Annotated in this window: 48 protein-coding genes (1 of these 48 cut by a window edge); 29 read left to right on the top strand and 19 right to left on the bottom strand. The window is 65.7% G+C overall.

What is annotated here, in order from left to right:
- The 5 genes from IG178_RS20240 to IG178_RS20220 form a co-directional block, all read left to right on the top strand.
- On the top strand, nt 1-1119 hold a 1119-nt coding region (locus IG178_RS20240; RefSeq protein ID WP_193214403.1), incomplete at its 5' end, for an efflux transporter outer membrane subunit.
- A gap of 12 nt (nt 1120-1131) precedes the next feature.
- On the top strand, nt 1132-2292 hold the full coding sequence (locus tag IG178_RS20235; RefSeq protein WP_193214402.1) for an efflux RND transporter periplasmic adaptor subunit: 1161 nt from the start codon (nt 1132-1134) through the stop codon (nt 2290-2292).
- A gap of 3 nt (nt 2293-2295) precedes the next feature.
- The gene (locus tag IG178_RS20230; protein WP_193214401.1) at nt 2296-5505 is read left to right on the top strand and encodes an efflux RND transporter permease subunit; all 3210 of its coding nucleotides are present in this window, start codon (nt 2296-2298) and stop codon (nt 5503-5505) included.
- Between the two features lie 19 nt (nt 5506-5524).
- The gene (gene rlmB, locus IG178_RS20225) at nt 5525-6106 is read left to right on the top strand and encodes a 23S rRNA (guanosine(2251)-2'-O)-methyltransferase RlmB (RefSeq protein ID WP_193214400.1); all 582 of its coding nucleotides are present in this window, start codon (nt 5525-5527) and stop codon (nt 6104-6106) included.
- 60 nt (nt 6107-6166) lie between these two features.
- A complete protein-coding gene (locus IG178_RS20220) occupies nt 6167-6979 on the top strand; it encodes a metallophosphoesterase (RefSeq protein WP_193214399.1) in 813 nt (270 codons plus the stop codon).
- A 171-nt stretch (nt 6980-7150) separates the two neighbouring features.
- On the opposite strand, the gene metX is transcribed toward IG178_RS20220, so the two are convergent.
- Nucleotides 7151-8293, bottom strand: a complete 1143-nt coding sequence (gene metX, locus IG178_RS20215; RefSeq protein WP_193214398.1) for a homoserine O-acetyltransferase MetX — start codon at nt 8291-8293, stop codon at nt 7151-7153.
- A gap of 87 nt (nt 8294-8380) precedes the next feature.
- Nucleotides 8381-8941 carry a YqgE/AlgH family protein gene (locus tag IG178_RS20210; protein WP_193214397.1) on the bottom strand — a complete coding sequence of 187 codons (561 nt, stop codon included), beginning with the start codon at nt 8939-8941 and terminating at the stop codon, nt 8381-8383.
- 100 nt (nt 8942-9041) lie between these two features.
- Here IG178_RS20210 and IG178_RS20205 point away from each other — a divergent pair, with 100 nt between their 5' ends.
- From IG178_RS20205 to IG178_RS20195, 3 genes are read left to right on the top strand one after another with little or no spacing between them, the layout of a single operon-like run.
- Nucleotides 9042-10463 (top strand): MATE family efflux transporter, encoded by a 1422-nt coding sequence (locus tag IG178_RS20205; protein ID WP_193214396.1) that lies wholly within the window; start codon nt 9042-9044, stop codon nt 10461-10463.
- A gap of 37 nt (nt 10464-10500) precedes the next feature.
- A complete protein-coding gene (obgE, locus tag IG178_RS20200) occupies nt 10501-11547 on the top strand; it encodes a GTPase ObgE (protein WP_193214395.1) in 1047 nt (348 codons plus the stop codon).
- Nucleotides 11522-12205, top strand: coding sequence for a gamma-glutamylcyclotransferase family protein (locus tag IG178_RS20195; RefSeq protein ID WP_193214394.1), 684 nt, complete (start codon nt 11522-11524; stop codon nt 12203-12205). The genes obgE and IG178_RS20195 overlap by 26 nt, the downstream gene beginning before the upstream one ends.
- A gap of 80 nt (nt 12206-12285) precedes the next feature.
- On the opposite strand, the gene IG178_RS20190 is transcribed toward IG178_RS20195, so the two are convergent.
- Nucleotides 12286-13167 (bottom strand): phosphatidylserine decarboxylase, encoded by an 882-nt coding sequence (locus IG178_RS20190; RefSeq protein WP_343226022.1) that lies wholly within the window; start codon nt 13165-13167, stop codon nt 12286-12288.
- 100 nt (nt 13168-13267) lie between these two features.
- Here IG178_RS20190 and IG178_RS20185 point away from each other — a divergent pair, with 100 nt between their 5' ends.
- The 3 genes from IG178_RS20185 to IG178_RS20175 are packed head-to-tail and all read left to right on the top strand — an operon-like array spanning nt 13268 to nt 17150.
- Entirely contained in the window at nt 13268-13858 is a 591-nt protein-coding gene (locus IG178_RS20185) for a hypothetical protein (protein ID WP_193214393.1), read from the top strand.
- Between the two features lie 33 nt (nt 13859-13891).
- Nucleotides 13892-15139 carry a cytochrome c biogenesis ResB family protein gene (locus tag IG178_RS20180; protein WP_193214392.1) on the top strand — a complete coding sequence of 416 codons (1248 nt, stop codon included), beginning with the start codon at nt 13892-13894 and terminating at the stop codon, nt 15137-15139.
- A gap of 1 nt (nt 15140) precedes the next feature.
- Nucleotides 15141-17150, top strand: a complete 2010-nt coding sequence (locus IG178_RS20175) for a cytochrome c biogenesis protein (RefSeq protein ID WP_193214391.1) — start codon at nt 15141-15143, stop codon at nt 17148-17150.
- Nucleotides 17151-17312: 162 nt separating this feature from the next.
- On the opposite strand, the gene IG178_RS20170 is transcribed toward IG178_RS20175, so the two are convergent.
- A complete protein-coding gene (locus IG178_RS20170; protein ID WP_193214390.1) occupies nt 17313-18605 on the bottom strand; it encodes an SGNH/GDSL hydrolase family protein in 1293 nt (430 codons plus the stop codon).
- A gap of 93 nt (nt 18606-18698) precedes the next feature.
- On the opposite strand from IG178_RS20170, the gene IG178_RS20165 reads away from it, so the two are divergent.
- The 3 genes from IG178_RS20165 to IG178_RS20155 all read left to right on the top strand — a co-directional run bounded on the left by IG178_RS20165 (nt 18699) and on the right by IG178_RS20155 (nt 22521).
- Nucleotides 18699-19880 (top strand): FG-GAP repeat domain-containing protein, encoded by a 1182-nt coding sequence (locus tag IG178_RS20165; protein WP_193214389.1) that lies wholly within the window; start codon nt 18699-18701, stop codon nt 19878-19880.
- Nucleotides 19877-20335: a hypothetical protein gene (locus tag IG178_RS20160; RefSeq protein ID WP_193214388.1), complete on the top strand. Its 459-nt coding sequence runs from the start codon at nt 19877-19879 to the stop codon at nt 20333-20335. The genes IG178_RS20165 and IG178_RS20160 overlap by 4 nt, the downstream gene beginning before the upstream one ends.
- 128 nt (nt 20336-20463) lie before the next feature.
- Nucleotides 20464-22521 (top strand): TonB-dependent receptor family protein, encoded by a 2058-nt coding sequence (locus IG178_RS20155; protein ID WP_193214387.1) that lies wholly within the window; start codon nt 20464-20466, stop codon nt 22519-22521.
- Nucleotides 22522-22588: 67 nt separating this feature from the next.
- Here IG178_RS20155 and IG178_RS20150 read toward each other — a convergent pair whose 3' ends face one another.
- The gene (locus IG178_RS20150) at nt 22589-26164 is read right to left on the bottom strand and encodes a PVC-type heme-binding CxxCH protein (protein WP_193214386.1); all 3576 of its coding nucleotides are present in this window, start codon (nt 26162-26164) and stop codon (nt 22589-22591) included.
- A 156-nt stretch (nt 26165-26320) separates the two neighbouring features.
- Between IG178_RS20150 and IG178_RS20145 the strand changes: the two genes are divergently transcribed.
- From IG178_RS20145 to IG178_RS20135, 3 genes are all read left to right on the top strand, one after another.
- Nucleotides 26321-27055 (top strand): AraC family transcriptional regulator, encoded by a 735-nt coding sequence (locus IG178_RS20145; protein ID WP_193214385.1) that lies wholly within the window; start codon nt 26321-26323, stop codon nt 27053-27055.
- Nucleotides 27056-27103: 48 nt separating this feature from the next.
- Nucleotides 27104-27901 (top strand): protein-disulfide reductase DsbD domain-containing protein, encoded by a 798-nt coding sequence (locus IG178_RS20140; protein WP_193214384.1) that lies wholly within the window; start codon nt 27104-27106, stop codon nt 27899-27901.
- A 74-nt stretch (nt 27902-27975) separates the two neighbouring features.
- Nucleotides 27976-28584, top strand: a complete 609-nt coding sequence (locus tag IG178_RS20135) for a redoxin domain-containing protein (protein WP_193214383.1) — start codon at nt 27976-27978, stop codon at nt 28582-28584.
- Nucleotides 28585-28671: 87 nt separating this feature from the next.
- Here IG178_RS20135 and IG178_RS20130 read toward each other — a convergent pair whose 3' ends face one another.
- Together IG178_RS20130 and IG178_RS20125 are read right to left on the bottom strand one after the other, a co-directional pair.
- Complete coding sequence (locus IG178_RS20130; RefSeq protein WP_193214382.1) at nt 28672-29577, bottom strand: M56 family metallopeptidase; 906 nt, start codon at nt 29575-29577, stop codon at nt 28672-28674.
- Between the two features lie 65 nt (nt 29578-29642).
- Nucleotides 29643-30014, bottom strand: coding sequence for a BlaI/MecI/CopY family transcriptional regulator (locus IG178_RS20125; RefSeq protein WP_193214381.1), 372 nt, complete (start codon nt 30012-30014; stop codon nt 29643-29645).
- Nucleotides 30015-30117: 103 nt separating this feature from the next.
- Here IG178_RS20125 and IG178_RS20120 point away from each other — a divergent pair, with 103 nt between their 5' ends.
- Nucleotides 30118-30957 (top strand): hypothetical protein, encoded by an 840-nt coding sequence (locus IG178_RS20120; protein ID WP_193214380.1) that lies wholly within the window; start codon nt 30118-30120, stop codon nt 30955-30957.
- A 310-nt stretch (nt 30958-31267) separates the two neighbouring features.
- On the opposite strand, the gene glnD is transcribed toward IG178_RS20120, so the two are convergent.
- Entirely contained in the window at nt 31268-34006 is a 2739-nt protein-coding gene (gene glnD / locus IG178_RS20115; protein ID WP_193214379.1) for a [protein-PII] uridylyltransferase, read from the bottom strand.
- A 93-nt stretch (nt 34007-34099) separates the two neighbouring features.
- Between glnD and mnmM the strand changes: the two genes are divergently transcribed.
- Entirely contained in the window at nt 34100-34675 is a 576-nt protein-coding gene (mnmM, locus tag IG178_RS20110) for a tRNA 5-(aminomethyl)-2-thiouridylate-methyltransferase MnmM (protein ID WP_193214378.1), read from the top strand.
- Nucleotides 34676-34712: 37 nt separating this feature from the next.
- Nucleotides 34713-35651 (top strand): bile acid:sodium symporter family protein, encoded by a 939-nt coding sequence (locus IG178_RS20105; protein ID WP_193214377.1) that lies wholly within the window; start codon nt 34713-34715, stop codon nt 35649-35651.
- Nucleotides 35652-35713: 62 nt separating this feature from the next.
- Here the strand turns inward: IG178_RS20105 and ndk are convergent, their stop codons facing one another.
- The 8 genes from ndk to IG178_RS20065 form a co-directional block, all read right to left on the bottom strand.
- Entirely contained in the window at nt 35714-36145 is a 432-nt protein-coding gene (gene ndk, locus IG178_RS20100; protein WP_193214376.1) for a nucleoside-diphosphate kinase, read from the bottom strand.
- 91 nt (nt 36146-36236) lie between these two features.
- Nucleotides 36237-38162: an alkaline phosphatase D family protein gene (locus IG178_RS20095; RefSeq protein WP_193214375.1), complete on the bottom strand. Its 1926-nt coding sequence runs from the start codon at nt 38160-38162 to the stop codon at nt 36237-36239.
- A 102-nt stretch (nt 38163-38264) separates the two neighbouring features.
- Nucleotides 38265-38813: a PqiC family protein gene (locus IG178_RS20090; RefSeq protein WP_193214374.1), complete on the bottom strand. Its 549-nt coding sequence runs from the start codon at nt 38811-38813 to the stop codon at nt 38265-38267.
- 93 nt (nt 38814-38906) lie between these two features.
- On the bottom strand, nt 38907-40553 hold the full coding sequence (pqiB, locus tag IG178_RS20085) for an intermembrane transport protein PqiB (RefSeq protein WP_193214373.1): 1647 nt from the start codon (nt 40551-40553) through the stop codon (nt 38907-38909).
- Entirely contained in the window at nt 40546-41196 is a 651-nt protein-coding gene (locus tag IG178_RS20080; RefSeq protein ID WP_193214372.1) for a paraquat-inducible protein A, read from the bottom strand. The genes pqiB and IG178_RS20080 overlap by 8 nt, the downstream gene beginning before the upstream one ends.
- On the bottom strand, nt 41193-41852 hold the full coding sequence (locus IG178_RS20075) for a paraquat-inducible protein A (RefSeq protein ID WP_193214371.1): 660 nt from the start codon (nt 41850-41852) through the stop codon (nt 41193-41195). The genes IG178_RS20080 and IG178_RS20075 overlap by 4 nt, the downstream gene beginning before the upstream one ends.
- Before the next feature lie 4 nt (nt 41853-41856).
- Nucleotides 41857-42171, bottom strand: a complete 315-nt coding sequence (locus tag IG178_RS20070) for a heavy metal-binding domain-containing protein (protein ID WP_193214405.1) — start codon at nt 42169-42171, stop codon at nt 41857-41859.
- A 32-nt stretch (nt 42172-42203) separates the two neighbouring features.
- The gene (locus IG178_RS20065; RefSeq protein ID WP_193214370.1) at nt 42204-43022 is read right to left on the bottom strand and encodes a hypothetical protein; all 819 of its coding nucleotides are present in this window, start codon (nt 43020-43022) and stop codon (nt 42204-42206) included.
- A 42-nt stretch (nt 43023-43064) separates the two neighbouring features.
- On the opposite strand from IG178_RS20065, the gene IG178_RS20060 reads away from it, so the two are divergent.
- The 9 genes from IG178_RS20060 (at nt 43065) to IG178_RS20020 (ending at nt 50215) form a co-directional block, all read left to right on the top strand.
- Complete coding sequence (locus IG178_RS20060; protein ID WP_226895621.1) at nt 43065-43454, top strand: DUF3147 family protein; 390 nt, start codon at nt 43065-43067, stop codon at nt 43452-43454.
- A gap of 167 nt (nt 43455-43621) precedes the next feature.
- Nucleotides 43622-43834, top strand: a complete 213-nt coding sequence (locus IG178_RS20055; RefSeq protein ID WP_193214369.1) for a DNA-directed RNA polymerase subunit omega — start codon at nt 43622-43624, stop codon at nt 43832-43834.
- A 34-nt stretch (nt 43835-43868) separates the two neighbouring features.
- The gene (gene smpB / locus IG178_RS20050; protein ID WP_193214368.1) at nt 43869-44327 is read left to right on the top strand and encodes an SsrA-binding protein SmpB; all 459 of its coding nucleotides are present in this window, start codon (nt 43869-43871) and stop codon (nt 44325-44327) included.
- 73 nt (nt 44328-44400) lie between these two features.
- Nucleotides 44401-45600 carry a 1-acyl-sn-glycerol-3-phosphate acyltransferase gene (locus IG178_RS20045; RefSeq protein WP_193214367.1) on the top strand — a complete coding sequence of 400 codons (1200 nt, stop codon included), beginning with the start codon at nt 44401-44403 and terminating at the stop codon, nt 45598-45600.
- 1 nt (nt 45601) lies between these two features.
- A complete protein-coding gene (locus tag IG178_RS20040; protein WP_193214366.1) occupies nt 45602-46297 on the top strand; it encodes a TrkA C-terminal domain-containing protein in 696 nt (231 codons plus the stop codon).
- 94 nt (nt 46298-46391) lie between these two features.
- On the top strand, nt 46392-46649 hold the full coding sequence (gene rpsO / locus IG178_RS20035) for a 30S ribosomal protein S15 (RefSeq protein WP_193214365.1): 258 nt from the start codon (nt 46392-46394) through the stop codon (nt 46647-46649).
- A gap of 188 nt (nt 46650-46837) precedes the next feature.
- A complete protein-coding gene (locus IG178_RS20030; RefSeq protein ID WP_193214364.1) occupies nt 46838-48979 on the top strand; it encodes a polyribonucleotide nucleotidyltransferase in 2142 nt (713 codons plus the stop codon).
- Between the two features lie 109 nt (nt 48980-49088).
- Nucleotides 49089-49238, top strand: a complete 150-nt coding sequence (locus tag IG178_RS20025; protein ID WP_193214363.1) for a hypothetical protein — start codon at nt 49089-49091, stop codon at nt 49236-49238.
- Between the two features lie 221 nt (nt 49239-49459).
- Nucleotides 49460-50215: a helix-turn-helix transcriptional regulator gene (locus IG178_RS20020; protein WP_193214362.1), complete on the top strand. Its 756-nt coding sequence runs from the start codon at nt 49460-49462 to the stop codon at nt 50213-50215.
- Nucleotides 50216-50380: 165 nt separating this feature from the next.
- On the opposite strand, the gene IG178_RS25970 is transcribed toward IG178_RS20020, so the two are convergent.
- From IG178_RS25970 to IG178_RS20010, 3 genes are all read right to left on the bottom strand, one after another.
- Nucleotides 50381-50509 (bottom strand): hypothetical protein, encoded by a 129-nt coding sequence (locus IG178_RS25970; RefSeq protein ID WP_255518995.1) that lies wholly within the window; start codon nt 50507-50509, stop codon nt 50381-50383.
- An 87-nt stretch (nt 50510-50596) separates the two neighbouring features.
- Nucleotides 50597-51814 (bottom strand): RsmB/NOP family class I SAM-dependent RNA methyltransferase, encoded by a 1218-nt coding sequence (locus IG178_RS20015; RefSeq protein WP_193214361.1) that lies wholly within the window; start codon nt 51812-51814, stop codon nt 50597-50599.
- A gap of 82 nt (nt 51815-51896) precedes the next feature.
- Nucleotides 51897-52113 carry the 3' end of a UDP-glucose dehydrogenase family protein gene (locus IG178_RS20010; RefSeq protein WP_193214360.1) on the bottom strand. Its footprint extends 1091 nt past the window's final position, so only the last 217 of its 1308 coding nucleotides appear in the window; the start codon falls outside the window, past its right edge; its stop codon occupies nt 51897-51899.

The following is a 52113-nucleotide window of genomic DNA, read 5'->3' as shown; positions in this document are numbered from 1 at the left end:
CTCGGGGTCGGCGGCCGGGGCAACCGGCAGAAGCAGAATTTCGTCGGCTTCCCGTTCGGCACCGGCGGCGGTGTGCCGAGCTCGATCAGCAACAGCTTCGGCGTGTCGCTCGACGCGGCGTGGGAGGTGGATGTCTGGGGCAAGCTGAAGTCCGGGGCCGAGGCCGCGGTGGCGGACGCCCAGGCACAGCAGCAGACCTATCAGGGAGCGCGGACCTCGCTCGCCGGGCAGATCGCCAAGGCCTGGCTGGCGGTGGCTGAAGCCAACGAACAGGTGGCGATGGCCGCGCGCGCGGTGAAGTCGCGCGAAGAGTCGGAGGAAGCGGTGCGCAGCCGCTTCGAGCGCGCCCTCGCCGATGAGGGCGGCTCGGCGGCCCAGGTGCGCCTGAGCCAGTCCGACCTTGCCAGCGGACGGGCGGAACTGGAGCGGCGGCGCGGCGATCGCGAACAGGCGCTGCGGCAGCTCGAACTCCTGTTGGGCCGCTACCCCTCGGCGTCGATCCGCGATGCCGCGAAGATGCCTTCGATGCCGTCCTCACCCCCGGTCGGCTTGCCGTCCGAGCTGCTGCTGCGGCGGCCGGACATCCTGGAGGCGGAGCGCCGCCTGGCCGCGGCCGGGCGACGCGTCGACGAGGCGAGAAAGGCGCGCTTCCCGAGCATCCGGCTGACCGGCGGGCTTGGAACCAGCACCGACGAACTTTCGAAAATCCTGAGCAGCGACTACGGCGTCTGGTCGCTCGGCGGCAGCCTGACCCAGCCGATTTTCCAAGGCGGCCGCATCCAGGGCGGGATCGAGCGCGCCGAGGCGGTCGACCGCGAGGCGGTGGCGAATTTCCAGCGGGTCGTGCTGGGGGCCTTCGGGGAGGTTGAACAGTCGCTTTCGGCTGAACTTTTCCTGAAACGGCGGGAAGCCGAGACCAAGGTGGCCGCTGACCTCGCGGAGGAAGCTTCGCAGCGCGCCGCGGAGGAATATCGTGCCGGAACGGGTGACGTCCTGACCTACCTGGCCGCCCAGCAGCGGGAAATCGAAACCGCCACCCAGCTGATCGCCCTGCGCCGGCTGAGGCTGACCAACCGCGTCGACCTCCACCTCGCCCTCGGCGGGAATTTCACCCTTTGACCCACTGACTCGATGGAAGAAGAACGGAAGACGGAACTCCATGCGGTGACTTCCTTCGTGGTCGCACTGGCGATTCTCGGCGGGGCGGTGTTCGGGCTGATGATGCTGATCACCCACGCCCGCAAGGCGGAGCAGGAGGACACGGCCCGCGCCTTGCCGTCGGTCGAAGTGATCACGGTGGGCAAGCGCGACCACCGGGTGGCGATCGCCAGCCAAGGGGTGGTTGAAAGCCGCCGCGAAACGAAGCTGGCCGCCGAGGTGGGCGGCCGCGTGACCGAGATTTCCCCGAACCTCAAGCGCGGCGGCACGGTCAAGGCCGGCGAGCTGTTGGTGAAGATCGACGACGCCGACTACCAGGCGGCGCTGGCCCGGGCGGTGGCGGCCCGCGAGGACGCCGAGCTGGCGCTGGCCCAGGAAGAGGTGCGAGCGGAGCAGGCGAAGCTCGATTGGGAAAAGCTCGGACGGGGCAAGGCGTCGCCGCTGGTCCTGCGGGAGCCGCAGCTGGCCAGCATCCGGGCGCGGCTGGAGTCGACCCGGGCCGAGGTCGAACGGGCCGAGCGCGATGTGGAGCGGACGAAAGTCCAGGCACCCTTCGACGCCCGGGTGCGCCAGGCCCAGGTCGAGGTGGGAGCGGTGCTTGCCCCGGGCGGGCAGGTCGCGGAACTTTACTCGGCGGAGGACCTCGAGGTCCGGCTGCCGATCTCGCTGGAAGACTTCGGCTTCCTCGACCAGGACAGCCGCGCCGGGATCCGCCTGCGGGGAACCATCGGCGGCGAGGACCTGGAATGGCCGGCCGAGGTGGCGCGGATCGACGGCGAGGTGGATCGCCGCACCTTGTCCGCTTATGTCACGGTGAAGGTGCTGCCCGGCGAGGGAACGCGCAGGCTGCCGCCGGTCGGGCTGTTCGTTTACGCGAGCGTGTTGGGCAAGGAATTCAAGGAGGTGGCCGAAATCCCTCGCACCGTGTTGCACGGCGCCGACGAGGTGATCGTGGTCAAGCCGGACAACCGCATCGAGTTCCGCAAGATCGGGATCCTGCGCACCACCGAGGACCGGGTGGTCGTTTCGTCGGGGCTCGAGGACGGCGAGCGGATCAATGCCACGCGGCTCAACGCGCCGGTCAACGGCATGGAGGTCCGGGTGGAAGAGAAACAAGACCTGCCGGAGCACTGAGCGATGCAAGGCGCGATCAAATGGTTCAGCCGGAACCACGTGGCAGGGAACTTCCTGATGCTGACGGTGATGCTGGCCGGCCTCACGACCTGGTTCACCCTCAAGAAGGAGATTTTTCCCGAGACTTCGGTCGATGCCATGGCGGTGCGGATCCCGTACCCGAACGCGACACCGGAAGAAGTCGAGCGGGGCGTTTGCGTGCCGGTCGAGGAGGCGGTGGCGGACCTGACGGGCATCAAGAAGCTGCGCTCGACCTCGAGCCAGAACATGGGGGTGGTGACCATCGAGGTGGAGACCGGCCACGATGTCCGCGAGGTGATGAACGACGTGAAGTCGCGCGTCGACGCGATCGACAACTTCCCCGTGGAAGCGGAGAAACCGGTGCTGGAGGAGATCCTGATCAAGGCGCCGGTGATGAGCCTGACGGTCGTGGCGGATACCGACGAGGCGACCTTGCGCAAGCTCGCGGAGCAGGTGCGCGACGACTTGCTGACCTATCAGGTGCCGGCGGCGGACAACATCGGCGACCTGCTCGCCTATGCGATCCGCGGCAAGCCGCGCATCTCCCAGGTGCAGATCGCCGGGGTGCGGCCGTATGAGATTTCCATCGAGGTTTCGGAGGAGAAACTCCGCAAGCTGGGGCTGTCGCTCGCGCAGATCGCCGAGGCGATCCGGCGCAGCTCGATCGACCTGCCCGGCGGCTCGATCCGCACCGAGGGCGGCGAGGTGATCCTGCGGTCGCTCGGCAAGCGCTACCGGGCGGACGAGTTCAACAACATCGTCGTGGCCACCCGCGGCGACGGGTCGCTGGTGCACCTGGAAGACGTGGCGGAGGTCCTCGACGCTTTCGAGGACGTCGACCTGTCCGCGCGCTTCGACGGGACCAAGGCGGTGGTGGTGAATGTCTACCGGGTGGGCAACGAGGACACGCTGGCGCTTGCCGGGATGGTGAAGAAGTATGTCTCGGAAGCCCCGCAGCGGCTGCCGGAAGGTGTCTCGCTGGCGGTGTGGAACGACCAGAGCAGCTACCTCCAGGGGCGGCTGGATCTTCTCAAGCGCAATGCCACCGCGGGCCTGCTGCTGGTGCTCGTCGTGCTGGCCTTGTTCCTGCGCCCGTCGCTGGCCTTCCTGGTCGCGCTGGGCATTCCCTTGTCGTTCGCCGGCGGGATCTGGCTGATGCCGATGATGGGCATTTCCATCAACATGATCTCGCTGTTCGCTTTCATCCTGGTGCTTGGGATCGTGGTCGACGATGCCATTGTCACCGGCGAAAACGTCTACACCCGGATCCAGGCCGGGGAACACCCGCGGATCGCCGCTTTCAAGGGGACCCACGAAGTGAGCACGGTGGTGATTTTCGGCGTGCTGACCACGGTGGCAGCCTTCACCCCGATGCTGGGCCTCAGCGGGGTCAGCGGGAAGATCTGGCCGAACATCCCGCTGGTGGTCATTCCCACGCTGCTGTTCTCGCTGCTGCAGTCGAAGTTCGTGCTGCCCTCGCATCTTTCGCTGCTGGCACCGCGGAGCACGGAGGAGCCGAAGAACCCGCTGTTCCGCTTGCAGCGGAAGATCGCCAACGGCCTCGAGTGGTTCATCCTCCACCTCTATCAGCCGGCCCTCGGGTTCTGCCTGCGCTGGAGCTACGTGACCGCCGCCGGCTTTGTCGCGATGCTGCTGCTGACCGGCGGCGTCGTCGGCGGCAACTGGATCAAGTTCAAGTTCTTCCCCGAGGTCGAGGGCGACATCCTCAGTTCAAAGGTGGAGCTGGCCCAGGGGGTGCCGTTTTCGGAGACCGAGCGGGTGGTCGCACGGATCGAGGCCGCCGCCCGCGAGCTGGGCAGGCGCTACACCGACAACGACGGCAACGGCGTGGTGAAGCACCTCCTCGCCAGCTCCGGCACGCAGCCGTTCCAGACCGGCTTCAATCCCTTCGGTCCGCCGAGCGCAACCCATCTCGGCGAGGTCACGCTGGAACTCTCCCCGGCGGCCGGCCGCAGCATCACTTCGGGCGAACTGGTCGATGCCTGGCGCGAACTTACCGGTGAGATTCCGGGCGTGGTGACGCTGACCTTCCAGGCTGAAACGGCGTCGGCCGGGAACGCCATCGATCTCAACCTGACCGGTGGCAACCTCGAGCGCCTCGAGGCGGCGACTGCCTGGGTGAAGGAGGAGCTGGCCCACTATCCCGGGGTCATCGACATCGCCGACTCCAGCCGCAGCGGCAAGGACGAGGTGCGCTTCGTCGAGCTCACTGCCGCCGGCCGCGCCGCCGGGCTGCGGCTCGACGACGTCGCGCGCCAGGTGCGGGACGCCTTCTATGGCAACGAGGTCCAGCGCCTGCAGCGCGGCCGCGACGAGGTGAAGGTGATGGTGCGTTTTCCGCGCGATGACCGGCGCACCCTCGAGTCGTTCGAGGAGATGAAGGTCCGCACCCCGGCCGGGGACGAACTGCCCCTCAAGCAGGTGGTGCGCTACGAACCCGGCCGCGGCCCGGCGCAGATCAACCGCACCGACCGCCAGCGCTCGATCAAGGTGAATGCCGACGTCGAAGGGGACGTCACCGGCAACGACGTGATGAAGGACTTCAAGCCGACGGTGCTCGACCAGGTCCCGGTGAAGTTTCCCGGCGTTCGCTATGCCTTCGAGGGCGAGCAGGAGGACCAGGCGAACAGCGTCCGCGAGATGGGCATCGGGTTCGCCGGGGCGCTGGTCATGATGTATGTGCTGATCGCGATCCCGCTGAGGTCCTACTGGCAACCGTTGATCATCATGTCGGTGATCCCGTTCGGCCTGGTCGGCGCGGTCTGGGGACACGCCTTGATGGGGATGAACCTGTCGATCATGTCGATGTGCGGGATCGTCGCCCTCGCCGGTGTGGTGGTGAACGACTCGCTGGTGATGGTCGACTACGTCAACCGCCACAAGGCCGAGGCCGGCAGCCTGCGGGATGCCGCGGTGCAGGCGGGCGGCCGGCGCTTCCGGGCGATCCTGCTGACCTCGCTGACGACCTTCGTCGGCCTGGCACCGATGCTGGTCGAGAAGGACGTGCAAGGGCGCTTCCTGGTGCCGATGGCCGTCTCGCTGGGATTCGGCATCCTGTTTGCCACGGTGATCACCTTGATCCTGGTGCCGGCGGTGTATTTGATCCTCGACGATCTCACCCGCTTGCTGTGGCGAAAGAAGAAGTCGCGGGACTTGCCCGCCGGCTCATGACTTCCCAAGCTCCGCCATCATGAAGCCCCGCCGCCGCGAGCATGAAGCCCGCGAAAACCGCCACGTCCGCAAGCAGGTCGAGAAGGCCTCCCAGGCTCCATCGCTGGACGAGGACGACTTGATGCGGATCGTCGGCGAACAAGCGGAGCCCTTCCTGCTGATCCTCGACTGCGTGCAGGATCCCCACAATCTCGGGGCCATCCTGCGCACCGCCGATGGCGCCGGGGTGCACGCGGTGGTCGCGCCCAAGGACAAGTCCGCGGGCATCACCGAGACCGTCCGCCGGGTGTCGGTCGGGGCGGCGGACCATGTGCCCTTCGTGCAGGTGACGAACCTGGCGCGGACGATGGAAAACCTCAAGAAGGCCGGGGTCTGGCTGGTCGGGACCACGGACCACACCGACAAGCTCCTCTACGAACTCGATCTCAAGGGCCCGCTGGCGATCGTGCTGGGTGCAGAGGAAAAAGGCATGCGCCGCCTGACCGAGGAGAACTGCGACTTCCTCGCCAAGCTGCCGATGGCCGGGCAGGTGGAGTGCCTGAACGTTTCCGTCTCGGCCGGGGTATGTCTTTACGAGGCCGTCCGCCAGCGGAGGGCATAGCCGGATGAATCGAGAGATCCTTCCGCTTGCAGGCGTAGACCGGGGGCCGTTCGAACCGTGATGAAGCTTCCCGTTCGCATCCTGTCGGATCTTCATCTCGGGCACCGGGTGTCGCGGATCAGCGACGTGGAGTCGTTGCGGCCGCTGGTCAGCGGGGTCGGGACGGTGATCTTCAACGGCGACACCTGGCAGGAACTCGCCCGGCCGTTCCGCGAACGCTCGGCGGCGATGTTGGAGGAATTGAAGGCGATCTGTGCCGCGGAGGGGACCGAGGTGGTGTTCCTATCGGGAAACCACGACCCGGGTTGGCCGGGGCCGGGCTGGGCGGAGCTGGCGGCCGGTCGGATCCTGGTCACCCACGGCGACGCGCTGTTTTCGGATGGCTCGCCGTGGAGCCGCGAGGCGCTGCTGCGCCAGGAGCGGGTGGCCAAGTTGTGGCAGCGTCACCAGGAGGCGGCCGACGACCCGGCCGAACGGATCGTGCTCGCCCGCAAGATGGCGCTGCTGCTCCGGGCGGCCGAGTATCCCAAGGGCAAGCGGCTTTGGCAGCGGGCGCTCGACGCGATCAACCCGCCGCGCCGGGCCTTCGAGATGCTGAGGGTGTGGACCACCCAGGCGGATGCCGCGGCGGCCTTCGCCGGGCAGTACTTTCCGCAGGCCGAGGTGGTCATCAAGGGCCATTTCCACCGTCCCGGCATCTGGCACAAGCGCGGCCGGCTGATCATCAACCTCGGCGCCTTCATGAACCCGTGCCCGGCGCTGTGGGCGGACTACGACGGGCACTTTCTGCGCTGCGGCCGGGTCGACGAGCGCGGGCCGGCGTGCCGGACGGGAGAGGTCACCGGCGTCTGGCGCCTGATGGCAAAGGATTGAGGCCGGCCCGCGAAAAAAAGCGCGGATTGCTTGTCACACCCGCCGTGAAATTGCGTATGGTGGGGTGGAATCCCGCGAAGCGGTCGGGCGGCTGACTCTTTACCTACCTCCCCGGGAGGCTTTCGGTCTTGAAGAGGCTCGCCAGCCGGATCGTTTGCGGGGTTCCGCTTTTTATTGGCCCAGCACCCAGGAAATATGGGGTGTGTAGTAGTCGGGCTCGAGCAGGAAGGAGTCGTGGCCCTTTTCCGAATGCACGGTGAGGTGCATGACGTCCACGCCCGCTTGTTCGAGGTGCTTCACCAGGTCGGTCTGCTCTTCGGGGTAGAAGCAGAAGTCGGAGTCGATCGAGAACACGAGCCACTTCTGGCCGGCTTTGGCGCAGCGGGTGAAGAGTTCCTGCGGGGTCTCGGCGTCGCCTTCGCTGGCGCCATCGAAACGCGACCACATGTCGATGATCCGCAGGTAGGTGTTGGCGTCGAAGCGCTTGGTGAACTTCTTCCCCTGGTGGAGCATGTAGCTCTGGAACTGGTCGCGGACCCGGTACCAGGCGAGGATGTCGTCGGACTGCACCACGTCGCGGCGGGCCCGGCGCTCGAAGGCATCGAGGTGGACGAAGGTCTTGTGGGAGATCATCCGGGCGAGCGCCAGTCCGTAGAGCGGGCCGGGGCCGTCGTAGTAGTCGCCGCCGTTGAAATGCGGGTCGTTCTCGATGGCGAGGATCTGCTCGAACAGGATCAGCCGGTTGAGGACCGTGGTCTTGTAGCCGGCGGCGATGGAAATCACATTCTTCACCCGGTCCGGGAAACGGGTCGCGAAGGTGGTCGCGACGAGGCCGCCGACCGAGGGGCCGATCACCGCGTGCAGCGTGCCGATCCCGAGGTGGTCGAGCAGCTTGGCCTGGAGTTCCGCCTGGTCCGCCGCGGCGACGTGGGGGAAGGCCGAGCCGTAGGGCTTGCCGGTGGCGGGATTGGCGGAAGCCGGCCCGGTGGAGCCGTAGCAGCCGCCGAGATAGTTGGCGCAGACGATGAAATGCTTCGAGGTGTCGAGCGCCTTGCCGGGACCGATCAGGTCGTTCCACCAGCCCTCGTGCATCTCCGGCTGCCAGAGTTCGCCGGTGCCGGGGATGGCCGGAGTGTGGCCGCAGGCGTGGTGCGATCCGGAAAGGGCGTGGAACAGCAGGATGGCATTGGTCCCCCCGGCATTGAGCTCGCCCCACGTTTCGTAGGCCAAGGTCACGGACGGCAGTTCGCCGCCGTCGCGAAGACGGATGGGTCCGTCCTCGAGGGTGAAAAAACGGGTCTGGGTATCCTCCACGGCGGGCCGGGTCTAGGCTGCGTCAAGGGTCTTGGCCAGCGGAATCAGGCTGGCGGCGCGTCACCCCGGGGGGCAGGGCCGGCGCGCTCAGTTGGCCCGCGGGTTCTCCGGCGCTTCGGCGAGAATCCGGTGATAGGGCGACATCGAGCGCAGGATTTCGGCCCACAGGTCCTTGTCGTGCGACTGTCCGAGCAGCGCCGCGGTCGGGCGGGTGGTGATCCACGAGTTGCGCCGGATTTCGCCCTCGAGCTGGCCGGCGGTCCACCCCGAGTAGCCGACGAAGGCCCTGACCAGCGTGCCCGGCTGGCGGCTGCGCTTGACCGCCTGCTCGACCGGGATCCGGACATGCCACTTCAGGTGGTCTTCCTGGGTCCACCAGAAGGCGGAGAAGGTCAGGTGCTCTTTCGAAACCGGGCCGCCAAGGTGGACGGCGATGTTCTTGAGCGGCTCGAAGGCATCGTCCTTGAGGAATTCCCCGACGACGTGGCCGGTCGGGTGATTGAGGATCAGCCCGAAGGCGCCTTCCTCGGCCGAGTGGTCGGCCAGCAGGATCACCGAGCGGTCGAAAATGCCATCATGGAGCGACGGGTCGGCCAGCAGGATCTTGCCTTGCAGGTCGATCGGGGTGTCGGTCTCGGGGTCGCTCATGGTTGTTGGAAATTACTCCCACCATGGCGTTTCGCCAACGTGAATCCTTGCAACGGCGGTTGAAATGCACCGGTCCAACCGTTAGGCATCGCCGCCAGCGATGTCGAAACCGGGTGCGAGTGTCGAGGCAAGCCAGCGGGCGGTTCCGGAGATGATGCTCGGAGGACGGCTGGCCGGGTTGTCGCTGCCGCGCCAGGTCGCGGTGCTGGCCGTCTGGCCGCTGCTCGAGCAGGTGCTGGCGTTTTGCGTCGGCTTCACCGACCTGCTGATCTCCGGCCGCATCGGCGAGGTCTCGGATCGGGTCGCGATCCTCGATGCGATGGGCCTCGGCGGCTACGTCGGGTGGTTCTTCAACATCCTCCAGGGCGCCGTGGCCACCGGCGTGATGGCACTCGTGTCGCGCGCCACCGGGGCCGGCGACCCCAAGCTGGCGAACCGCGGCCTGGGCCAGGGCGTCTGGCTCGGCACCGCGGCCGGGGTGATTTCCCTGCTGGTGCTGCAGGCGGGCATTCCCCAGTTGGTCCGCGCCATCGGGCTCAGCCCGGAGGCCGCCGGCTACGCCACGATTTACCTCCGCTGGCTGGCTCTTTCCGCGCCCTTCGGCGGGGCGATGTTCGCGATCAATGCCGCCCTTCGCGGTGCCGGGGACACCCGCACGCCCTTCATCGGCATGTGCGTCGTGAACGGGGTGAACATGGTCGTCAGCGGCCTGCTGGCGCTCGGTCCGGAGCCATTCGGCGGGCATGGCATCGCCGGGATTGCGATCGGCACCATCAGCGGCTGGATGGCGGGCCTGCTAACCGTCGGGGTACTGCTGGCGCGCAAGCACGGCGTCTTGCGATGGACCCTGGAAGGCCTGCGGGCGCACCGCGAGACGATGGCGCGGATCCTGCGGGTCGGCGCCCCGCAGGCGCTGGAGATCGCCTTCATGTGGGGCATCCACGCCTACGGGATCCACGTCATCGCCACCTTGCCGGGCGAGGGGAACCTCGGTGCGCACATCCTCGCGATCCGGGTGGAGTCGATGAGCTTCCTTCCCGGCTGGGCGATCGCCACGGCGGGTGCCGCGCTGGTCGGCCAGTACCTGGGCGCGGGTTCCCGCGAGATGGCGGTGCGGTCGGTGCGGCTTTGTTGGAAAGTCGCCGCGGCGCTGATGATGGGCATGGGGCTGGTCTTCGTCTTCGGCCGCGACCAGCTGATCGCCCTGATGGCGCCGGGCAGCGGCCTCCACCAGCAACTCGCGTCGCCGCTGGTGCTGATCTGTGCGGTGGCCCAGCCGTTTTTCGCCACCTGCATCATCCTCAAGACCTCGATGCGCGGCGCGGGTGCCACGGGGATCGTGATGCGCTGGTCCTTCGGCAGCATGATTTTCTACCGGATCGGGGTGCTGTGGTTTTTCAACGACCGCGACTGGTTCGACCTGCGGGTGGTATGGGTCGTGTTCGCCCTCGACCTGCTGACCCAGGCGATGGTCTTCGCGTGGGTCCACTTCCGCGGGAAATGGCTGGACGCGAAGGTGTAAGCTGGCGCATTGAGCCGTTCCCGCATTTCATCCCGCCATGTTCATCGATCACATCCGCATCTTCGCCAAGGCCGGCGACGGCGGGAACGGCGCCGTGTCGTTCCGCCGCGAAAAGTACGTCCCCCGCGGCGGGCCGGACGGCGGCGACGGCGGCAAGGGCGGCGACGTGATCCTGGAGGTCGACCCGTCGACCGACAACCTGCGCCAGTTCCACTACGACCCGAAGCTCATCGCCAAGGCCGGCGGCCACGGCGGCGGCATCCGCAAGACCGGCAAGGGCGGCAAGAACATCATCGCCAAGGTCCCGCCCGGCACGGTGGTCTACAAGTGCACCGCCGAAACCATCCAGGAGGCGGTCGAAATGGAGCGCAGCGACGAGGGGATCGACCTGGAACCGGTCGCCGACCTCACTGAGTACGGCGACAAGTTCGTGCTGTGCAAGGGCGGCAAGGGCGGGATGGGGAACTCGAACTTCGCCACCCCGACGCACCGCGCACCGACCGAGTCGACGCCCGGCGAGGAAGGCGAGTTCGGGGTCTACTATTTCGAGCTCCGTCGCATCGCCGATGCCGGCTTGGTCGGTTTCCCGAATGCCGGCAAGTCGACGCTGCTCGGCAAGCTCTCCCACGCCCACCCGAAGGTGGCGGCCTATCCCTTCACCACGCTCCAACCCTCGGTCGGGGTGGTCGAGTTCGGCGGATTCCGCCGCTGCACCGTCGCCGACATCCCGGGGCTGATCGAGGGCGCGCACGAGAACCGCGGCCTCGGCCACGAATTCCTGCGCCACATCACCCGCTGCCGCCTGCTGATGTTCGTCGTCGACATGGCCGGCAGCGAGGGCCGCGACCCGATTTCCGACGTGCAGATCCTGCGCAAGGAGATCAGCGAGTACGACGAGGAGCTCGGCCGCTTTCCGTGGATGGTCGTCGCCAACAAAATGGACATGGACGGTGCCGAGGAGAACCTGAAGGCCTTCGAACAGCGCTTCCCGAAAGTGCGGGTCATCCCGATCTCCGCCGAACTGGAGGAAGGGCTCGATGACCTGAAGCTCTACCTCAATGACGAAGTCGGACAACGGGTCTGAGCTGGTATTCGTCTACGGCACCCTCCGCCGCGGCGGCTCGAATGCCTTCCGGATGGAAGGCGCGGAGTTCGTGGGGGAGGGGTTCGTGCGAGGGTACCTCTACGCCATCTCATGGTATCCGGGTCTGGTCTTGGATGAGGGTGCCGGGAAGGTGAGGGGAGACGTTTTTAAGGTGGGGCCGAAATTGTTGAGGGAACTCGACGAGTTCGAGGGGCTGTCAGCGGGGGAGTTGCAAGGGGGCGAATACCGGAGATTGAAATCCGAGGTGCTGCTTGGCCCCGGGGAATCCTGTTCGGCATGGGTGTTCGAATGGGTCGCCGCGGTCGAACCGATGAAGGTGATTCCTTCGGGGGATTGGTTGCACTTCGGCGCAAGTGAACGTGTTCCCTGGTTTACCATTCTAACCGCCCTGCCGCTCGTCGGGGCGGGTGCATGCTTGGGGATCCGGATGCCAGCTTTGGAAGGAATCCTCGGGCAGGAGGTTATTCGCGTTCTGACGCTGTTTTTTCTGATTTCGTCGCCCGCGATTGGATTGATGAGCGCCTGGATTGCAGAACGTCGGAGAGAGCAGATGCGGTGGCTGAGGATGACGTTTTCTTTCCTCTCGTGTCTGATCTTGATCTTCCTTTTCGGCTTCTTGTCACAGCATGTCGCCTAGATGTATCGTGTGAGTGCCGCGTCTGGAAAACCCCGGTGTTTTACGCATGAGTCAATTGCCACCGAGGTGGTGTCTCCCGATTACTCAGCCATCGCCGTGCCGACCTTGGCGTAGAGCTCGGTTTGCTCGGACGACCATTTCACCAGGTCCTCGGCCAGCGTCACCGCGCCGGGCTCGAAGATCGTGATCGTCGAGGACCCGCCGAAGGCGAAGTAACCCTTTTCGTCGCCCTTCTGCACCGGCTGGCCGGGGGTGAAGGTTTGCAGGATCGAGCCGACGCAGGTGGCGCCGATTTCCAGCAGCAGCACCGTGCCGATGGCGCTTGTTGTCAGCTTGGTGAGCGTGCGCTTGTTCTCCCACAGGTAGCCGAGGTTCCGCCGCAGGGCGATCGGCGAGACGGAGAACAGCGGGCCGTTGAGCAGTTTCACCTCGCCGGGCGTGCCGGTGGCCGGGAAGTGGAAGCGGTGGTAGTCGACCGGGCACAGCCGCGACAGCACCAGCGAGCCGTCGGCATAGCGCGATGCCAGCGAGTCGTCGCCGAGCAGCCGGCCGAGGTCGAATTTCTGGCCTTTGACGAAAACTCCCTCGATCCCGCTGGCCTTTTGAAATCCGAGATGACGGCCGTCGGCGGGGAAGACGGCCTTGGCGTCTGCAATCGGCCGCGCTTCGGGCTTGAGCTTGCGGTAAAAGAACTCGTTGAAGCTGGCGTAGCTCTCCGGCGAATCGGCGAATTCCGCCGGATCGAGGCCGTATTTGGCGATGAAGGGCGCGATTTTCGCCCGGGTGGCGGGGTCGTCCATCCGCTTGCCATACCAGCGGGAAAAGCCGGCGCGCTTGACCATCACGTGCAGCGGCAAGGCGCCGAGCGGGTTCTGGTAGCTGAATTTCAGGAAGCCCTCGCCGTAGACCTGCTCGGTTTCGAGTTGGTTACGGTGGCGGTTGAAATAGCGGATAGCGCTCACGTGGGGGCACCGTAGGGGAGGCATGTTGACCCCGGAAAGCGGAAAGAAGCGGGCCGGAATGCCCTTGCGCGTCGCGAATCGCACGGTTATCGGCAGCGCGATGAGAACCCCGGGATTCACGGCTTGCGGCGCGCTGGCGCTGCTGCTGGCGGCCTGCGACAAGCCGGCTGAAGTGACCGTCGACGAGAGCCGTCCGCTGACGATGATCGACGAGAACCCCCGGGTCGACGCGACCAGCAACGACCGCTTCCAGCCGCCGGGCACCGGCCCGTTCATCGCCGGGGTGGTTCCGTCCGACTGGCTTGCGCAGCCGCCGTCGTCGTTCCGCCTGCTCAGTTACCGCTTTGGCACCGGCAGCGAGATCGCCGTCGGCATGTCGGCGGGCGACATCCCCAGCAACGTCAACCGCTGGCTCGGCCAGTTCGGCGCCGCCGCGCTCGACCAGGCGGGCATCGATGCCCTGGAAAAAGGCGAGGTCACCGGCGCCAAGGGCGTGTGGGTGGAGGCCACCGGCGACTACTTGCCCGGCATGGGCCAGCCGCCGCGCTCGAACCAGGCGTTGTATGGCCTGATCGCCGAGGATGCGGGACGGATCATCACCGTGAAAATGACCGGCCCCGCCGACGAGGTCGCGGCGCAAAAGGAGGCACTGAAAACCTTCGCCGCCACGCTCCGCAAACGGGGTGAATGACCTTTCGCCCGCATTCCGTAACCTGCCGCCCCGATGAGTCCCGCCGATCCGCCGTCCATCCCCGTCCGCATTTTCAATCTGCTGTCGGGACTCGGCCTCGCGACCACGCTGCTGGTCATCCTGATGGTCGAAACCTGGCTTGCGACCATGGAACAGGTCGATGCCGGCCTGCACATGACGCTGCAGAAGTATTTCCACTACAGCAAGTTCATCGTCTGGCCGGACGCCGGGGTCTTGTCCGAAGATCTGGCCGGTAAATACCTGCCGCCCCTGCCCGGCGGCTACTGGGTCTGCGCCCTGCTGGTGCTGAACCTCACGCTCGGCGGCATCGTCCGCATGCGCAAGGGCTGGAAGACCGCGGGCGTGCTGATGGCGCACTTCGGCATCATTTTCATGATCGTCGCCGGCGGCGTCGCCCAGCTCAAGGAGGAGCGCGGGGTGATGATGCTCAGCGAGAAGGAGAACGACGCCTTCCCGCACATCGCCGACTACGCCGAAGCCTTCACCGAGACCGTCGTCGAAGTGACCGAGGTCAAGGACGGCAAGCCGCTCGGGCCGGTGCATTTCGTCACGGATGCCTATTTCAAGGACCTCGAGGGGGACGAGACCCGCACCGTCCGGCTGCCCGCCTTGCCCTTCGACCTGCAGCTCCAGGCCTACATCCAGAACGCCCGGCCGATGTCGACCGCCAGCATGGCCCCGCAGCGCGGCGAGCCGGTGGTGGACGGCTGGTTCCTCCTCTCGCAGGACCCGAATCTTGAAACCGAGGCCGATGCCCCGGGCCTCCACGCCCGCGTGCTGCCGCGCAACGGCGAACCCGGCAAGGTCTTCCTGCTCGCGGTGGCCGAGCGCGCGCCCTTCACCGTGATCGCCGACGGCCGGACTTTCGTCGTCAGCCTCCGCAAGCGCGTCTGGCCGGTGCCGTTCCAGGTGCGGCTCGACGACGCCCGCTCGAAGAACCACCCGAACACGCGGCGGCCGAAGCTTTTCGAAAGCGACATCACGCGCATCGAGGACGGCCGCGAGTCCAGCGTCTTCATCGAGATGAACGAGCCGATGCGCTACGGCGGCCTGACCTTCTTCCAGCGCACGATGATGAGCAGCGTGCAGGGCCAGGACGGCGAATCGACGATCTCCGGATTTGAAGTCGTGCGCAACCCGTCCGACAAGTGGCCGGAGTACAGTATTTACGTCGTCGGCCTCGGCCTCTGCGTGCACTTCGTGAGCAAGCTGTGGATCTTCCTGGTCCGCCGCAAATCGAACCCCGCCACCCAAGCGTGATATGAATGCCACCATCGGACGCTGGATCGTCTTCACCCTCGGGATCCTCGCGGTCGGCTGGATCCTCTCGACCGCCATCAAGGACAATCGCCCCGAGGGCGACGTGCGCACGGTCGCGAATTACAAGCCTTGGGACCAGGAAACGCTGGACCTCGCCTCCTTGCTGCCGGTGCAGGACGGCGGCCGGGTCAAACCGCTGGGCACCTACGCCGGCTTCAGCATGCTCGGTCTGCACGGCGCCCGCTCGATGGAGATCATCGGCGAGGGCGGCGAGACGATCCGCATCAAGCCGCTCGCTTGGATGCTCGACTGCCTGTTCCGTCCCGAGCTGGCGAAAGAGCTGCCGACCTTCCGCGTCGACAATTCCGAGGTCCTCGCTGCCGCCGGGATCGAGGTGAAAGGCCGTCGCGACCGCTACAGCTACAACGACCTCGCGGGAGGACTCGAGAAGCTCAAGCAGCTCGGTGCCTCGTATGATCAGATCAACCAGCAGGATCCCAAGCTGCTGCAGCCGCTGGAGAAGCAAACGCTCGAGCAGGTCTACGCCATCCGCACTTTCGAGTTCTTGGTGGGCTACATGGACTTCGCCCGCAACGGCCTGCTGCCTTCCTCCGCGTCGACCGAGGGCAAGGTCCTGCCGGTCAGCGAGGTGATGGCCGCGGCCCCGAAGATCCGCCAGGAGTTCCAGAACGCCCACAACGGCCAACCGTTGTCGCAGGAGGTGCAGACCATCAGCGTGCTGATCGAGCAGGCGGCGAATTCGGCGAAGTTCGGTTTGAATCTCTTTCCTCCGGCCAACAAGGACGACGAGGATTGGATCAGCGCGGGCGGCCGGATTTTCAACATCTTCACCGGCACCACCCGCGAGCCGGAGCAGTCGATCACCGACATCAAACTATTGGAAGACCTCGCCACCTCGTTGAAGGACGGCGAGCCGGTCTTCCGGGAGAAATTCAAGGCGCTGGAGGACAGCGTCGTGGTCCGCGCCAAGGCGCGCGGCGAGTACCGCTCGATCCCGCTCGAAGCCGACTATTTCAAGAAGAACTGGTTCATCTACGCGCTGGTCTGGTTCCTCCTCGCCACCGTGACTTCGGCGGTGATGTTCTTCACCGGGCGCTCGCGCGCCGGCAACGTGGCCTACTGGACGACCTTCGGTTTCCTCGCCTTGGGCTTGGTCTACATGGTCATCCCGATCGCGAAGCGCTCGATCATCATGATGCGTCCTCCGGTCGGGAACCTCTACGACACGATCATCTTCATCTGTGCGGCAATGGTGGCTTTCGGGCTTGCCGTCGAGTGGATGACCAAGAAGCGCTTCGTGGTCGGCATCACGCCGATCTTCGCGGCCTTCCTGATCGTGCTGGCCCGCCGCTTCGAGGTTTTCGAGGGCAAGGACCACCTCGATCCGCTGGTGGCGGTGCTGCGGTCGAATTACTGGCTGACGATCCACGTGATCACCATCACGCTCGGTTACGCCGCGGGACTGATCACGATGCTGTTGTCGATGGTGTATGTGCTGCTGCGGCTGGTGGGACTGGACCGTGGCGATGCGTCGTTGCGGCGGTCGCTCACCCGCGCGGTCTATGGCTGCGTATGCCTGACACTGGTGCTTTCGCTCATCGGCACGGTGCTCGGCGGGATCTGGGCGAACGATTCGTGGGGTCGTTTCTGGGGCTGGGACCCGAAGGAGAACGGTGCGCTGATGATCGTGCTCTGGTCGTTGGCCATTCTCCACGCGCGGATCGGCGGCTTCATCAAGGAATGGGGCCTGCACCTTTGCGCGATCTTCGGCGGCATCGTCGTGGCGTTCTCGTGGTGGCACGTCAACTTCCTCGGGGTCGGCCTTCACAACTATGGCTTCGCCGCCGACAAGATGTCGGCGCTGTACAAGTTCTACGGCATGGCGCTCGCCTTCATGGCGATCGGCGGAGTGCTGGCGGTGAAGGAGCTTTTGAAGAAGAAGGCCAGAGGCGAGGTGCTTCCGGCCGGCAACGCGGAGCCGGCGAAGTAGCGCGATTTTTCAAATTGCGTCCGTGGGCGGCGGGAACCGGCAGATGCCGTCGTTGCCTTCATTCCAGCCGCGATTCCACGCACTCTCCGAAGTTGCCCAAAGTGGTCTCCGGACCCCGGTGGGCGTGCGGCGATGTTTCCCTTCGCAACGTGAAACGTCGCGCTACTTCGCCTTGATGGTGATCACGTGCTCGGTCGGCAGCAGGGATTCCTCCACCGCCGCGGCCAGCGGGGCGCGGGCCTTTTCCGTCAGCGCGAAGGTGGCCTCAAGGTCGGCGCGTCCTTCCGGGCCGTGGGCGAGGTCCTTGATCTGGCGGGTCTCGTAGTTCTGCTTGGCGCTCACCGCGTCCATCACCTTCTTGAAGGCCGGAACCAGCGGATGGTTCGCGAAGTCCTTGGCCAGGTTGACGCCCGTCTGCAGTTCGCTGCCGCTGTAGGTGCGGGTGGATTCACCCCAGGTCACGCTGTATTCCGCGGCGGCCGGCGAGACGACTTTCAGGGTGAGGCGGTTCAGCTCGTCGTCGAACGGCACCAGCGCGAGCCCGGCGGCCATCGAGTCGTCGTTGGCGACGTCCCCGGGACCCGGGCTGAAGGGCAGGCGGCTGCTCTTGAGGGTGATGTTGCCGTTCTCCCCGCGGAGCACCTCGTGGCCGCCGGTCGCGGCGGCTTCGCCGGTTTCCGCGTTGTAGGTGATGGTGCCGAGGTCGCCGTCGAGTCCCAGGCCTTTCAGGAAGGCGTAGGCCATCACGACCTGGCCGGCCCAGCCGGGGTGGACGCCGTCCTTGCCGGCGACCATGAAGTCGGGGCCGTACTTCGCGTGGGCGGCGTGGTTGGCGAGCAACATCGGCCGGTAGACGTCGGCGAAGGTGACGTCCTGTTCCGCCGCGATGTCGATGCCGATGTTGCGGAACTTGGAGAGGGAAAGGTTGAGATCCTCCTTGGTGCCCGCGGCCGATTTCACCCAGTGCGGGACGGTGTCGATGATGCCCGGCGAACCTAACAAGACGCGGGTTCCCGCTTTCTTGAACAGTCCGATCATGGCGGTCTCGTTCTTGCGGTACTCCGCGGCGATCGCTTCGTCGAAGGGCACGTAGCGGAAGTCGTTCATGCCGTAGCAGGTGGTGGCGATGGTCGGCTCGAAGCGCAGGACGTCGCTCTCCATCCGTCCGAGGAATCCGCCGGCCTGCTCGCCGCTCCAGCCGTACTGGCGGCAGGTGATGCCGAGCTCCGGCATGCAGGCGGTGAGGTAGGCTTCCATGATCACCGAGTAGCGTTTCTGCTCCGTGATCGAGTCGCCGCAGATCGCCAGCTTGTCGCCTTTCTTGAGCAGCAGCCCGGCGGGTGCCGGGGCCGGGTCGAGCTGATAGGCCGAAAGCTCCGCCGGCAGGGCAGGGGCATCCTTGGCGAAAACGGGGCAGGCGAGGGCGATCGTGAGCAGGCTGATCCGGAGATTCATGGTGACTTCAAGACGAGCGGGAAGCGGCGGATGTATCAAGCCATCCTGTCTGCAGCGAAAGGTGGGTCCGCGGTGCCGCGTTTCCTCCGGTTCATGAAAGCCCACACCCTCGTCGTCCCCGCCGGATTGCTCGTCCTCGCTGCCTCCCTCGCGCAGAATCCGGCGAAACCGGGGTGGCGCAAGCAGGTGCTGACCAAGGACTTCCTCACCGAAGGCCTGGCCGCGGGCGACCTGGACGGCGATGGGGTGAAGGATCTTGTGGCCGGCGCGTTCTGGTTCAAGGGGCCGGACTTCAAGGAGGGCAAACTCTACCGTCCCGGCCACGCGGTGCCGATCGACGGCTACATGGAGGACTCCTTCCTGAGCTGGGTCGACGATCTCGACGGCGACGGCCGCAACGACATCCTGATGGCGAGCCACCCGGGCAAGGACATCACCCTCTACCTGAATCCCGGCAAGGAGGGCGATTGGCCGGCCCACCGGGTGATGACGGAGGCCGCGACCGAGAGTCCGCTGTGGACCGACGTCGACGGCGACGGCAAGAAGGACCTGGTCTGCATGCAGGGCGGGAAATTCGGTTACGCGACGGTGGACTGGAGCGACGTCACCAAGCCGTGGAGCTTTGTCCCGGTCTCGGAGAAGCGCACCGACTCTCCCTACACCCACGGTCTCGGCGCCGGCGATCTCAACGGCGACGGCAAGGTGGACATCATCGAGAAGGAAGGCTGGTTCGAGCAGCCGGCCGAGAAGGGGGCGGCATGGACATGGCACAAGGAGCCATTTGCCGGGCCGGGCGGCGCGCAGATGCTGGTCTTCGATGCCGACGGCGACGGGGACAACGACCTGGTCACCAGCCTCAACGGCCACGGCTACGGGCTGGCTTGGTACGAGAACCGCGGGGCGAAAGACGACACGGTGAGCTTCGGACGACACGAGATCCTCCCGGAAGACTCCGCCAAGACCGGCGAGGGCGGGCTGCAGTTCAGCCAGCTGCACGCGATGGTGGCGGGGGATTTCGACAAGGACGGTCGGATGGACTTCGCGACCGGCAAGCGCTTCTGGGCGCACAACGGTCACGACCCCGGCGCCAAGGACCCGGCGTTGGCCGTGGTCTTTTTCAACCGCAAGGAGGGCAGCGGCGTGAAATGGCAGCCCGAAGTGATCGACAACGACTCAGGCGTCGGCTGCCAGGTGATCGCGGTCGATCTGGACGGCGACGGCAACCTCGAGTTCGCCGCCGGCAGCAAGAAGGGCGTCCACGTGATCGGGCGGTGATCCTTTGGCCGGGGATTCTCCTTGAGCGCCCCCCGGCCGGCTTCTACTGCATTCGCGTCCTGAAGAGGTTCTTCCAGCTTTTGCTCGTCTCCCTCGGCTGCCTGCATCTGGCCGGGGGCCCGTATTTGTTGGTCCAGTCGATCGCCTGGGCGGGGATGCTGGTCCGCTACACCCAGCAGGACGGCTTGCTGAAGGGCACCATCGACACCTTCAGCGGTGACAAGCCCTGTGCCTTGTGTTGCAAGATCGCCGACTCGAAGCGGCACGACCGCGGGGAAACGCCCGCGTTGCCGGCCGGCGCGACGAAGTTGCTTGAGCTGATTCCCGTGACCGTGGTCACGGTGTCTCCCCCGCGATTCACCGCGGCTCCGGCCGTGACCTTTGCCGGGCTGGATCCGGCGCTTGATGAGGGCGGGCAGTCCCCGCCGGTGCCGCCGCCGCGAGCCGCGGCCTGATGCAAACCCCGTGGTCGTCCCTTTGCCGACGGCCGTGACCGAGAGCAGACCTCCCGTCGGGAAGGTGTGCCCGTTGCCTTGCATTCCCCACCCGGGTCCGCCGTGCCGGCGCGCCCGCTCATCAACCTATGAATCATTTCCAAACTTCCATTTGCATTGCCGCCGGACTTGGCGGATTCCCCGTCGCCCCGGCCCAGTCCCCCGAACTGCTCGACCCGATGGTGGTCGATGCCGGATCATCCGGATCCCTGACTGTCACGTCGTCCACGACCCGGCGGGAGGAACTTGAAAAGACGCCCGGTGGTGTCGAGGTCGTCGATGCCGAACGCTACCTGACCGGCCGCTCCAGCACCGTCGCCGACACCTTCGCGCTCTCCGCCGGGGTGTTCGCCCAGCCGCGCTTCGGCTCGGACGAAGCCCGCCTGTCGATCCGCGGATCCGGTTTGCAGCGCACCTTCCACGGCCGCGGGCTTTGGTTGATGCAGGACGGCGTGCCGTTGAACCTGGCCGACGGCGGCTTCGACTTCCAGGCGATCGACCCTCTATCGACAGACTCCATCAACATCTGGCGCGGATCGAACGCGCTGCCCTTCGGTTCGTCGACGCTCGGCGGGGCGATCGGTTACGTTTCCCACACCGGTGTGAGTTCGCCGGGTTATTCGGCCCGCGTGGAAGCCGGCTCCTTCGGCTACCTGCGGGCGAGGGTCGACGGCGGGTTCAACGGAGGGGCGGGCGACGTGTTCGTGAGTCTCTCCCAGCAGTCGCAGGAGGGCTTCCGGAAACACGCGGATCAAAACAACCAGCGGTTGTTCGCCAACTTCGGCTGGCGGCCCGCGGATAACGTCGAGACCCGCGTGTTCGTGACCTCGGTCATCACGGACTCGGAGCTGCCGGGGAACCTGACCAAAGCGGAGCTCGAACTCGACCCGCGGATGGCGGCGCCCGGTAACATCGCCCTGGACCAGAAACGCGATTTCGAGTTGTTCCGGATCGCCAGCAAAACGACGGTGGTCAACGGCGACAGCACCTTGGATTTGATCGGTGCCTGGACCTACAAGGATCTGGATCACCCGATCTACCAGGTCATCGACCAGGAATCCAACGACGGCCTGCTGCGCATGGCTTTCACCCACACCGGCGACCTGTGGGGCCGCGAGCAGCTGTTCCGGGCCGGAGTCATGTTCCAGCGCGGGCGCACGATGTCCTCGAACTACGCCAATCTCTCGGGTGACCGCGGGGCCCTGCTGCAAAGGAACCGGCAGACCGCCACCAACCTGGAGGCCTTCGTTGAAAGCCAGATCGAACTTGTGCCCGGCCTCACCGGGGTCCTCGGGGCCGCGGCGTCGCGGAACCTGCGTGAGAACGAGCGGCTCTTCGGCCCCACTCCCTCTAACAGCAGCTACAATCGCACCTATGAAAACATCGCGCCGAAGATCGGCCTGCGCTGGGACCTGAGCGACATCCAGGTCTACGGGAACGTCAGCGGCAGCTACGAGCCGCCGTCCTTCAGCGAGTCCGGCACGGCAGTGGTGGCGAACGAGGCCCAGACCGCGACCACCTTCGAACTCGGCAGCCGCGGCGAGAAGGGCCCGGCGGCGTGGGACCTGTCGCTTTACTACTCGGAGATCGAGGACGAGTTGTTGACGGTGCAGTTGCCCGCGCCGGCTCCGGTGGGAGCGACCGGGACGATCAATGCCAACCGGACCGTCCACCAGGGCATCGAGTTCGCGGGCGAGATCGATCTTCTGGGCGGCCCGTGGGATACGGCTCCGGAGCACCGTCTCGTTTTCCGCAGCGCCTGGACCTACGGGGACTTCCGGTTCCACAATGACCCGGTGTACGGAGACAACCGGATCGCCGGTCTCCCCGAGCAGTGGGTCCGCGGCGAGTTGATGTGGGAAAACGACAGCGGCTGGTATGCCGGACCGACTTTCGAGTGGGTACCCGTGAAGTCGTGGATCGACCACCGCAACACCTATGCGGCGGATCCCTACGCATTGGTCGGCTTCAAGTTCGGCCGCCGGGTGGAAGACGGGATCTCCTGGTTCGTGGAAGGCAAGAACCTCACCGGGGAACGGTATGCCGCGACGACGGGGGTGATCGAGAATGCGAACGGCAAGGATCAGCGGCAGTTTCTTCCCGGCGACGGCCGCGGTGTCTATGCGGGCATCGAGGTCCGGTGGTAAACGGACACGGGTGAAACGAGAAGGGCGGCGGGAGAATGCTCCCGCCGCCCTTTGATGCAGGTCTTGCTCAGTGGCCGAGTTCCTTCGCGGTCCAAGGCGTCGTGCGGTCCTTGTACTTTGCGCGGATCTCCTTCACCTGAGCCGGCGTGACGGCCTCGGCGTCGTTCGACCAGCTCTGGCGGACGAAGGTCAGGACGTCGGAGATCTTCTGGTCGTCGAGATCGACGTGCGGCGGCATGACATTGTTGTAGTCCTGGCCGGCGACCTTCACGGGACCCTGCAGGCCGCCGATGACAATGCGGACCGGCACGCTCGGGTCGCCGGTCACCCACTCCGAGCCGTCGAGCGGAGGGAAGGCGGTCGGGACACCCTGGCCGGTCGGCTGGTGGCAGGCGATGCAGGTCAGGTCATAAACCGCCTTGCCGCGCTCGTGCACGGCATCGTCGACCTTGAACTTCTTTTCCGTCGGCGTCGCCGGAGCCGCCGGGGTCGCGTTGAGGTCGGCAAGGAGCTGCTTGGTGAAGGCATTGTCTGTGGCAGCGATGGCATCCGCGAGCGCCTTCTTGGCGTCGTCGCCGGCGGTGGAGGCGAAGTGGGAGGCAACCTGCTGGACCATGCCCGTGGCACCGCCGCCACCCGCGATCTCGGTCAACGAAACATCGTCATAAAGGGCGGTGCCGGTGGCGCCGCCGTAGCCGCCGAACAAGGCGTGAATGAGCAGTTCGGAGCGATCGCCCGAGTCGAGGTCGACCGACACGCGGGTCCAGTCGTTGGTGCCCTTCACGCTGTTGGTGCGCTCGCCGCCGTGGATGTTGAGGAGGGCGCCGGGGCCGTTGCCGTTGGGCTTGTGGTCGATGGTCTTGATCCAGGCGGTCAGGCGGTAGCCGGTCCGGCGCTTGACCGGGATGGTGACCGCGACCCCGGAGTCGGTGGGCTGGGCGGACGAGATGGAGAGACACATGCTGCCATCGCGACCGAGCGGCGAGGCGGTGACTTTCACGTCGCCGCCACGGGCACCGCCGTAGGTCCGGAGATCGGTCCAGCCGGTCGGCTTGCCGCCGGCGACCTCGGAGAAGTCGGGGTTGGGCAGCAGGTTGGGTGATTCCTTCGTGCTGTCGACACCGCCGAAATTGACGGCCGAAGCGGCGGCAAGGACGCCTGGGGCCTGACGGCTGGCGGCGATGCGCCACGCGTCCTTGAGCGTGGTGTCCGAGGTGATCCGTTGCTCATCGGCGGTGATCAGGTGGAAGATCGCCTTGCCGACGGCGGGGTCGACCGGGCCGTCCGACAGGGCGACCAGGGCCTCGGCGAGTTCGCGGTCGCCGCGGACGAGGATCTTGCCGTCTGCGACAAAGACATCGCGCAGTTGCTGCGGCGTCGCGACATGGATGCCGGCGCGCTGCAGCGAGCGGATGCCCGAGTTTAGCGCGTTGTGGACCGTGTCGTCGTCGGGGATCCCGAGTCCGGCCATCGCGTAGACGGCGTGGGCCGAGCCACGGTCGCCGGCGGCGGCGATCTTCGCGAGTTGCGGGGCGAGGCTCTTGTTGCCGCTTTCGATGAGCAGTCGCTGGGCATGGAGTCGCCAGAAGAGGTTGGAGTGCTCGAGCGCCGCGAGCAGGGTGTCCGGCTTCGCGGGGTCGAGGCCGGGGTTCTTGTCGTCGGCGCTGCCCTTCGGATAGATCCGGTAGACGCGGCCGTGTTGCTTGTCGCGCAGCGGCGTTTCATAGGCGTTGCCCTTGCCGTTCCGGGCGTCGAGGCCGGACGACTGCTTGCTGGGCGTCGGATTGTGCTGGATGATCAGGTTGTACCAGTCACAGACCCACATCGCGCCGTCGGGACCGACCTCGGCGCAGACCGGGCCGGACCAGGCGTCGGCGCTGTTGTAGAGGTTGTTGTAGCGCTGGACCGCCTTGTAGCCGGCGCCTTCGCGGGTGATGTCGAAGGTGCCGACGAGCTTGCCGGTGCCCTCGGTGACGAAGGCGGTCTTTTCCCGCCAAGACTCCGGGAAGCGCTCCGCGGTGTAGAAGGCGTGGCCGGCACCGGCGGTGTAGCGCTCGAACTGGTCGACCTGGCGGATGTCGGCCGAGCTGGGGTTGAAGATCGGGTTGTCGTCCGCGCGCGGGGTGCGGGGTGCCTGCATGCCGGCGCTGGCGTAAGCCGCCTGCGGGTGGCTGATGTAAAACGACGGGTTGGCGTTGGCGGTGGAACCCATCACGTCGAAGTCGGACGTCGTGCCAAAGCCCCAGGTGTTGTTGGTGGTGTTCTGCAGGACCTCGAGCTTCGAGCCGTCGCTCTTGAAGCGGAAGACCGCCTGGCTGAACTCGTGGCGCTCGCCGCCAACTTCGCCCTTGAAGCCGGAATACCCGACGGTGGCGTAGATCCAGTTGTCGTGGCCGTAGCGGAGGTTCGACACGCCGGCGTGGGTGTCACCGACGCCGAAGCCGCTGAACAGGACCTTGCGGACGTCGGCCTTGTCGTCGCCGTTGGTGTCCTTGAGGAAAAGGACTTCCCGGCAGTTGGTGGCGATCACGCCGCCGTCGGCGAAGACCAGCGAGGTGGGGATGGAGAGCTTGTCGGCGAAGGTCGTGAACTTGTCGGCCTGGCCGTCACCGTTGCGATCCTCGCAGATGATGATCTTGTCGTTGCCCATCGTGCCGTCGTGCAGGCTGTTGGGGTAGTCGGTCGTTTGGATCACGAAGGCGCGACCCTTGTGGTCCCAGTTGACGTAGATCGGGTTGACGATGTCGGGTTCGGAGGCGAACAAGGAGAGCTCGAACCCGGCCGGCACCTGGGCGAGTTTCATCGACTCTTCGGGCGACAGCGGCTTCTGCGCCTTGGTAATCAGCTCGCGCTTGAGGTAGCCCGGAAGTTTTGCCTCCTCCTGTTCCAGCTTCGGCAGCTTCAGGGAGCGGAGAAGATTGTATTTTTCCGGTCCGACGCTCCAGAAAATGGCGCGCTTGAGAAGGTTGTGGAACTCCGGTTGGTCCCACACGCGGTTGTCGTGGCCGGCGGCGGTGTAGAAGACGCGGCCCTTGCCTTGTTCGCGGACCCAGGTCCACGGCTCCTGCTCGCGTCGTTCGAGGATCACGCGGTCATCGGTGAGCTGGTCGTGGACGTAGGTTTCGTCCCAGGCCTTGAAGCCCTGGTAGCCCTGCATGATCGGATGCCTGCGGTTCACCGGGGTGACCTTGAACTCGCCGCTCTCGTGACTCTTGAAGCGGCCGCCGACCAGCTTGATGAACTCGGGGGATCCGCCGTAGCAGGCCGAGGCGCAATGGATCGGGAGGAAGGCGCCGCCGCCTTCGACGTAGTCGGTCAGGGCCGAGAGTTGTTCGGCCGGCAGCGGGCCGTTTTGCTCCCAGTTGCCGTACATCAGGAGGGCGTCGTAGTGGGCGAGGGTCTTGCCGTTGAACGCCTCGGCGGGATCCTCGGTGTAGGTAAAGTCGATCCCTTCGGTGCCGAGGTGACGCTTGATGATCCGGTAGCGGACGACCGGGTCGTGATGCGGCCCGTTGGCCGTGGGTGCCCCGAAGAACAGCACCTCGAGACGGCGCGCCTCGGGTTTCGGAACGATCATCGGTTTGGCCAGCAGCGCGCCGAGGGCGGCGAGTGGCAGGAGGATTGATAAGCGGAGCGCTTGCATGGTCTTGGGTGGCGGTTGGAACCGTCGGGGGGTCGCAACGTGCCCCAACCGTTCGGGTTTTCAAATTGAATCAGAATTGATCAGAGAGCTTGTAGGATTGCGGGATCGGCTTGTATGTTTTTGCCAGTGGACAATCCTAACGAACGCCGCCGGTGGATGGAAGCCCTGCCCCCGGGACAATTCCGGCAGCTCTTCGACTTCCTGCAGGGCACCTTGTTTTTCGCCAAGGACCGGGAAGGCCGGCTGATGATGGGGAACCCCGCTTTCGTGAAGCGCTGCGGCTTCGAGAAGGAGGAACAGATCGTCGGCCTGACCGACCACCAGATCTTCCCGCCACGGCTGGCGGAGAAGTATCATCGCGACGACGAGAAGGTGATGACGACCCACCAGCCGCTGCTCGGCCTGATCGAGTTGTTCCCGAATTCCGAGGGCCGGCCGGAGTGGTTCATCACCGACAAGCTGCCGCTTTTCGCGGAAAACGGCGAGGTCTGCGGGGTGTGCGGGACGGTGCGCAGCTACGAGGAACAGCGGGCAGCCATCCAGCCCTACCTCGAGCTGGCGGACGTGGCCGAGCACCTGAAGGCGAACTTCCGTGAGCGGCTGGAGGTTTCCGAACTGGCGGAGATCGCCGGGCTTTCGGTGCGACAGTTCGAGCGCAAGTTCCGCAAGACCTTTCAGACCACGCCGCGCAGCTACCTGATGCGGATGCGGGTGATCAAGGCCTGCGAGCTGCTGGCCGGCTCGAACCTGCCGATCACCGAGGTGGCACTGGAGTCGGGCTTTTACGACCACAGCGACTTTTCGCGGCAGTTCCGCAAGCACATGGGCCAGGTGCCCACCGCCTACCGCCGCGAGAAGCGGGGACTCGCCGCGAAGCAGAAGCTGGAGTGAGCGGAAAATCGGTGGCCCGGCCGGCGATCCGCGCTTTAGATGGCCGGGATGAAACAACTGATCGTGTTGGCGGCGGGGCTGCCGCTGGTGGCCCCGTTGATGGCGGGCGAGAAGTCGGGCCATGCCGAGGCCGAGGTTCTTGCCGGGGTCGAGTCTTACCAACCCGGGAAGGCGGTGCCGGTGGCAGTCAAATTGAAGATCGAACCGGGCTGGCACAGTTACTGGATCAATCCCGGCGTCGGCGGCATGCCGCTGAAGGCGACCTGGAGCCTGCCCGGGGGATGGACGGCCGGCGAACTGCGGCAACCGGTGCCGAAGCGCTTCATGACCGGCGACCTGCCCGGCTTCGGCTACGAGGGCGAGGCGGTCTACCTGGTCGATCTCCTGCCGCCGTCCGGTGCGACGGGGGAGGCGGAGTGCAAGCTCGAGCTTGCCTGGTTGACCTGCAACGAAAGTTCCTGCGTGCCCGGTGACGTGAGCTTGTCACTGAGCCTGCCGCAGGGAGACGCCAAGGCGGGTGCCGCTGCGACGGTGATCGCGGAAGCCCGCAGGAAGATCCCGGAGCCGAAGGAGCTGGGATTCAAGGTGGTCGAGAACGGCGATTCGTTGAGTTTGATGTTCCTCGATGCCGACGGAATCGATTTGGCCGGTGTTTCCGCGTTTCCCGCCACGCCCGATGTCGTCGATCCCTCGGACCCGATCAAAATCGGGCGTACACGCGACGCGTGGACGGCGGTTGTGAAAAAAAGTGAATACGCCGACGGTCCGGCGACTCTCCTTGAGGTCGTGCTGGCGGGCGGAAAACTCGACCGGCCGGTGCTCGTGTCCTGGCGCGCGGACAAGTGACGGGATTTTCATTAGACAGCTTCCCGCCCCTCGCCACCGTCTCCAACGCAACAGAATCCCCTACCCACATCATCATGAAAAACAACACGTTCCTCGGCGCCGTGCTCGGTGCCATGATTTGCAGCGCCACCGCTTACGCCGTCGAACCCGGTGATGCGGCACCCGCCTTCACCGTGAAAAACGTAAAGGGCGAGGAAGTCTCGCTCTCCGACTACAAGGACAAGGTGGTGGTCCTCGAGTGGATCAACCATTCCTGCCCCTTCGTCCAGAAGCACTACGGCAGCGGCAACATGCAGAAGCTGCAGGAAACTTACACCGGCAAGGACGTCGTGTGGATTTCCGTCAACTCTTCCGCTGAAGGCCAACAGGGCTATCTACCGGGCGAAGAGCTGGCGGCCAAGAGCGCCAAGGAAGGCAGCAAGGCGAGCCAGATCGTCATCGACAGCGATGGCAAGGTCGGCCACGCCTATGATGCCAAGACCACCCCGCACATGATCGTCATCGGCAAGGATGGCAAGGTTGCCTACAACGGGGCGATCGATTCCAAGGCTTCGGTCGACGCGGCGGACATCGCCTCGTCCGACAACTACGTCGCCGCGGCCCTGGATGCCGTGCTCGCCGGCCAGACCGTCGAGACCGCCAAGACCAAGCCCTACGGCTGCGGCGTGAAATACGCCAAGTAAGCCGTTTCCCGGCCTTTCCCTTCCAGCCTCCGGGTCGCGGCCCGGGGGCTTTTTCGTGCCGTCATGACCGGAGGAACTCCGTGTGGATCAGTTTCCCGGGAACGGATCGGCATTCAGGCGCAGCTGGATTTCCTCCATCGGGATCGCCGGTTTGGCGGGCGGGTCGGCGCGGCGGATCATCGCGAGGCCAAGGGCGGTGATTACGGCCAGCGCGACCAGGGCGATCAGCGCCGCGGCGGAACCGCGCGGGGTGCCGGAGAACATCCGCTTCACCCGTGCCTCAAGCCCGCTCTCGTGGGCCATGGCCAGCGCGGTGGCGGGTGAAGGGGTCGAGGCCGCCAGATCGCACAGGACATTCGCATAACGCTCGGCCCCGAGCCCGCCGGCCACCACCTGCTCGTCGCAGGCATATTCGCACTGGTCGCCCAGGCGCCGGGCCATCCACCAGACCAGCGGGTTGAACCAGTGCAGCGCGCAGGCGATGGCGCCGGTCGCTCTCAGCAGGGGATCCTTCCGCCGGTGATGGGTGATCTCATGGGCCAGCACCGTCTCGCGGGTTTCCGCGGACCAGTCGTGCCAGGAGGCGGGGACGAAGACGACCGGCTTCAGGATTCCCGCGGCCACCGGGCTGGTGATCGCATCCAGTTCGCGGATGTCCACCAGCGCGTCGCCCGCTTCGCGCGCTTCGATCCGCCGGGACTGCTTCCTCCAGCGATGTAGGACGGTCAACGCCACCGCCAGCCGCAACGATGCGATCGCCACGCCTGCACCCCAGATCCAGGGCAGCCACCGCAGCCATCGCGCCTCGCCGCCGGGGTTCGAAGGGGCGGGGGGGAGGACGTCCAAGGTCGGCAGGAAAAAAAGCAGCGGGAACGCGGCGAGCAGGACCAGCACCAGCAGCGTGAGCCGCGGGTCGCGGGCCTCGTCACGCCTGCCCGCGAACCACACGGTGGCGGTGGCGATCACGGAAAACGCGATGGAGGAAAGGAACATGGTATTAATCTGGTCATTCTGCGGGAAGCAGGGCGATCCAGAGGCGACACTTCATGGCGGGAAAGTTACCCTTGGGGGCCGATCAGCTTCCTGATCCTCTCGATCTCGGCCTTGCTGAGTTGCTGGTCCTTGGGGTCGAGCAGGGCGGCGACGAGGTTCTCGGGTTTGCCCTCGAAGAAGGTGGAGAGCAGTTGCTTCAGCGCGGAGCGCTTGGCCTTCTTCTCCGGGACCTCGGGACGGTAGACATAGCGCCGGGACTCCTTGCGGTGGGAGATCAGTCCCTTTTCCAGCATCGTCGCCAGCAGTGCCCGGACGGCGGAATAGGTCGGCGCGTCGGCCATGTCATCCATCACCTCCTGGGCGGTCGCCTCACCGCGGCGGTAGAGGATCTCCATGACCTGACGTTCGCGCCTTGCCAGGGTTTCAGCATTGCTCATGGGGTGCAACGTAGAGGGTGCTGGAAAAGCTGCAATTAAAATGTTGGAAAAATAGCACAAAGAGATTGACGGCGGGTTGTTCAAATGCTGGAAATCCAGCACCATGAAATGCATGATCAACACCAAGGGGATCGCCGGCTGCGGCGGCAAGATCGGTCTCGCGCTGGCTTCGGCCCTGTGGCTGGCGAGTTGCGCCGTCAACGACGGTCCCTATGCCGGTTCGGATGCCTACATCGCACCGGGCGAGGCGCTGGCATCGCCATCGGTGAAGGCGGACTCCTCGCCGCGGCCGCGGAAGGCGGCCCAGGAACGTCCCGGGCTCGCCACCGGCTTCGGGGAGTCGACCCGCTCGCCGTGGAACCGGCAGTCCTTCGTCCGCGCCTCGTCGAAGCCGGCGGGCACCGGGGTGATCTACTACAACAACCGGGAAGGCATCGACGCGATGACCGGCTACAAAAGCAAGGTGGACGGGATCCAGACCGCCGCCGGGAACATGGTCGAGTGGGGGATCAAGGGCGGCTTCGGTTTCCTGCCCACCTACGATACCTATCGGAATTCCAAGCGGTTCGTGGTCGGCAAGCGGGACGGGAGCTATTCCATCTACCTCAAGAACCGCTGCAAGAGCCGGCTCGAGGTGGTGCTGAGCGTCGACGGGCTCGATGTCATCGACGGCAAGACCGCGGGCTTCTCGAAACGCGGCTACGTGATCGCTCCCGATGAAACGCTGGAGGTGAAGGGCTGGCGGACCAGCCCCGACACCGTGGCGCGGTTCAAGTTCTCCACGGTGTCCGGATCGTACGCGAACCTGGCGCATGGCGAGCACCGCAACGTCGGGGTGATCGGGCTGGCGGTCTTCACCGAGAAGGGGGTCGATCCCTGGACCTGGATGCCGGACGAGGTGAATGACCGGATGACGGCGAACCCGTTCGCCAGGGTGCCCTGAATTCCGGCAACTACGGTGATAAAGTAGAAAGGCGTGAGCCGTTATCCCCCCCGGAATTCCGACTCACGCCTTTTTCTGGTTTTTGCGGGCCTGTCCGGTCGCCCTGACGTCTGAAATCCCCCCGGAGATCAGCCTCAATGGTAGCGACGGCCTGGTGATCCGCTTCCCGTCTACAAACCGAAGCTCGCCGACGGGTCCCGGAAGGTGACGGGTCGATGGATTTTGGCCAGCCAGAAATGACCCGTACCCGGAGAAACTTATTCCCAGGTTTTTCCCATCGCCGGGCGGCTTCCTTGGAAGCTCAGCAGCCTCAATCCTTTTTGCCGATCAGGGTCTCCACGGTCTGCTGCAGGTGCTGCAGGATTTTCTCGTCGTAGACCTTCTTGCCGTCGTGCGTCGTGATGTAGATCGTGTCCATCGCGGCGCCCTTCTCGGTGGAGATCCGCGCATTGGCGGTGTTGAGGCCGTGGCTGTTGATGGCGTGGAAGAGGTCGTGGAGCAGCCCGATCCGGTCCACCGCCTGGACTTCGATCGCGGTGTAGGTGGGATGGAGATCATTGGAAACGTAGGCGCGGACGGGGAAGGCCATGCCATGATCGTCCTTCGGCCGGAGCAGGTTCGGCTTGCGTCGGAAATAACGGGCGTGCTCGTACTTCGCCAGCTGGCCGACTTCCTTGAGGGTCGATGACAAGCGTTTGCGCAGGTTGAGGTCGGAGACCGGCTCGAAGTTGGTGGTGCAGACGCGAAACAGGTCGAGCACCACGCCATCGGTGCGGGTGAAGAAGTCGGCCGAAAGGATGTTCAGCTCCTCGGAGGCGAGGGCGCAGCAGATCTTTTCCAGCAGCAGCGGCTGGTCGCGGGTGGCGATCACCAGCTCGGTGTAGCCCTTCTCCGGGCTGTCGAGCCACTGCAGCGAGCATTCGAAGGTGTTGTCCTCCGCGGGAGGAGCGAGGCGGTAGACGGCCTTCACATGCGATGCAACGGCGGCAGGGCTGCGGAAGCGGAAATAGGATTCCGGCATCCGCTTGAAATGGTCGTCGAGGGCGGTGTGTTTTTCCGGCTTGAGCTGCGCCTTGGCGAGTTCCTTGAGCTCCTTCTTTTCGGTCCGGATCGATGCCGCGTAGCGCTCGCGGCCTTCCGACAGGAAGATCCGGGTGCTCGAGTGGAGCTGGAGCATCAGCGTTTCCTTCCAGCTCGACCAGGTCTCGGTGTTGGTGCCGTTGGAGTCGGCGTAGCTGAACAACAGCAGGAGATCGAGGCGGGCCTTGGTTTTGACGATCCGCGCGAACTCGGCGACCACGTCGGGGTCCTCGATGTTCCGGGTGGTGGCGAAGCGCCAGAAGGTGAGGTGGTGGTCCACCAGAAACATGATCAGGGCGCGGCGCGGGCCGTGGACCTGCAGGCGGTTGCAGAGCTTGGAGGCCAGCATCGCCGAGCCGTCCGTGTGCTCGCGGACGTTCTCCGCGCGGCCGGTGTCGTGGAGGATCAGTGCGAGGTAGAGCGCGTAGGGGTCCTCGGCTTCGTGGAAAAGGCGGCGGTAGATCTGCTTCTTCGGCTCTTCGCTGCCGACCAGCGCGTCGAGTTCCTCGATGCAGCGCAGGGTGTGTTCGTCGGCGGTGTAGCGGTGGAAGAATTCGTGCTGGACCAGGCAGTCGAGCGCGCCGAACTCCGGCAGGTAGCGGCCGAGGAAGCCGACGCGGTGCATCTGCCGCAGCGTGCGGGCGACGTCGCCCTTGCGTTCGAGGATGGCCTGGAAAGTCTCGCGGTTCGTCTTCGAGTAGCAGAAGGGGCGGCCGATGTCCTCGCGGTGGGCCTTGACGAGCTTGCGCATCGCCGGGCTGAGCCGCAGACCGCGCACCTGGCAGTGCTGGAAGAGCCGCATCAGGCGATGGGGATCCTCTTTGAAGATGCTGTTGTTCTGCGGGAAGATGCGGCCGTCGCGGCCGACGAAGCCGTCGAACTCCTCGCGCTTCTTCTTGCGGACCATCAGGTAGGACTTCAGCCCGGATTCGGCGCGAGTTTCCTGATCGATCTCGAAGGTCTCCATCAGCGACTCGGTGTGCCGGTAGAGGGCGCGCGTGTGCCGGTAGTAGTCGCGCATGAAGGCCTCGGTGCGGCGCAGGATGCTGCGCTGCGGGTAGCGGAAGTTGGTCGCGACGACGCCCTGCAGGCGCAAGGTCAGCTGGTCGCTGGCACGGCCGGCATCGTAGTGGAGCTCGTTGCGGACGCGGTTGAGGAAGTCGTAGGCCGCCTCGATGTTGCGCAGTGCGGCCGCGGTCAGGAGGCGGTCGTCGACGAGTTCGCGCAGGCTTTTCGCCCCGAGCTTCACCCGCGCGACCCAGCAGATGTTGTGGTAGTCGCGCATCCCGCCGCAGCTCTCCTTCACGTTCGGCTCCTGAAGGAACACGGTCTTGGACGACTTTTCGTGGCGGTTGACGAGGTCCTGGCGGCGCAGCTCGAAAAAGGCCGCCTGGCCCTTGGCGATGCATTCCTTTTCAAAGCGGGCCTGGAACTCGGCGAACAACTTCTTGTCGCCGGCGATCAGGCGCGCTTCCATCAGGGCGGTCTTGTTCTCCTGGTCGGCCTTGGCCTGCTGGATGCATTCGGCGACGGAGCGGCAGGCGTGGCCGACCTTGAAGCCGACGTCCCACAGCAGGTAGAGGATTTCCTGCACCAGCGAGGTGAGGTCGGCCGGCAGCTTGTTGGACGCGCGCGGCAGGAGGAAGAGGATGTCGATGTCGGAACAAGGATTGAGCGTGCCCCGACCATAGCCGCCGATCGCCACCAGGCCGATCACCGGCGCGTCCTTGCGCTTGGACAGCGCGAGGTCGAAGAGCGAACGCAGCACGACATCGAGCAAGCCGGCGCGGGCATGGGCGGTTTCCAGGCCGCCCGCCCCGGCGCGGTGATGGAGCTTGATGCGGTGTTCCTCGATCTTGAGGAAGCGCTTGTAGAGGGCGATGCGTTCGGCTGGCGAAAGATGGCCCTGGACCGCGGGCTTGAGGGCCTTTTTCGCGTGGGCTTGCAGGGTTTTCAGGTGGGCGGACATCCAGTGGTTCTAGCGTGCGCGGATTTCCCCGTGGGTCAAGGCGCGGGCTTGATCGGGACTTGCCGGGGCCGGGAGGACGGTGAAAGTCGCGGCATGCCGAGCCCATCCGAGCGACCGACCGCACGCGCCCACCGCGAGGTGACGGCGGTGCTGCGGGCCGGCGACCTCGCCGTCGACGCCACCGCGGGCAACGGCCACGACACGCTCTTCCTCGCCGAACGGGTGGGAGAGGACGGGCGGGTGATCGCCTTCGACATCCAGGCGGCGGCGATCGATGCGACGCGGATGCGCCTGGAGGCCGCGGGCTTGTCCGGCCGGGTCGAGTTGCATCAGGCGTCGCACGGGCGGCTGTTGGAGACGGCCGGTCGCGGCACGGTGACGGCGGTGATGTTCAACCTGGGCTACTTTCCCGGTGGCGACCACGCGGTGATCACCCGGACCGAGGAAACGCTGGCCGCCCTGGGGCAAGCGCTGGAGGCGCTCCGGCCTGGCGGGTTGTTGACCATCGTCTGCTACCCGGGTCATCCGGGGGGCGACGAGGAAAGCGACGCGGTGCTGGCATGGGGAGGGGCATTGGCGGCCGATGCTTTCCGCTGCGAGGTCAGCCGGCGCACCGACACCCTGCGGCCGTCGCCGTTTCTCGTCATGGTGACACGATCCCGAGATTGACCGTCCCTGGCTTTTCGGGCTTCTGGCGGTTTCAAACATGTCGTTCCGTCTCTGTGCCCTGTTCGCCGCGGCGTTTCCGTTATGGATTGTGCTCGGTTGTGGCTGGGCGTGGCTGCGGCCGCACGACTGGATCTGGTTCCGGCCATGGATTGAGCCCGGCCTGGGGCTGATCATGCTGGGCATGGGGCTGACGCTCCGGCTGGCGGACTTCGCCGCGGTCGCGAAACGTCCCGCCGCGGTGGCCGCGGGTTTGCTCGCGCAGTTCATCATCATGCCCGCGAGCGGGTGGTTGATCGCGCGGGTGTTTCACCTCGAACCGGGACTGGCGCTCGGGCTGGTGCTGGTGGCGTGCTGCCCGGGAGGGACGGCTTCGAATGTCATCTGCTACCTCGCGCGGGCGAACGTCGCCTTGAGCGTGCTGATGACCATGTGTTCCACCTTTGCGGCGGTGGTCATGACGCCGCTGCTGACCAAGTGGCTGGCGGGGAAATACCTGCCGGTCGATGCCGCGGCCCTGTTCCAATCGATGCTGCTGGTGGTGCTGCTGCCGCTGGTCACCGGCATTGCGGTGAACACCGCGGTGGGCCGCCTGCGGCATCCGGAGAAGGTCCGCCGGGCGGTGGGCGCCGCCGGGCCGGTGCTGAGCGTGCTGGTCATCGTGCTCATTGTCGGCTGCATCGTGGCGCTGAAAAAGGCTGAGATCGCCCGCGCGGCGGGCCCCCTGTTCCTGTCGGTGTTCCTGCTGCACGCGTCGGGCTTCGGCTTCGGCTACCTGGCGATGTGGCTGTTCCGGCAGGACGAATCATTGCGGCGGACGGTGTCGATCGAGGTCGGCATGCAGAACAGCGGCCTCGGCAGCGCGCTGGCCACCAAGCATTTCGCTGAGTACGCGCTGGCGCCGGTGCCGGCGGCGATCTCCGCCGTTTACCACTGCATCATCGGCAGCCTGCTGGCGGCCTGGTGGCGCCGGCGCTGATACGAAAAAGGCCGCGCCCCGGTGTGCGGGGAGCGGCCTTTGGATGAAATCCGGTGCGGGATTCAGAACACCTCGCCGTCCTTGAAGAAGCGCTTGAGCTCGGCTTCGGCCGCTTCGGTGCTGTCGGAAGCATGGCAGACGTTGCGCATCTTGGCGTCGCCTTCCTTGTCGCCGAAGTCGCCGCGGATGGTGCCCGGGGCGGCGGCCTTGGAATCGGTGGGGCCGAGGAGGTCGCGGACCTTGGCGATGACATCGTCGCCTTCCAAGGCGAGGGCGATGACCGGCGTTTCCTGCATGAATTCGCGCACCGACGGGAAGAAGGGCTTGTCGGCGATGTGCGAGTAGTGGTCGGCGAGGAGCTCGTCGGTGAGGAAGAGCATCTTCATGCCACGGATCTTGAAGCCAGCCTTCTCAAAGCGGGCGAGAACGGTGCCGACGAGGCTTTTGGCGACGGCGTCGGGCTTGAAAAGGATGAGGGTGGTCTCGAGAGCCATGCGCGGGAGGTAGGTGGCAGGGGGCGGGCTGGCAAGCCTTTTGGCGTTAGAGAAGTGCCGGTGCTCCGGGATCCCGGCGGGGTGTTTCCGCTCAGACGGTGAGGGTTTGCTTGCCGGCTTCGTCGCGGGTTGTCGCGGCGAGTCCTGTTTTCTCGATGGCGTCGGGCCGGTCCTTGCCGGCCCTGAGGGTGTGGCTCCCGGCCGAGTAGACCTGCGGCTGGAAGCGGTTGCCCTGGATCCGGACGGTGTAGAGGATTTCGCCCGACGACTCCTCGATGACCTGGACCACCGGATTGTCGAGGCCGTCGAAGGTGAACTCGGGCAGATAGCCGGCGACCTTGCGGCCGTCGTTGCCGGCCATGGGAACGGTGACCGGCCACCCCGGGAACTGGCCGCTGTCGCCGGCCTTGGCGTCGGAGAAGCGCGGCCAGCACTCGAAGCGGATGGTGCGCTTCTTCTTGTTGAAGCGGACCACGCCGTAGCCGTCGCCGCGTTGCTTCTCGTCGCTGATGTCCGGCGGGTTGGCGTAAGTGAGCATCGAGATCTTGTTGCCAAGGCCGTCGCGGAAGTCGCCGGTCCACGGGTGCGGGCTACCGGGGACCGGATTCGAGCCGGCCTTTTCGTCGAGCGGATGCCACCAGCGGCCGTAGATCGTGTTGACCAGCGCCGGGCTGGTGAACTCGTAGGGACCGTCGCCGAAGTCCTCGATGCCTTGCTTGGTGACGACGGCGAGGTGCTGGTCGCCGCAGAGGTGGACGGCCCAGCAGCGGCGGATCTCCTCCAGCGCGCGCTTGCGCGGGGTCTGAGGCCAGCCGTTGCAGTCGAGGTCCGCGAGCAGCCGGTTCTTCGGCCCGCCATGCATGTGGACGGCGCCGCAGAACGCGGTCTGCGAAAGCACCACCTTCATTTCCGCGCCCGACCAGTCCTGGCCCCATTCATGGAGAAACTTTTCCTGGCGCTTGCCGAGCAGTTCGAGGCCGGCGACATCGATCGATCCCGGATCATACGACGGGTCATTGATGTGGTCGGGGCGGGGGCCCATTTTCGGGATCTTGCCGTCGGGGCCGGACTTGAACTTGCGATCCTCGAGGATCGCGAAATCGACGCCGCCGACCCGCAGGTTGGTGTAATAGACGGTGATGCCGCGTTCGACCGGGGTCGGGTCGTAGGGGTCGGGCAGGCTCCAGGATTGCTGCCGCTGGACCATGTTCACGTAGTCGGCGGGGAAGAAGTAGCCGCCGTCCGCGCCCGCCCGCGTCTTGCTCTGGCGGCCGTTTTCCCCCCACAAGTTGCCTTGGCCGATGTCGTGGTCGTCGGGCGTGCAGATCGTCGGCCGGTTGCGGATGACGTCGCGGAATTGCAGGCCGAACTCGAGCCAGCCCGCGGTGTGTTCGGTTTCCCGGTAGGTCTGGTCGCCGGCGAAAAACAAGACGTCGGGGTCGTGGTGAAGCAGGTGCTCGACGATCTCCGGCCGCATGCCGCCGGTGCGGCTGGAATTGCACGACATGTTGGCGATGACGATCTCCTCCTTGTCGACGGGGTCGCGGCGGATCAGGCCGTCGAACATCGCCTCCCCGCCGTGGCGCACGCGGTAGGGGACGTCTTGGGTGTTGTCCCAGTTTTCGATCCGGAAGTGGGCGCTCCAGCCGGGAACCACGACCTCGGCCTTCGCCGCTTCCTGCCATTCGCCGTTTCGCTGGAGCTCGAGCCGCACCTCGCGGGCTTCGCCGGGCATCAGCGGGAACAGCTGGGCGGTCAGCTTCAGGACCCCGCGGTCGTGGGTGTAGAGCGCGAAGGCCACGACCTCGTCGCGCGGCACCTTGAGTGACGGGGGCGGGTTGTTCTTGGGCGGAAGGACTTTCCACCACTCGCCGTTCGAGAGGGAGTCGAGATTGGGAAAACGCGTGCCGAAGACGGGGCCCGGCGGCTCGGACGCGGCGAGCAGGGAGGTCGTGGAGCCGCGCCAGAAGAGCAGGGGCGTCAACTTCAGGAGCAGGCGGCGGCTGATCGAATTCATGGTCGTCAATCAGCCGCTTTCACGGCCCGACGACGACAAAAAAGAGCGATATATTCTCTTTTTTGGAGAAAACATGACGAATTGATCTCTCCGGCGAGGGCGCTAGCGCAGGGTGGCGGCGATTTCCGTCGCGAGCCGGGCCAGCAGGCGGGACTGGGCGGCCGCCAGTTCGTCGTAGCCGTCGGCGTTCATGGGTTCGCTGCCGGACCAGGACTTCGAGGCGATCATGCGGCGGTCGGGAAGGGAGTAGACGCGCCAGGCGGCGTCGATCACCGCGTCACCGTTGCTGGTGCCGTGGAGCTGGCGGATGTCGAGGGAGATCTGGTAACGGAGCTCGCCATCGCTGCCCCAGGGGTAGGTGCGGACATTGCCGGTGCCGAGGCGGCGCCCGAGGTTGGTGGCGGTGACGCGGGCGATGTTTTCCTCGAGGTCGCCGGCCCAGCGGTGGGACTCTGCGACCGCCATGCGATTGCCGCTTTCCTGGAACACCAGGTTGGCGCGGTCGAGGTAACCGGCGAGCGAGACCGGACCGACGCCGATGGTCATGCCGCCGCCGGCCGGGGGCGGGCCCTCGGGCGTCAGGACATAGAAGGATTTGGGCGCGGCGCAGGCGGCGAGAAGGAGGGCAATGACAAGGGCGAGCGGGCGCATGAGATGACGAAGGTGGAATTCAGAATGACGGATGTCGTGTGACGGGAAGAACCGATGGCGGGGCTTTCGGGTGTCTCATTGGCACCTGGAACTTCAGCGCTTCGCGCGCGGGATCGGGTCGCCGCTGCCTTCGCGGCCGAAGAGCAGGGAGTTGGGTTTTTCCTCGATGGAATCGGAAAGGACCTTGAAGGAGCGGAGGGCGGCGCGGAGCTCGTCGAGGGTGCGGGCGAGGTCGCCCTGCATCGCTCCCTCCGGGCCGAGGCTGGCGACCGAGGCGCGCACCTCCTTGAGGGTGGCGTCGAGTTCGGCGGTCAGGTTCTGGGTTTCGTCGCGGGCGAGCAGCTCGCGGGCTTCCGCCAGGGCCCCTTCGGCCTCACTGAGGGTGCCACGGAGGTCCTTGACGGTGATCGTGATCTCGTCGGCGGTGTTGCCGAACTTGGTGAGGGTTTCTTCCAGCGGCAGGGCCTCGATCTTGGCAAGGATGGCATCGACCTTGTCCTGCAGGCGGGCGAGGCCCGACGACTCGGTGGGGATGACATCGAAGTCGCCGTAGCGGCTGAGCTCGGCGGGGAACGGGTTGCTGGCGAAGTCGAGATCGATGTAGAGCGCGCCGGTCAGCAGCGAGCCGGTGCTGAGGGTGGCGCGGAGGCCGCGGCGGACCGATTCGGCCAGGATCTTGCCCTCGTCCTTCACGTCTTCCACGGCCTTGTTGAGGGTGGAGGTGTCGATCTCGATCAGCACCGGGACGCGCGAGTCGCCGAGCGGCGAGTAGTCGAAGCTGATCTCGTCCACCCGACCGATCTGGATGCCACGGTACTCGACCGGGGCGCCGACCGTCAGGCCGCGGACCGATTGGTCGAAGAAGACCAGGCAGCGGTGATCCGGCTTGAAGACCGATTTCCGGGCTTCGGACTCGTCGGGGTAGAGCGTGAATACCGCGCCGTCGAGGATGGGATTGCCCGGCGTGCCGCCTTTCGGCACCGCGAACGAGGCCCCGCCGGACACCATGGCCTGGAACGACGGCGTGCTGAGCTTGAAGCCGTCGGCACCGGCGGTGACATCGATGCCACTGGTATTCCAGAAGCAGGTCCCATCCTTCACCAGCGAGGCGTAGTCGTCCTCGATGAAGACGTCGAAGCGGATGCGGCGGTTCTTGATGTCGAGCGTGCGGCGCTCGACGCGCCCGACCTCGAAGCCGCGGTAATAGATCGGCGAACCGACCGACAGGGAGCCGGCTTCCTCGGAGATCAAGGTGAGACGGAGCCCGGGGATGTTGGAACTGGTGACGGGTGGCTCCTCGAGGCCCTGGTAATGATGGGTGTTGGCCGGACCGTCGCCGGGTTCGAGCTCGATGTAGGAACCGCTGAAGATCGTGCCGATGCCGGAGATGCTGTTGGTGGAAATGCGCGGTTTGACGACCCACAGCCGGCTGTTCTTGCGGAGCAGGTCTTCCGACTTCGGTTCGATGCGCAGCTCGACGATGACCGACTGGAGGTCGGGGGCGAGATCGATGCGCTCGACCATGCCGATGCGGACGGAGCGGCAGCGGACCTCGGTGGTGCCGGCGACGATGCTGTCGGCGGTTTCGAAGGTGACAAAGACCAGGGGTCCCTTGTCGTGGTAGTTCTTCCAAACCAGCCAGCCGGCGACCAGCAGGGCGACGATGGGCACGACCCAGACGCTGCTCCAGCGGCGGCGACGGCGGACAATGGCGCGCGGTTCGTCGGATTCTTCACTCATGGGTGGCGGCGAGGTCTGCAGGTTCATCGACCACGATGCCGTGCTGGCGGTCCCACAGCAGGCGGGGGTCGAAGCTCATGGCGGCGAACATGGTCAGGACGACGACGGCTGCAAAGGAAACGATTGCGGGGCCGGGGGTGACGGTGGAAATCGCGCCGATCTGCACCAGGCAGACCAGGATGGCGACGACGAAGACATCGACCATCGACCAGCGGCCGACCAGCTCGGTGAGGTGGTAGAGTCGGGACAGGGCTTTCGGGGATGCCGCGGTGACGCCCGAAGCGGCGAGGCAGAGCCAGACCAGCGCCAGCATCTTGAGGATCGGGATCAGGATGCTGGCGGTGAAGATGATCGCGGCGACGAGCGTGTCGCCCTTGTGCCAGAAATTGATGACGCCCGACATGATGGTGTCGCTGGAGTCGCCGCCGAAGCCGCCGATGGTCATCATCGGGAGCAGGTTGGCCGGCAGGTAGAAGGCCAGCGCGGCGACCAGGAAGGCCCAGGTGCGGGCCAGGCTGTGAGGCTTCCTGAGGTGCAGGGTGCTGTGGCAGCGCGGGCAATGCCCGAGCGTGACCGGGCTGACCTTCCCGCACAGGTGGCAGGAGGCGAGACCGTCGGCGGCGGCACTGCGGGGTGGCGTCATTTTGAGCGGGCGAGGGCGATTTCGAGGCGATCCCAGAGTTCGAGGCGGTCGATCCCGGCCATCGCGCAGGCGGTGCACAGGACCAGCCCGGCGAGCGCCCACAGGCCGGTGCCGAGGTGGATATGGCCGACCGAGCCAAGTTTCAACAGGGCGACAAGGATGCCGACGAGGAAAACTTCCACCATGCTCCAAGGCTCTGACAGCTGGAAGATGCGGGTGACCGTTACGGCGCCCGGCAGGGCGATGCCGAAGCGCAGGGGCGCCGCGACGTAGAGCAATCCGCCGACCAGGGTGAGCGGTGCGACGACGGTGAAAACGATGGCGGCGATGGCAATCAGCGGGCTGCCATCGTGATAAAAGGTCATCGCCGCCTCGACGATGGTGAGCGCCGTGCGGGTGCCGCCGGCTTGCAGGGTGATGCAGGGAAAGAGGTGGGCGATCAGCATGAAGACCAGCGCGGCGGAAGAGAATCCGGTGGCCCGGGCGAGCGAGCGCGGGCGGTTCTGGTAGATCAGCTCGCCGCAGCGGCAGCAGTGGGCGGCATCCCCCTCGGGCAGGCGCGGCGCCTGTTGCAAGGCGTCGCAAAAGTGGCAGGCGACCTGGTTCGACGAATCGTTCAGGCGCGGCCAAGAAAGCCCGGGAAGGTCGCGTTTCATCCGGTCATCCGAGTTTCACCGCGGTGCCGAAGGCGATGACCTCCGACATGCCCTGCATGACCGCCGAAGTGGCGAAGCGGGTGCAAACGACGGCGTCCGCCCCGATCGACTGGGCTTGTTCGACCATCCGGCCGGTGGCGACCCCGCGGGCTTCGACCAGCATCTCGGTGTAGCCGCGGATTTCGCCGCCGACGAGGGTTTTGAAACCGGCCATGATGTCGCGGCCGATGTGTTTCGACCACACGACCGATCCGGTCACCGCGCCGAGCGTGGCGGTGATCGGGCGGCCGGCGACTTGCTCCGTGGTGGTGACGAGGATGGGCAGGGTGGGTGGCATGGCGAAGGGCGGGTTCAGAGGGGGCGGGCGTAGGTGCTGCACCGGTTGTGCCAGCCTTCGCGCCAGCGGGCTTCGCCGCGGGCGGGCGGCGCGTTGGAGATCCGCCGGTCGAGCATGCGCTTGGCGCTGGCGGCGAATTCCGCGGCGGCGGCCTGGCCGGCGGGCACTTCCTTCATGCTGCCGAGCACCTGGAGCAGGCCCCAGCCCTTGCCGTTGTAGCGCTCGGAAGCCTGGGTCCCGTCGCCCTTGAAGTTCACGTAGTCGATCAGCGCGTAGGTGCCGTTCGGGGTGGCCGCGACCTTGTTGTAGTTGGCTTGCAGTCGGCCGCGATCGGACGCGGGTGCCGCCGCGAGGACCTTCGGCAGGGCGGCGCGGGAACGGGCAATGATGAAGTCGGTTTGCAAGGTCACGTTCGCGGCGAGCCAGGAGCGCAGTTCCTGCATGCGGGTGCTGCGGAAGTCGGCCTGGAATGCCGCCTTGCTGGCCCACGGGGCGCGTTTCTCCAGCGCGAGTGCCGGCGGCCGGGCGCCCTGGCGACGGGCGTAGTCGATGAAAGGCGGCCAGCTCTCTTCGAAGCGGCCGTTGAAACCGGCGGGGTACCAGATGAAGTGGCCGATCCCCAGCGACGGGAATTCCTCCCCGGCATTCCAGCTGGTCAGGCCGTCGACGGTGCCGCCGCATTCGTTTTGCCAGATTTTCCGGCCGATCGCGGCTTTCTGGGACGCGCTCAGCTGGGTGGCGGCAGGGGCGGCGGGCGCCTGGCCCTGCATCGAGGCCGGACCGCAGGCCGCGAACACCAGGCCGAGGGGGATGATGAAACGGAAAGGTTGCACGGCGCAGTATTTCCGCGACTTTCGTCGCCACCGCAAGCAGACATGGACAAGATTCCCTGGGACCAGATCTTCAATTTCACCGGAAAGGACGCCGCCAAGCTGTTGATCACCGCCGGTGTCATCCTCTTGGTGACCAAAATCCAGCTCTTCAACGACCGTCTGTCGGCGCTGCTGATCGCGCTGCCCTTCACCTCGCTGGTGGCGATGGCGTGGATGAAACTGGAGAACCAGTCGTCGGAGCGGATTGCCAACCATTCCTCCGGGACCTTCTGGTTTGTGCTTCCAACCCTGCCGATGTTCCTGATCCTGCCGTGGATGCTGCGCAACGGCTGGGGCTTCTGGCTGGCGCTCGGGGTGAACTGCCTGCTGACGACGGGATTTTTCTGGATCACGGTGTTCGTCTTGCGCCGCTTCGGCATCCATCTCCTGTGAATTTCCCCGGATCGGGGTTTTTAGCCTTGTCATTACGGGGTTGATTTGGTCTTTCCCGCCTTCCCGGCCGCGGCAGGCCGTCACGGAATTCACGGCAAGGCATGTCTCCCGATAATATCGTTCCGATCGAGCAGCCGAAGGCCCATTCCCGGTTTCCAGGTACATCCATGAAAAGTGATCTTGTCGAAAAGGCATCCGAGATTGTCAGCGATCCGCTGATCCTTATCAACATGGTCTCCAAGCGGGTCCGCCAATTGAACAGCGGCCGTTCGCCGTTGATTCCCACCCGCCCGAGCATGGGCGCGGCGGACATCGCGTTGACCGAAATCATCGAGGGCAAGATCCGTCTGGTCGCCGGTGGTGCCACGGAGTCGCCCTGAGCGATCCACGCGCCGGGAGCAGGCGTGAACGGGCATGAGTGCGGAAATCTCCAGCAACCGCAAGGCGCGCCGGGATTTCCACATCTCGGACACCTACGAGGCCGGCCTTGAATTGAAGGGCACGGAGGTGAAGTCGATCCGTGCCGGCAAGGTGAATATCTCCGATGCCTTCGCGCGGGTGGAGAAGGGCCAGATTTTCCTCTATGGCTGTGACATCCAGCCGTGGGAGACCGCCTCGACGTGGTTCCAGCACGAGTCGCGCCGTCCGCGCCGGCTGCTGATGCACAAGAAGGAGATCCTCAAGCTGGAGCATGCGGCCGCCGTGAAGGGGGCCTCGTTGCCCTGCCTGAAGATGTATTGGAAGAACCGCCGCGTGAAGGTCGAGCTCGGCATCGGCAAGGGCAAGACCCACGGGGACCAGCGGCACGACTTGAAAAAGAGGGTCGAGCTGCGGGAGGCGCAGCGCGAGGTGGCGCGCTTCAACCGGCAGTAAGCCCGTAAAGGGGCGCCTGGGGTGTCGATTCTTGGCACTTGGAACTTCCTCGCCGGAGCTTCAAGCTCCGTCGGTGCGCCGGCTTCGCAACGACCTCCCCTATACTTTCCGCCCGCCGAAGCCCTGCGGCTGGATCCGGCCGTTCGGGATGTGGGCGAACCGGCGGATCTTCCTGGAGCGGAAATTCCGGGTCACGACCCTCGACGACGAGGGCTTCGAGCGGGTGAGGGAGCTGTCACGGGCGGGGCATGCCGTGCTGTTGGCCCCGAACCACGCCGACCACTCGGATCCCCACGTGATCATCCAGCTGATCGGGCGCCATGGCATGCGGGCGCACTTCATGGCGGCCCGGGAAGTGTTCGAGATCAGCGACGCCGGTTCGTGGGTGCTGCAGCGGATGGGGGTGTTCTCGGTCGACCGGGACGGACCCGATCTTTCCGCGATCAAGACGGCGATCGGGCTGCTGGAGTCCAGCAGCGACCCGATGGTGATCTACCCGGAGGGCGAAATTTACCACCATCACGAGCGGCTCGATCCCTTGCATGAGGGAGTGGCGTCGATCCTGTTGAAGGCGGCGGCCCGCCTCAAGGATCGGAAAAAGGCCTTCCTGGTGCCGGTGGGGATCCGCTTCCGCCACGATCCGGCGGTGGCGGCGACCTTCAGCGACCGGCTGTCGATCCTCGAGGACCGCATCGGCTGGACCCCGCGCCCGGCGCTGGAAGTCGACGAGCGGATCTTGCGCTTGGGAACCGGCCTCCTCGGCTTGAAGGAAATGGAACACACCGGCGACACCGGTCACGGCTCCCTGCAGGACCGCCTAGCGTCCTTTTGCGAAAGGCTCCTGGCCGATGTCGAGGCGCGCCAGGGGAGCGATCCGAAGGCCGTCACCGCGCCGGAGCGGGTGAGAGCCCAGCGTTATCGCATCCGGCGCCGGCTCCTCGACGCGGCGAACCCGCTGCCGGAGGCGGAACGGAGCCGGTTTCTCGACGATCTCGACCGGGTGTTCACCGCGCTCCAGGCGCACAGCTACATCGGGGATTACCTGCTGGCGGAACAGACCTTGGACCGACGGGCGGAAACGATCATGAAGCTGGAGGAGGATTTACTGGGGTTCCCGAATTATCCGGTGGCGAGGACCGCACGGGTGGTGGCGGACGAGCCGATCCCGGTCAGCGAATTGCTCGAATCCGGGCAACTGCCGGCCAAGGGTGGCGCAACGCCGCTGACGGGGATGCTCGAGGAACGCCTGTCTGCTCTCTTATCCCGAATCTGACATGGTCTCGCTGATTGCCCTGCTCATCATCGTCGTGGTTGCGCTGCTGCTGGTGCAACTCGGGGCCAATGCGCTGGTGCTGACCGGCATGTCCCGCTCGGCGGCGGTGTTCCAGGCGGCCTCCGCGTTTTTCGGGGTTGGCTTCACCACCCGCGAGGCGGAAATGGTGGTCGACCATCCGGTGCGGCGGCGGATCATTCTCCACCTGATCATTGCCGGCAACATCGGCCTGACCTCGGCCCTCGCGACCCTGGTGGTCACCTTGGTCCAGACCCGCGATGCGGAGGGACACTTCTGGCTGACCGCGCTGTTGTTTCTGGCCGGGGCGGTCGCTTTCGGGCTGGCCTTGAATATCAAGCTTGTGAAGCGCCCGCTCGACGCCCTGATGTGCCGGATGTTGACCCGGGCCGGGGTGATCCGAGCGCTCGACTACGAGGTGCTGCTGCATGTGAAGGAGGGATTCTCCGTGTCGGAGGTGGAGATGTGGGAGGGGCATCCCTACGCCGGCAAAGCGCTGCACGAATCGAGGCCGTCCGACGACGGATTGGTGATTCTCGGCATCCACCGGGCCGACGGGACTTTCGCCGGGGCGCCCGACAAGCACGTGGTCATCCATCCCGGAGACGTGGTCATGGTCTATGGTTCCGACCTGGCGGTGAAGGCGATGCGGGAGGGCGACGCGCGGGGGGAATCGTGATTCCGTGCTTGCAAAAGCCGCGGATTCCGCTTTCTTCCGCGGTCCCGAACAAGGGTGGCCCGGCCAAGTCGGCGGGACCAAACTGACCATATCCATGAGCGAAAGCACCATCAATCCCGCGGACTTCAAGGCCCACGAAACCGACACCGGCAGCGCCGATTACCAAGTTGCCCTGCTGACCAAGCGCATCGTCCACCTGACCGCCCACCTCGGCGAGCACAAGAAGGACAGCTCGTCCCGCCGCGGACTCCTCAAACTGGTCGCCCAGCGCCGCAAGCTGCTCGACTACGTGAAGGCCAACTCCGAAGAGCGCTACCAGAAGTTGCTCGCCGGCCTCAACCTCCGCAAGTAACCCTTTCCTCCGACGGCCACGGTTCACCCCGTGGCCGTCGTGCATGAAACGGCGGGCTCCGGGAACCGTTTTCCCTTCCGCCGTCGGACAGCCCATCACCACTTTCTTGAATTTGGGGACTGTCCGAAAGCCAAGCACCCGTCTGGCACGTCGTCGGGCGGGCTCACATTGAACAGAAGACAGACAAGATGAATATCCATACCGTCACGAGCCAGGTCGGCTCGAACCCCATCACCATCGAAACGGGCAAGCTCGCCAAGCTGGCCGACGGCGCCGTCGTCGTCACCTGCGGCGAGACCGTGGTCATCGTGACCGCCGTTTCCCAAACCAAAGTGCGCGCCGGCCAGACCTGGTTCCCGCTTTCGGTCGAGTACAAGGAAAAAGCCTCCGCTGCCGGCCAGTTCCCCGGCGGTTACTTCAAGCGCGAAGGCCGCCCCACCGAGAAGGAAATCCTGACCTGCCGGATGACCGACCGCCCGCTGCGGCCGCTTTTCCCCAAGGGCTACCTTTACGAAACCCAGATCGTTGCCCTCCTGCTCTCCGCGGACCAGATCAACGATTCCGATATCCTCGCGATGAACGGCGCCTCGGCCGCCCTCGCGATCTCCGACATCCCGTTCGCCGGCCCGATCGGCGCCGTGCGCGTCGGCCGCGTCGATGGTGAATTCGTCATCAACCCGACCTTCGACGAGCGCGAGGAAAGCGACCTCGACCTGATCTACGTCGGCAACAAGACCGATGTCATCATGATCGAAGGCGCCGCCGACCAGCTCCCGGAAGAGGAGTTCATCAAGGCCCTCCACTTCGCCCAGGCCGCCGTGCAGAAGCTCGTCGAAGCCCAGGAAGAACTGGTCCGCCTCGCCGGCAAGCCGAAGCGCGACTACACCGTGACCGTCGCCAAGGACGAGCTCCTGGAAGTCGGCTACGCCGTCGCCGGCGACCGCATCGAGGACGCCATCTACGCGCCGTCCAAGGTCGAGCGCGGCAAGAAGGTCGGCGCTCTCCGCGACGAGGTGGAAGCGGCGATCATGGAAAAGTATCCCGAAACCACCGAGTTCGAAATCGAGCAGGTCTTCGAATACATCCAGAAGAAGGCCTTCCGCCTTTCGATCATGGAAAAAGGCGTGCGTGCCGACGGCCGTCAGGTCGGCGAGCTCCGCCCGCTGTTCTCCGAAGCCAACTCGCTGCCCCGCGTCCACGGTTCCGCCATCTTCGCCCGCGGCGAGACCCAGGCGCTCGGCATCTGCACCCTGGCCCCGGCTGACGAGAAACAATTCTTCGACAACTACGCCGGTGGTGAGGACAGCAAGCGCTTCATCCTCCACTACAACTTCCCTCCGTTCTCGGTGGGTGAGTGCGGCCGCATGGGTGGCATCAACCGCCGCGAAATCGGCCACGGCGCCCTCGCCGAACGCTCGATCGCCCCGGTCATCCCGGACGTCGAGGATTTCCCGTACGCCATGCGCGTGTCGTCGGAAGTCATGGAATCGAACGGTTCCACCTCGATGGCCACGGTCTGCGCCGGCACCATGTCGCTGCTTTGCGCCGGTGTGCCGCTCAAGGCCCCGGTGGCCGGCATCTCGGTCGGTCTGGTGACCGACTGGAACGAGGACGGCACCCTCAAGGAGCACAAGGCGCTGCTCGACATCATCGGGTCGGAAGACTTCTACGGGGACATGGACTTCAAGCTTTGTGGTACCGAAGCCGGCGTCACCGGCTACCAGCTTGACCTGAAGCTCCCCGGCCTGCCGCTCTCGATCCTCGAGGAAGCGATCCGCATGGCCAAGGATGCCCGCGGCACGATCATCGCCAAGATGGACGAAGCCGTTCATGGTCCGCAGGACCTCAGCCCGCACGCCCCGCGCATCGTCTCCGTCAAGATCCCGGCCGACCGCATCGGCGAGCTGATCGGGCCTGGCGGCAAGAACATCAAGGGCATCCAGGCCGAGTCCGGTGCCGAGCTGAACATCGAGGATGACGGCACCGTCCACATCTACGCCTCCAAGCAGGAAGGCCTGGAGCGTGCGAAGGCGCTGATCGACCGGATGTTCCAGGAAATCGAAGTGGGCAAGGTCTACACCGGCAAGGTGGTCAGCATCACCAACTTCGGTGCCTTCATGGAAGTCCTGCCCGGCAAGGACGGCCTGATCCACGTCTCCGAGCTGGCCGAAGGCCGCACCGAGAAGGTGGAGGACGTCGTCAAGAAGGGCGAGATGATCACCGCCAAGTGCCTCGGCGTAGACGAAAAGGGCCGCGTCAAGATGAGCCGCCGCGCCGTGCTCCGCGAGGAGAAGGCCAAGGCTGCCGAAGAGGAAGGCGTCGAAGCCTGATCCCCGCCAGTTCCTTCACGGGCCCGGTCTTCCGCAAGGGAGGCCGGGCCTTTTTCGTGCCAGGACCCTTTCTCCGTGCCATGCCGGCGCCCGGTGTCACGATCCGGGCATGTCGAGCGCGGATGACGATGAGCGGACCTGCGACGCCTGTGGCGGGGAGTCGGCGATCGTGGTGGATGGCGTCGCCTGGTGCGCTCCCTGCCTGCATGACCGGGGGGGCTGCTGCGGAGAGTTCAGCGGCGCGGACCAAGGGACATGAACCGGGAGTGGTTCCGGTTGCTTGATAATTCATGGTAGCATGTAGGCACAAAGGCATCGCATCATGTATCGGATGCAGAGGAAAGTTGGTGGAAAGAACCAAATGACATGAATTCGGTTGCCCGGGTGTTGGCAGGAAGGCGCAACATGTCGGTATCCGGAACTTCCCGGAGTTGAAAATCCATGTCTGCACCTGTGCTTAGTGAGTCGGAAGTCCGGTCGATGATTCGCTTGGTGGGAGAAGTTGCCGCGATGCGGGGCGGGATGATCGAGAAGCGGCGCAAGCTCATGAACGGCTTGCTCAAGCTGCTCGGAGCGGACCGGTGGTGGTGGTCGGTGGCCAACCCCAACGGGCCGGACGGACGGCCGAGTTACACCGCGGTTTCGCACGGCGGGTTCGAGGACGGGCTGTTCGCGAAGCTTCTCGCCGCCGTCGAGTTCCCCGGATCCTGGCATGTGTTCACCTACTTTGCCCGCGAGCTGGAGGAGACGAAAGTCCACATGACCCGGACCCGGCGGCAGATGGACTTCGACGGCCGTTTCGAATCGCCGGAGACAAAGCGGATGTGGAACGAGGCGGGAGTCGGCGACTTGCTGCTGTCGGTGTGTCCCTTGGAAACGGGCGATTACAGCGCGGTGGGGATTTATCGTTCCTCTGACAGCCGGCCCTTCGATCCGCGGGAGGCGCATATCACCCATCTCCTCATGACGGAGTTGACCTGGCTCCACGCGCTGGGTTGGACGGAGGATCAGAACGAAACTCTGCCAAAGTTGTCACCCCGGCGGCGCACCGTCTTGAATCTGGTGCTTGAGGGTCAATCCCGCAAAGAGATGGCGGCTGCCCTGAAGATCTCAGTGCACACCCTGGACGGCTACGTGAAGGATATCTTCCGGCACTTCGGGGTCCACTCCCAGGCGGAGTTGATCGCCAGCTTCCGGACGGGGGAGGGGGCGGTTACCCCCGGATCAGGGGACTAGGCCCGGCAGTGGGATCCGGGTAGCTTGCCGGCGTTCCAATTTCGGCGAGTCCATTTCTCCCCCCGAGAGGGCAAAGCCAACCAAATGTCCCGTCGTCGCGCTGGATCGCGGCCGGATCGCTCATGATGCGGATGCTTTGAGGCGCGACGGCGGGCAATCGGTCACTCAGGGTGCCGCGGGTGCCGTCTGCTTGGAAAACTCCGCGGTGCTGCTCAGATACCAGATGGCAGCGCCGGTGCCGATCACGGCGAAGAGGATGGTCAGGGCAATAAGCAGGCCGAAACAGGATTTCATCGGAAGACGTTCGGGCACCAGTGTTCAGTTTTCTCCTGAACCGGCAAGGTCGGGTTTTTGCGCGGGTGGACGGCCATCCCGGCTGAATCAGGAGAGGACCAGCCGGGCGGCGTAGGCGCCGTCGGTTCCGTCGGCCTGGGGGGTCACCTGGCGGCTGGATTCGAGGCGGAGCTCGGGGTGATCGGCAAGCACGCTGGCGATGAGGTCCGCGTTCTCTTCCGCTTCGATCGAGCAAGTCGAGTAGACCAAGCGGCCGCCCGGCTTCAGGCAGGGCAGGGCGTTTTCGAGGATCTTCCGCTGCAGCTTGGTCAACTCGGCGATATCCTGCGACCGGAGGCGCCAGCGGACATCGACGCGGCGGCGGAACACGCCGGTGTTCGAGCACGGGACGTCGAGCAGGATGGCATCGAAGGCGCCATGCCACTGCTCCGGTGCCGGCAGGCTCCAGTCGTGGGGCTCGACGGCCGCGTCGCCGCAGTGGAGGCGCCCGAGGTTCTCCCGCAAGCGGGGCAGGCGCTTTTCGTTGGAGTCGGTGCACAGCAGGTCCTTGCCCCCGCCTTGGGCCGCGGCGATGAGGAAGGCCTTGCCGCCGGGCGCGGCGCAGGCATCGAGGATCTTTTCGCCGGGCCGGGGATCGAGCAGCTCGACGGAGTGGCGGGTGGCGGGATCCTGGATGTAGATGGCGCCCTTGCCGAGAAGCTCGCCCGGGACCTGGCCTTCGATCCGCATGAAGCCGGGCGGCAGGTCCGGGTCCTCGGGCGGGGCGGGGGCATCCGCCGCCAGCGGGTTGATCCGGGCGAATGTCGGGGCGGGCTGGTTGTTGAAGGCCATCAACGCGATCGCCTCCTCCTCGCCGAAGGCCGCGCTCCAGCGCTTGAACAACCAGTCGGGGTGGGAATGGCGGACCTCAGGTGGCAATTCCTCCAGGTCGAGCAGCTTCTTCTTCGATGAGGCAGCGCGACGCAGCACGGCGTTGATCAGGCCACGCACCGAGCTCTTGCCGAGCTCGACGGTTTCAAAGACCGCCGCGTGGTCCGGTAGTTCGAGGATCAGGAGCTGGCACAGGCCGACCCGCAGGATGTCGCGGGTTTCGTCGTCGAGCTTGCCCTTGCGCAGGCCGGCGATCCAGTGGTCGAGGAGCCGCAGGTTGCGCAGCACGCCGAGGACGATGGCATTCAACAGGGCCCGGTCGGCCGAGGAGAGGCCGTTGCGGGACGCGTGGCGCTCGATCAGGCCTTCGGCGTAAACGTGACCCTTGGACCAGGCGCGGAGGATGGAGACCGCGGCGCGGCGAGGAGATTTCATGGCGTGGACGAGGGTTGGAAAAAGAACGGGGCACGGACGAAACGCCCGTGCCCCGGTGGGTTCAAGTCTTTCGTTGGCCGGCTCAGCGGCCGATCGAGTAATACTCGAGGCCGGCGGCTTCGGCGTCTTTTGGATCGAGAATGTTGCGGCCGTCGAAGACCAAGGGGGTGCGGAGGCGCTTCTTGATCTCGCTGAGGTCGGCCTGGGCGAACTCCGGCCATTCCGTGCCGATGACCAGTGCGTCGGCGCCGTCGAGGGTCTCGTAGAGGTCGGCGTGATAGCTGATGTCGCCTTCGAGG

This window comes from Neoluteolibacter marinus (genome assembly GCF_014904755.1).
In the GTDB taxonomy this organism is placed as follows: domain Bacteria; phylum Verrucomicrobiota; class Verrucomicrobiia; order Verrucomicrobiales; family Akkermansiaceae; genus Haloferula; species Haloferula marina.
This window is presented reverse-complemented; position numbering and strand designations above follow the sequence as displayed.

Bases quoted from the DNA above. Each gene is read 5' to 3' on its own strand.
- IG178_RS20235 (WP_193214402.1), top strand. From the start codon at position 1,132: ATGGAAGAAGAACGGAAGACGGAACTCCATGCGGTGACTTCCTTCGTG.
- IG178_RS20230 (WP_193214401.1), top strand. From the start codon at position 2,296: ATGCAAGGCGCGATCAAATGGTTCAGCCGGAACCACGTGGCAGGGAAC.
- rlmB (WP_193214400.1), top strand. From the start codon at position 5,525: ATGAAGCCCCGCCGCCGCGAGCATGAAGCCCGCGAAAACCGCCACGTC.
- IG178_RS20220 (WP_193214399.1), top strand. From the start codon at position 6,167: ATGAAGCTTCCCGTTCGCATCCTGTCGGATCTTCATCTCGGGCACCGG.
- IG178_RS20210 (WP_193214397.1), bottom strand. From the start codon at position 8,941: ATGAGCGACCCCGAGACCGACACCCCGATCGACCTGCAAGGCAAGATC.
- IG178_RS20205 (WP_193214396.1), top strand. From the start codon at position 9,042: ATGTCGAAACCGGGTGCGAGTGTCGAGGCAAGCCAGCGGGCGGTTCCG.
- obgE (WP_193214395.1), top strand. From the start codon at position 10,501: ATGTTCATCGATCACATCCGCATCTTCGCCAAGGCCGGCGACGGCGGG.
- IG178_RS20195 (WP_193214394.1), top strand. From the start codon at position 11,522: ATGACGAAGTCGGACAACGGGTCTGAGCTGGTATTCGTCTACGGCACC.
- IG178_RS20185 (WP_193214393.1), top strand. From the start codon at position 13,268: ATGAGAACCCCGGGATTCACGGCTTGCGGCGCGCTGGCGCTGCTGCTG.
- IG178_RS20180 (WP_193214392.1), top strand. From the start codon at position 13,892: ATGAGTCCCGCCGATCCGCCGTCCATCCCCGTCCGCATTTTCAATCTG.
- IG178_RS20175 (WP_193214391.1), top strand. From the start codon at position 15,141: ATGAATGCCACCATCGGACGCTGGATCGTCTTCACCCTCGGGATCCTC.
- IG178_RS20170 (WP_193214390.1), bottom strand. From the start codon at position 18,605: ATGAATCTCCGGATCAGCCTGCTCACGATCGCCCTCGCCTGCCCCGTT.
- IG178_RS20165 (WP_193214389.1), top strand. From the start codon at position 18,699: ATGAAAGCCCACACCCTCGTCGTCCCCGCCGGATTGCTCGTCCTCGCT.
- IG178_RS20155 (WP_193214387.1), top strand. From the start codon at position 20,464: ATGAATCATTTCCAAACTTCCATTTGCATTGCCGCCGGACTTGGCGGA.
- IG178_RS20150 (WP_193214386.1), bottom strand. From the start codon at position 26,164: ATGCAAGCGCTCCGCTTATCAATCCTCCTGCCACTCGCCGCCCTCGGC.
- IG178_RS20145 (WP_193214385.1), top strand. From the start codon at position 26,321: ATGGAAGCCCTGCCCCCGGGACAATTCCGGCAGCTCTTCGACTTCCTG.
- IG178_RS20140 (WP_193214384.1), top strand. From the start codon at position 27,104: ATGAAACAACTGATCGTGTTGGCGGCGGGGCTGCCGCTGGTGGCCCCG.
- IG178_RS20135 (WP_193214383.1), top strand. From the start codon at position 27,976: ATGAAAAACAACACGTTCCTCGGCGCCGTGCTCGGTGCCATGATTTGC.
- IG178_RS20130 (WP_193214382.1), bottom strand. From the start codon at position 29,577: ATGTTCCTTTCCTCCATCGCGTTTTCCGTGATCGCCACCGCCACCGTG.
- IG178_RS20125 (WP_193214381.1), bottom strand. From the start codon at position 30,014: ATGAGCAATGCTGAAACCCTGGCAAGGCGCGAACGTCAGGTCATGGAG.
- IG178_RS20120 (WP_193214380.1), top strand. From the start codon at position 30,118: ATGAAATGCATGATCAACACCAAGGGGATCGCCGGCTGCGGCGGCAAG.
- glnD (WP_193214379.1), bottom strand. From the start codon at position 34,006: ATGTCCGCCCACCTGAAAACCCTGCAAGCCCACGCGAAAAAGGCCCTC.
- mnmM (WP_193214378.1), top strand. From the start codon at position 34,100: ATGCCGAGCCCATCCGAGCGACCGACCGCACGCGCCCACCGCGAGGTG.
- IG178_RS20105 (WP_193214377.1), top strand. From the start codon at position 34,713: ATGTCGTTCCGTCTCTGTGCCCTGTTCGCCGCGGCGTTTCCGTTATGG.
- ndk (WP_193214376.1), bottom strand. From the start codon at position 36,145: ATGGCTCTCGAGACCACCCTCATCCTTTTCAAGCCCGACGCCGTCGCC.
- IG178_RS20095 (WP_193214375.1), bottom strand. From the start codon at position 38,162: ATGAATTCGATCAGCCGCCGCCTGCTCCTGAAGTTGACGCCCCTGCTC.
- IG178_RS20090 (WP_193214374.1), bottom strand. From the start codon at position 38,813: ATGCGCCCGCTCGCCCTTGTCATTGCCCTCCTTCTCGCCGCCTGCGCC.
- pqiB (WP_193214373.1), bottom strand. From the start codon at position 40,553: ATGAGTGAAGAATCCGACGAACCGCGCGCCATTGTCCGCCGTCGCCGC.
- IG178_RS20080 (WP_193214372.1), bottom strand. From the start codon at position 41,196: ATGACGCCACCCCGCAGTGCCGCCGCCGACGGTCTCGCCTCCTGCCAC.
- IG178_RS20075 (WP_193214371.1), bottom strand. From the start codon at position 41,852: ATGAAACGCGACCTTCCCGGGCTTTCTTGGCCGCGCCTGAACGATTCG.
- IG178_RS20060 (WP_226895621.1), top strand. From the start codon at position 43,065: ATGGACAAGATTCCCTGGGACCAGATCTTCAATTTCACCGGAAAGGAC.
- IG178_RS20055 (WP_193214369.1), top strand. From the start codon at position 43,622: ATGAAAAGTGATCTTGTCGAAAAGGCATCCGAGATTGTCAGCGATCCG.
- smpB (WP_193214368.1), top strand. From the start codon at position 43,869: ATGAGTGCGGAAATCTCCAGCAACCGCAAGGCGCGCCGGGATTTCCAC.
- IG178_RS20040 (WP_193214366.1), top strand. From the start codon at position 45,602: ATGGTCTCGCTGATTGCCCTGCTCATCATCGTCGTGGTTGCGCTGCTG.
- rpsO (WP_193214365.1), top strand. From the start codon at position 46,392: ATGAGCGAAAGCACCATCAATCCCGCGGACTTCAAGGCCCACGAAACC.
- IG178_RS20030 (WP_193214364.1), top strand. From the start codon at position 46,838: ATGAATATCCATACCGTCACGAGCCAGGTCGGCTCGAACCCCATCACC.
- IG178_RS20025 (WP_193214363.1), top strand. From the start codon at position 49,089: ATGTCGAGCGCGGATGACGATGAGCGGACCTGCGACGCCTGTGGCGGG.
- IG178_RS20020 (WP_193214362.1), top strand. From the start codon at position 49,460: ATGATTCGCTTGGTGGGAGAAGTTGCCGCGATGCGGGGCGGGATGATC.
- IG178_RS25970 (WP_255518995.1), bottom strand. From the start codon at position 50,509: ATGAAATCCTGTTTCGGCCTGCTTATTGCCCTGACCATCCTCTTCGCC.
- IG178_RS20015 (WP_193214361.1), bottom strand. From the start codon at position 51,814: ATGAAATCTCCTCGCCGCGCCGCGGTCTCCATCCTCCGCGCCTGGTCC.